This window comes from Salinarchaeum sp. IM2453, from assembly GCF_019693215.1.
Classification (GTDB): domain Archaea; phylum Halobacteriota; class Halobacteria; order Halobacteriales; family Salinarchaeaceae; genus IM2453.
In genome coordinates, this window is record NZ_CP081183.1 from 2,360,450 (window position 1) to 2,417,907 (window position 57,458).

The following is a 57,458-nucleotide window of genomic DNA, read 5'->3' on the forward strand; positions in this document are numbered from 1 at the left end:
TTCGCGGAGAGATGCAATCCTTGTCACAAGCGCTATTTTTGCGATAATTCATATTCCGATGTATGTCATGTATGCGGACACCGTCTTGGCAACGATGACCTCAATTATCCTTATGTTTGCTGGATCAGTTATTTTTGGGTATGTATACGCACAAACAGAGAATCTGTTTGTCCCAACTCTTGCGCATGCAGTATATAACGCGGTACAATTTGCACTTCTTTATTTAGCAATTGAACTTGGTATTGAAGAAGTTCAACCTGGATTTGTTCTTACCAGTATTGGATTATAGTGCCTTTGGCAGAATTCAATCTGTCAGTAGGTCACTAGAAGATAGCGAATCAGATCGTTGTCGATACCGACTGAAGGTGTCCTGTGCCCACTCATAGATTGCAGTATTTTCAGAATCAACTGCCCCCCGAAGAACGCCTTGCGTATCACGGACTAACAGACATACTGCTTCATCTGCAACCATCACAGCTAGTGGAATATCGTCAGTAACAGCGATTTCACTTCGGTCATGGCGAACTAATTCTTGAAGCTTGGCACTTAGCTCTTCGTCAGATTGCAGTGCACTGATGGCTGCACGTGAAAAAATTCCATTAAACTGTGTGTCTCCATTGGTTACTAGGTCATGCACAATAGTCAATGTTTCCTCGTTAAACGCATGTGAGACGGTCGTGATTCTTGCTGCGCCATCAATCAAGGTTAGAAGCCGTTTTAGCGGTGCGTTCGGACGGGTTCGAGTTGGTGTTGTTATCCTTGTATCCGCGAGATGTTGGATATCAAAAGTAAACTCATCTTCAGGGAGATAAGCGGCAATCCCTCGTAGCTGCTGCTCAGTCGTTATCATCTCCATGAGTTGTGTGAATCCTTTACAGACAAGGGATCCTGTTGAAGTTGTCGTGTAAGCGCTATCCACCCGTTTCACCCATGATCGGTCTTGAAAGTCACCAAGGATACGACCGAGTGTTGCCTGTGAAACATCAGTTTGTTCTGCGAGTTCCTTTCTGGTGTAAGTTCCATTTGAGAGTAACTGAAGAACCTCAACACGATTAGGAGAAAGCGCTAAGAATTCAATCTCCTCAAGAGCCGACTCCATATTATTACATGTGGCGGTTGCGCAATAAAAGATTTCGCGCAGTGCAATGATTTCATGACCCGAAATACACATCGGCCGTCATAAATTTGCACAAAAAAGCAGTGTATACGGCCATTGCAATACTTTCTGGCTGAACCTATGCGTATGCCAGCACTTGTTATAGATAGGTGATTTACTTGTTTATTTTTAGACTTACCGACCGAGGTGGTATTCGGTGAACCGTCAGTCAATCTTATACTTCACTCTCGCAGGCGTATTCTTTGGAGGCACGTTTGTTGCCGCCAGAGGAGGATTGGAGTACTTCCCACCTCTGCTATTTGTTGCACTACGTTTCGACATCGCAGCAGCTCTGCTGTTAGCATATGTACTTATTGCGTATTCACGTGAAGAAATCTTGCCACGGTCATCTGATGATATTGTCAGTATCATTGGCACAGGTGTGCTCGTTATTGGATTAGCAAACGCATTCCTATTCGTAGGGCAGCAGTACGCACCAAGTTCTGTCGGAGCAATTGTGTTTAGCCTAATCCCGATTCTAACAACGTTGTTTGCGGCAGTATTACTTGGATCAAAAGAGTTCTCTAATCGAACGATTACAGGGACAGTGATCGGCCTAGTTGGCGTTGTGCTTGTTGTGAGTCCCGACTTAGCAACAAGTGGCAGCATGACAGGTCGTATCGCACTCTTTGTTGGTGCGGTAAGTGCTGCATTGGGTGCGGTACTTATCAAATACGCACAGCCACAAATCTCAAGCACTGTACGAATTGCATGGGGGTTGCCACTTGCTGCAATTCTTTCACATGGATTCGCATTCACTGCTGGTGAGGAATTTGGAGAGATTATCTGGACAACAGAAGCACTGTTAGCGCTAGCGTACGTCAGTATCTTTGCTGGTGTCCTCGCGTATACTGCATACTTTGCGTTGCTTGACACAGCAGGTCCAGTTCAGGCCAACCTGATGTTTTATCTCATACCAATTGTCTCGACAATCGGTGGAGCGGTGTTACTTGGTGAGTCGATAACTCCGTTTGTAGTGCTTGGATTTGTAATCGTCTTTGTTGGATTTGCCGTTATCGGAAGTGAGTCAGTCGAAATCAATGAGATTCGTGTCCGCATGTACAATACACTAACCAAGTCAGATACGAACGTCTCTGAAGTTTCAAACCAACAGAAGTCAGACTAACTAGCAACTTCACAGAAGAATCAGGACGGATACCACGGGGTTGACGCCGAGGTACTTTACAGTGTTAATGCCAGCCAACTCCTCACGGAGAAGGTCGGGAGGAATTACATTTGCCTGCGGGTGCGGTGCGGTCCCAAGACGGCGAAGCCTCGGGGCTTGACCCCAAGGTACTTCACAGCAAGGGCGTCTCACCGCGGGCGAAGGAGGACGATAGCGAAGTCAGGCAGGTGCTGAACTTCGTCGACGCGTTCGCAGAAACAGATCCCGAAACAGTCCACCCCCTGCTCGCCCGGTTCGATCGAATCGTTCGGTATAACGTCCAGCGAGCCTCCTACGGCGATCATCCTGTCGCTACTATCAACAGGGGACATGTCACCGGTGCGCTAGCGTCGACGACTCTACGGCAGCACGTCCAGTCTTGCGTCGAGTGATCGGGAATCGCTATTCAGCACGGCTGCTGAAATCTGCCATTGGCAGAGGACCTCAATAGGGCTACTTCGATCTGCTCCATCGCAACTGCTGTTTTCAGGGGGCTAGAATGGGTGAAACCCACCTCAATGGCATTATAAGACGACCCGTTTTAGTTGGATTGACGGGCTGATTCTGTTCGATCAGTATAGCTGCTAACCGATGTCATCGGGAGCGTCTAAACAAGGCTAAGAAATTGTATCCATAACAACTGTTATTTCTGGCGAGGAGGAAGCGCCCAATCTACGCTCATCCCATTTTGCCGATTTGGTCGCGTAATGGCCTCCATGATTGAATTTCTAAGTTCTGGAGTGACAAGTGCAGCAGTCATTATCCATGCAACATCCTTTCGAGAAATGGTGCCCCAGAGCTTTGTCCCTGGTTTTGCGACGGTCACTTCTCGTGTCAGCGGTCCATTCGTGAGGATCCCTGCTCGAATGATAGTATAAGCAATCTGCCCTTCCCGAAGTGCATTTTCTGCTTGTTCCTTTGCCCGCTGCACGCGTTTGATTGCAATGTTGAATATCGTCCCAAGTGCACTGTGTGGTTCTGGTCCCACACCGAGTGCTGATTCCATGATGAACTGGTCAACGTCTGTCTGTATAGCTGCGTCTATCAGTGCTTGATTGCCGGCACCATCCACAAGCGGTTCAGACGAAAGAATTGCTCTTGGAGACGATCCAACAGCCGAAAGAATAACATCAACATCAGCCAGCGTCTGTTTTAGATTTGATGGTGATAGGAGGTCGTCAACAACGACTTGGTCAGCGCCAAGTGTTCTCAACATATCCTCATTCTCAGCACTTCGGGTCATCGCTGTGACTGTTGGAGATCGGTTGTCCAAGAGCCGTATTATTTCTCTTCCTGTTCCACCGGTTGCACCAGCAACTAGCACAGAGTTGGGTACATCTTCCATACATTATGTTTAGCCTGCCTACGTATTTGCTATTTGGAAGCAAAGACCATTGATTCGAATAGTACTTAAAGCTATTTGGGGACAACGTTATTTGATTGCACACTGATATTATATTATGTCTTCAGTTAATAATAATCGACTTCAATCAGAGGTCAGCCCATATCTGCAACAGCATGCTGACAATCCTGTTTGTTGGCAGCCATGGGATAAAGAGGCACGAAAGGCAGCAAAGCGTGAAGATAAGCCAATATTCCTTTCTGTCGGATATTCCGCCTGTCACTGGTGTCATGTAATGGAAGAAGAATCATTTAGCGACCCGGATATTGCTAATCGTTTAAATAAATCCTTTATTCCAATCAAAGTTGATCGTGAGGAACATCCTGCCGTTGATCGGGTTTATCAACAGCTGTGCCAGCTTGTGACTGGTCATGGAGGATGGCCATTGTCCATTTGGCTGACGCCCGAACTAAAACCATTTGCAGTTGGAACTTACTATCCGCCAGAAGAGCGCTATGGACGTCAGTCATTTAGATCACGGCTGGACGACCTTGTGACAGAGTGGGAGACAAACCGGACAGAGGTCGATGCCCGGGCTGATCAGTGGACAACAGCACTCGAACAACACTTTCAACCGTCAAATAATGTCGCACCCTCAACATTCAATCTCAAAACGGTTGCAACAACTGCTGTTAGCCGGGCTGATGATGAGTATGGCGGATGGGGAAATAGAACAAAATTCCCGCACACTGGACGGATAGAGGCGCTTTTGCTCGCGACGGAGATGTTTGGTGAAGAGGTATACCGCGACACGGCGACTCGGGCGCTCGAAGCGATGGCTACCGGTGGATTATATGATCATGTTGGGGGAGGGTTCCATCGGTATGCTACTGATCGAGAGTGGACAGTTCCGCATTTTGAAAAGATGCTGTATGATAATGCCGAGTTACTTCGCGTCTATGCACTGGCGTATGCATCGACTGAGAATCGCCAGTACGAGACAGTTGTACGCGAGACGGCTGACTTCTTATATGAACACATGCGGCATCCTGATGGTGGGTACTATGGCACGATTGATGCACAGAGTGATCCCCCAAGCACACGAGGAAGCTATACCGAATCAGAAGGTGCGTATTACACATGGACTCCAGATGAGATTGATAGAGTACTTGAACCTGAACGAGGGGAGATAGTTAAAAATCGGTATGGGATAACACCAGAGGGGAACTTTAATAACACAACTGTATTGACGATTAGTGCAACAATAGAAGAACTTGCTGATCAATTTTCTCTATCAACAGCAGCAATCAACGAACATCTTACTCAAGCAAAGACAGAGTTGCAACGGGCCCGAGGACAGCGACCAGCTCCACATACGGATAAGAAAGTCATCACTGCATGGAATGGACTTATGATTCATAGTCTTGTAACGGCAGCTGTTATCTTTGATGATGACGAGTATATGACACAGGCAGAGCAAGTGCTCTCGTTTATTCAGTCAAATCTCTATGATAATGGCCAGTTGTCCCGTGGATACCTTGATAAGACACGGATGGATACCGCTGCTCTATCTGATTATGCGATGACTGGTCTTGGAACACTAGCATATACACGGGCAACAAATGATGATACATATGTCCCAATGCTACATGCGATTATTCAGGACATTTTTGATCAGTTCTGGGATAAACAAGATGGACAAATATATTACACTTCGGCCCGCCGAAACGATCTAATTGTTAGGCCGGTTGATCACACAGATCAGTCGCTTCCGTCTAGTACAGGAACTGTCCTTCGGCTGCTGACAGGAGCTAAACGTACTACTAGTATTGAATACGAAAGTAAAATTATCGACCAGATGTTATCAACAGTCCGACCACAAGCAAGTAATCAACCGTTATTGCACGCAACAATCGCGATTGGAATCAGCCAAGACCGGTATAATCAGTTATTTGATGGGTACCTGTAGTCACACTATCCTATACGCTGGAAGTCAATATTGATCTCCTCATGCAGCTGAAGCGATGTATTTTCTCCTCGCCACTGCTGTGATTGCTCAGTCTATATACAAAATAAATATGGCCTAGTGGGGAACAACGCCCTACTTATGATCAGGAACTGAGGATGGAGCGTCAAATACAGACCGTAACCGGTGGTGTCGGTACACAAATCCAATTGATAGTCCGGCACGAACAAACGCTGTTGGAACTGCTGGAGGTGGTTCATACGTAATATGATCAATAGCGACAGTAGTGTCATCTTGTGCTATAAACTGGTGTCGGTGTTTCCAAACTGGTAACAGACCATTCGTTGCTATATCAATGAAGTGTGCCTGGTCTTCAGTGTAGTTCCGTTCTGTTATCTCTGTTTCCCATGTAATCCTCGGACCAACAACAGCTGGCTGTACCGACAGTACGATTTTTGTACCTTCTGTCAGTGTCTGAGATATATCGGCATGTGCTGGTCCATTAGGCGGCTTAATTCGATCAATTCTTGGAGATAAAATACTTGGCGTTAGCTGCAATAGCCCGTGTCCAGTTGAGTGGAACTCCCAGACTGATTTAAGTGACGCATCAACAGCTGTTTTCTTGTGAAACTGTGCCATAGATATTGGTAAAAGAACTGAGGCATATTATTGATTGTTGTACAGGAGGTCAAGGCGACAGCCCCGAGGCCTGACCCTGAGGTGCGTTCACATCCATGGAAGTTATGTTCAGACACTTCTAACGCCAGTTATGGAACTCGATGTTGTCGATCTTGATCACGTCGCGATTCATGTAACCGATCTTGATCGGGCTCTATGGTTTTACCATGAGTTACTTGGAATGGAGATCCGTGATCATGAACGATATAAACGAGGAGAAGTCCCGTTTGTTGCTGTGGTTGCTGGGGGCCGACATATCCACTTAGTTCCAACTGACACAGATGACATTGACGTCGGAGGAGAACACATCTGCCTACTGCTTCGATCAGAAACAGTTGACACAGAAAACGAACTAAGATCACTCCTTGCTGAACTCCAAGAGCATGGCGTCTCCGTTGAGTCCAATGAACCGTTCAAACGGTACGGTGCATATGGAAATGCATGGGCAGCATATGTTCGTGATCCAGATAACCGTCGCATTGAACTAAAGCTGCATTGAAGGGGGATACTTGACCTCCCCTCACGGCTGAAGTCGTTGGGTTCCACCAGATTTCTGCCGCTGTTGGTACTGCCTTGGAAGTTAAGACGATTGAGTCCAACAAGCAGATATGACGCCATTTGACGCAGAAAAATTCGAAGACAAGTACAAGCACTATTTTACTGAACTACAGCAGGCCTACCGGAATGCTTTCGAAGAGATGGAGCAACGCTATGACTCAGATATTGTCCACTACATTGATCAACATCTTCTGGCAGAAAGTGAACCATTTTACGATGGAAATGGCAGGTTTCGGGTAGAACTCTCAAACGACACAGAACGGCAGGTAGAAGATGAAGACATGAGTGAAATACTTGAGGAGTATATACAGGTTCTTGAAGAGCAGATTGCAGCAGAGTTTGAATTTCAGTAGTAGTAGGGGTTAGATCGGACTATCTAACGGGGTCGTATACTTGGCTGGAGAGATTCAATTTAACTTTTATAGTCTAAGTCGCCGGAGTTAAGAAACGGTCGAATAACACAAGTAGGGCGGGGACACAACTGTGTGCGCTTAGTCCGGTCAACAGATTCAGATTGATTGGTAGTCAGCAGCAAGATTAGAGCGGGACATGCCTGCAATCAGCCTCTATTCTCCCGTTATCACCGAGTATTGATGGGAGACTCCGGGGCGACAATAACTGCGGTGACTGGCATCGATACGAGCCTGTCCCAGCGAAGCCCCGTGATTGGAGGTGCTGTCATGGAAGCAGGAACGCTTCGCTGTGAGGCAGGAAAATTCCTCTTCAACGAAGCGAAGAGTTGCTCAGGTGGAGGCGAGGACAAGTCCACTTGTTGCAGGGCCCAGACACACTTTACACGGTTCAAGGCGAACGCCCACCCGTTTACGGGTGTGGGTGAAGCCGACAACTGGGAACCATTCCACACTGGTAGCTCAGGCTGGATATTCAGCGAAATCCACGAATTACTTTGCCTTCCATCACAATTATCAGATACTGACGTAAAACAACGGTCCCTCCGAGTCACCGGGGCAGAACCACACAGAACCCCCTGCCGGATAGGAAACGGCTGCTTGGCTCAGCCAGCGCCGTCGGTCGCAAACCACAATATCCCAATGTGGGAATCCCACGACCTCAGTCGTGTGGAGGAAGTCAATCTGGGCGGGCAAGCCGGTTCTGGCTAATATATTGATCCAGTGGATCGAGAATAATTCGACTGCCGGATTGGTACTCGATACCATACGCAGATTCTTCGCCAATCCCTGTGAGATACACCCGCTGCCGAGGCGTGTTGTCATCCTTATCAAGTTTCCAATACGTAGCTGGACACTCAAGTTCAGAGCGTGATGTTATGATTTCAAGATCGGAGGGCATGGTGGAGGGACTCAATTAAATATGTGTATGTTCATATAAATAAATAATACGGAAATGTTGTCCTTTGATTTTCAGTAAGAAGTATAGCTTCCTTAGCAGTTCCCAACACGGGTTTATCACCTCATGATGCTAGTTCGATATATTAGCAGTCGACACTATACAACAGACTTTGCGGATGGAGTGATCTACATACTTATTCTCGAACGTTGAGAACATCCATACATAATATGCCATGATCACACTACAGTGTCAAATAGATATTACAAGCTTCAATTCTCAAAAAGGCCAGGGACCGGGTCATTGTACTGATTAACCACACGCTCTACCGTCTTTGTTAATGTAGGATAGTCATCATTAATTGTCATTGCCAACTGGTTTGTCGCTCTAAGTAGCCAAACAGTAGTTTCAAAGATGCGCTCAAGGTCTCCCGGACTGACGTGGTAGGCAGCTTCTAGCTCGGTTTTATCTTTCCCAGAACTCCAGTCGAGAAGGATTTGAGTTATACGAAGATCAGCAAGCCATGTCTCAAAAGATGGAACGGCTTGCTCGTCGGTTATGATAACATCGCGGTATTTTCGTGCAAATCGAAGTATCTCTGCTCGGTCTTGATCACTCAGATATACATTCGGCATTTCAGCAGTCGTTGAGATAAGTTCAAAAAACGTAACAAGGTGTGTTGAGGCTAGCTCTTTCATATCTTTGAGATCTGAAATAATGTCGGCCGCAGTCTGTGGGCTAAGGTACTGTTTTGCTGCTATTTCACCGACTTCTGTCGCCACATACTGCATATTAGTGTCGGACGGGTTGTTGATCATCTCCATTTCTTGTAATTTGTCAAGAACCGAAGGCAGTTGACTCATTAATGCTTCTGACCCAGACTGTGCTGCAAAAAAAGTCTGTGCAAATACTGATTGTAGCGTATCTTGGCTGGTTGCATCCCCAGTAGCAATCAGTGCTAGAACATGAGTCTTCAATGCTTCTGGCGTCGCTAAGTGAGATGTAATAGAATCCAACTCAGAGTCAAAATATCGCTTTTTAACCTGCTCAGCAGAAGAATCTGGAGAGAACAGAATTGCTTCTCCATACGGATCCATTCCAGGTCGCCCTGATCGCCCCATCATTTGGTGCACTTCAAATGTCGGAAGCCACTCCAAGTTAGCTCCTGTATACCGTTTTAGGTCAGCAATGATAACACGACGAGCTGGCAGGTTGACCCCAGCAGCCAAGGTTGGCGTCGCACAAATACAGTCAAGCTTTCGGCTACGAAATGCTGATTCAAGCAATTGACGCTGTTCCGTTGGCAATCCAGCATGATGAAAACCAATGCCTCCAGAGACCGCCTCAGATAAGCGAGTACCGATGCCTGTATCTCCTGTCTGTTTAAGCTCCGTGGCAAGTGCAGATGATGAAGTGTCTGTAATCTGTTGTGTGCTGAGCCATTTCGCCAAAGACTCTGCCCGAGATCGAGAACGAACAAATATCAGTGCCTGTCCACTATTGTTAATTGCGCCGTTGACCAACACAGCAGCGGTTGCGCTTCGGCACATTTCTGCATTTTTTGAATCCAACGGCCCCTGTTGCTCACTAGTTGAAATTGTCTGTGTTGAGCCTGACTCAAATTGGATCGTTTTTCCATCACATATGCCTCGACGCAATTCTATTGGTCGCCACGTTGAAACGACAGGCGTTGCGTTAAGCCAATCAGCGATCTCATTCGGATTACTAATCGTTGCGGATAGGCCAATAAACTGCGCATCAGGGAGTTGGCGGGAAAGCATCGCTACAGCCATCTCAAGCGTTGGACCACGGTCCTCTGAACCAATTAGATGTATCTCGTCGACCACGATTGTCTGAAGTTCGCGAATCCACGCTGCTCCAGTTCGAATAGCCGCGTCAACCTTTTCGCTTGTAGCAACAATGAGATCTGCTGTTTCTGGGTCACCAAGACGTTCGTCTACCGTTGTAGCTCCGATTGATAGAGCAACATCAGTGTTTGGCAACTCAGAAAAGCGCGTGTACTTTTCACGAGCAAGCGCTCTGAATGGACAAATATACAGACCAGGTCCGTCGGAACTCAGCAGCCCAAGTATGGAGACAAATGTTTTTCCGGACGCGGTTGGAATAGAGACGAGAATATTAGCATCCTCTAAAATTCCAGCCTCAACAGATGCTGCTTGTGGCGGATAGAGTTGCCTAATTCCGTCTGCTTCGAAATGGGACAGATATTGTTCCGAAAGTGAAAGCTCCCGGACATCCATGCATTTGTATTGTTTCGTATGAATGTAAAGGTATAGTCGGAAAACATCGACACTCTGCGGCCAGAAATCAGGTTTGGTTGATGAAACAGTATACTTAGGCTACCCCCTGCTTATATCTCTGATGAGGTCGCTTCTCTATGCACCGTTTGACTGACAAATTCTTCTGGCAGTGATTCGATTTTACCAACTTGTACTGCCCACAGGTTTGCATAAAGTCCATTTTCTGCTAACAGTTCCTCATGAGTTCCACTTTCGACTATTTGTCCTTCATCAAGGACAAATATCCGGTCCGCATTCCGGACCGTTGATAGCCGGTGTGCAACTACGAATGTTGTTCGGTTTGCTGTTACTTCCTCAAGGTTGTTTTTGATAATAATCTCAGTTTCATTGTCAACGTGGCTGGTCGCTTCATCAAGAATCAAAATTTCAGGATCTTGAATGAGTGCCCGCGCAAGCGCGATACGTTGTCGTTGGCCCCCAGAAAGCTTTACTCCGCGCTCCCCAACAATCGTATCAAGCCCATTCTGAAGTGATTCAATAAAGGATAGTGCTCCAGCCTGCTGTGCTGCCCTCCGAATCTTAGCATCAGAGACAGATGAAACGCCATATGTGATATTCTCGCGGACAGTTCCTTGGAAAAGGAAGGGGTCTTGGCTAACATAGCCGATGTGTGATCGGAGACTCTTCTTTGTGACCGTCGAAATGTCTTGTCCGTCAATGCGTATTTTTCCATCGTCAATTTGATAGAACCGGAGCAATAGCCGCATCAGTGTTGTCTTTCCTGCCCCTGTTGCTCCAACAAGGCCAACAGTTTCACCAGGTGAAACGGAGAAAGAAACGTGATTAATTGCCGGTTGATTATTAGCCTTGTACTGAAACACGACATCCTCATACTCGACATCACCTCGTACTGTCTCAAGTTCAGTCGCATCAGAGGAGTCAGCTACTTCGGAAGTATAGTGTGTCAGCCCAAAGACGCGTTCGCTGGCAGCCCGAGCATATTCGTAATCATTGATAATCTCTCCAAACTGGCGCATTGGCCAGAGAAACCGTCGACTGTACAGTAGAAATGTCACAAAAAACCCAAGCGACAGTTCGTTTGTGAAAACCCACGGAGGCCCTGAAAGCACCCACCATCCTCCAATCAAAAATGTGATAGCAAATCCGATTCCGGTAATAACACGGAGTGACGGAAAGAACTTGATCCGAGTTGTAATGGCATCCCAATTCGCGTTAAGATAGTCCTGAGAAACCTCATTTACGCGCTCAGATTCATATTCCTCCTGGTTATAAGCTTTGACAACATCAATTCCGCCGATATTATTTTCAAGCCGGGCATTTAGTTTCCCGACTGTCGAACGAACAGTTTGGTACTTTGGCTGAATAATTTGTACAAAGAGATGACTTGCAACTGCCAAAGCGGGGATAGATAATAGAGCGACAAGTGCAAACTGCCAGTTCACCCAAAGTGTGATTCCAGCAACACCGACGATGAGGATTGAGATTCGGATAAAGGAATTAAGATCACGAGTAAAGAATTCTTCTAGTTGATTGACATCGTTATTGAGAACTGACATAATCTCACCAGTCTGATGATCATCAAAGAAGGACATATCCAGTTCTTGGACGGCATCATATGTGTCGGTTCGTACCTCATGCTGGAGATGCTGTGCAAAATGGTTCCAAGCGTAGCTATTGATCCAGTTTAGTATCGCCGCGATGATGTACGTAGACGCGATGATTACCGCAGCAATCAGGAATTGTTCTGTTTCTGAAACCGCAATTGCAGATGCTGGTATTCCCGGTATCTCAGCGAGAAATGAACCATCTCCTCGGAATAATGTATCAATCGCAATGCCAAGAATGAGTGCTGGCAGTAATTCAATGAATCGAGCAACAATGCTAGCGAATCCTCCAACAGCGAAGTGTGCACGATAGCCTGGTACATACTGCCGAAATATTGCCCACATTGCATTACCGTCTGCTGTTGGCAATTCTGCAATCAGATTTTCGCCATCTTCGTCTGGCTCAACGGTCGACATCACGTATAAGTAGGATTACACGGGTAAAAGACCTCCCTTGAGTGCGATAAAGACCTGCACATATCTTCGTTTTCAATATAAACGGGATCAAGCTCTGGCGTTGCAATGTACTTGAATAGTTCCTCAATCACTGCTCATTTGATGGGATATTCGACAAACGTTCAAGATCTCAAAGACCGCACGACTGTATTCCGACCCGCTCGCTCCCGTTGGTTGCTCGTTAGCTACGGGAGTAGCCTGTGAACTTTCTCGGGGTCAAGCCCCGTGGCATTTGCCTCGATTTTCTGTAAAGATCAACTTCTGCAGACTACGTCCCAGTCCTCAAGGGGCTGCCGAAGGCGGCGAATAATATGTTAGCTCACAACATCAAACTGGGTCAGCTGGCATTAGTGAGCTAAATTCCTGCTCTATCAGCCATTCAGATAAGTTAACAAGTTGTTGTGTTGCTTCTTCGAACAGTTGCATACCCTTTTCTGCGGAAGCATCGGTTTGATCTCCAAATACGCCATTCTTAGAGTTATCGATCGCATCGTAGAATACTCGTGCACCAAACTTTCGTCCGGTTTGCTGATTAAAATTTGATAGCCCGTCGTTTTTTGCAGATGCTATCCGATTATCATGTACTAGCTCTTCGTGAAGATACTGTATGAGTGAGGTTTCCTTGGGCCCGCCATGTGGCCCTGGCTGTTCAAAGAACTCCTCGACAAGATCTGGAATACTATCATTCCACATCCACTCAATCGCATACATTATCCGGTCGTCTCGAAGTCGTTGTCCAACTTCTCGTAGATGTTCTCTGTTTCCACCATGTGCATTTACGTAAATTACTCGATCAATCCCATGGTATGCAAGGTTCCGCGTGAAGCTTTCAACGTAATCACGAAATACATTCGGTTCAACCCACATTGTTCCGGAAAACTGGCGATGGTGTGAAGAGACACCAATTGTTATTGTCGGGGTGCAGATAGCATCAACTTCTGAAACTGCTTCCCGCGCAAAAGCCTCTGCAATCAGATGATCCGTGCCAGCCGGAAGGTGAGGACCATGTTGTTCTGTTGAACCGAGCGGCACCAATGCAAGAGAGGTTGACTCAAGTTGTGACTTGATATCCGGCCAAGCTTCATCTGCGAGGTACATGTAATAACAACGTAGAGTGGTTATATCAACGTATTGGCTATACGTGCATGTATCAATATTAGGCAGAAAATGACTCAGAGACACACCTTCTGGGCCCTGAATATGAAAAAATAGGTGTGTGGACGTGTGACGATAGTCCAATGAAAGTTGATCAACCGCTGTTTTTTGACGTGATGTCGTATGCTAATCAGGCCGATCGTGACGTTATTAGAATGGTCAGTGGAAACCCGGATTGGGAGCCACCAGAGGCACTTCGTGAGGGGATTCGGCAATATGCGGATCAAGATGCAGATACGTTTCAATATGCACCGAGTGTAGGGCTCCCAAGACTGCGCGAGCAGATTGCCAAGTATCATAATGTTTCGGAGGACCGGGTGATTATAACAAATGGCGCGGGGCAGGCAAACTATCTTGCTATGTCAATAGCGCTTGATCATACACCTAGTGGTGAGGTGTTTGCACCGGACCCAGGGTATCCATATTACCAAAAGCGAACGCCGGTGCTGGGTGGAACACTGAAGAAGCTAACGCTGGATACTGATGGGGCCCCTGATATCAATCAGTTACAACAGACAGTTTCAGAAGAGACAGCCGCGATCATACTCAACTCTCCAAATAATCCTACAGGGAAAGTGTACACGGCAGAAACTGTCAAGAAAATAGTTGAGCTTGCTGAGCAGAATGACGTATTTGTAATCAGTGATGAAGTATACCATCAGTTTGATTACTCCGGGCAATTCACCAGCGTTCTCGAATTTGAGTCTTCCCACGGGATTATAACAAACTCCTTTTCAAAGTCATTAGCAATCACTGGATTTCGAGTTGGATATAGCATTTTACCGGAGCCTCTTGTTGAGGAAGCTAGAGCCAGAAATATGCTAATTAATGTTTCAGTTAATAGACCGGGCCAAGCAGCGGTTTCACATGCACTCAATGCAACTGACGAAGCGTATTTTGAATCAAATAAACATCAACTTAGAGAGCGGGTTGACACGTTTGTTTCAGTTCTTGAGGAGTATGGAGTTCAGTGTGTCCGGCCTGAGGGAGGGTTCTATGTACGCGTGTATCCAGAGAACCTCGGCGGAACTTTGGAGAACGCTAAACTCATGATTGACAGTGCCGGTGTCGCCGGTATGCCAAGTACAGCATTTGGCGATGATGTCGATGACTGGTTCCGGTTTGCATTAACAACAGACCGAATTTCAGATGCAGCCCACCGCCTTGGAGAATACTTTGTGGACTGAACTTGTGCATTATTCTGATTGGAACGCACAGCTGAAAGAGTCAGCTGGACTCATACAATATATCATATCGATGGGAAATATACGTTAAATCCCCAGCAGACAGTTGTTCACGACGTGTTTGAACCCAGTCGTCACGAGCGGACACATCATCCGATGAAACGCTTCTTTCGATATATTCAAGAATCTGATCAATGACCTGCTTTTCCTTGCCTGAATATGAATTATCTACAGGGTGGATAACCGCATCAGAGCCCCCAACAGAAAGAAGCCGTCCGGATCGTTGTGTTAGTTCATCGATGAGCAAGCGTCCGGTTTGACTATGTTGCCCCACATTATCATCCATTGATTTGTGATATGCACTGAGTATATCTATGTCGGCCGGATGACCAGGGCGAAAAATCGAAACACCATCAAATGTCAGTGGCAAGTATATTAGCCCTCCTTGCTTCGTGAGTTGTTCAAAGACGTTCATCGCTTCGGAGATGTCAACAAGATCCATGAATTGCTGTGCAATAACAGCGTCAAATGGGACATCTGCAATTTGCTTGATTGCATTAAAATCAAGTGCATCGGCGGCGTGAAACTCCATCTCAAACTGATTAGGTTGACCAGGCTCAGTGTTGTTCTTGTTTCCTTGCTCACGGGCATATTCAATAGCAGGCTCAAACTGATCAACACCAACGTATGATCCTTTGCTAACTTGCCAATTAGCCAATCTACGCGCCATTACGCCAGTGCCTGCTCCTGCCTCGAAAATATTTGGATTTTCGGGTAAATGAGCAAGAAATTCTTTGCGAGTGTGCTCGTGATATGATCGCCTGTCAACTGTTTGCTTTGCTTTAAGATACTCAACGTTCATCTGTAGTCAATTCTTTTTGATAACTTCCCCAGGCTGTCTCATCCTCCCAAATGCGAACTTCAATTACATCTGGGGTCTCAGCAGTGAGATCCTCATCTACCTTATCAGCAAATACACGTGCAAATCGTTCGACACTTGGATTTTTACCCTCGAATTCAGGAAGATTGTTGAGCAGTGCATCTCGATACCTCTGTTCCAAGCGATCAATGATGGCTTCGACTGCCGTAATATCTACCAAATATCCGTACTCATTCAGTGTTTGCCCGAAGAATCGTACAGCAACAGTGAATCGGTGACTATGTACTTCTCCTTCTGGAGGTTCGGGATTAGGAACGATTAACCGGTGCTGTGCAATAAATTTGCGAGTAACTGATAACTGATGTGGGTATGCAATATCGGTATCTGGTCTTGTCATGTGTATGTAAGCACCACTTGAAGTGTTGATTCAGGGGTTTGATTCAATCTTTTGTACGCCTTTTCAGATTCTTGGAACGAGACGTAATCTGTAATCATTTCACTTGCATTGATGTGGGTAAGCTGTCGCATAGCAACACTAAGACGTCGATCAGTCGTCCATCGACCCCGAAGTTCAGGGGAAAGTGTGCTTACTTGGCTTGAAATGATCGAAATTCTGTCTCGGTGGAAGTCACGACCCAGATCGACTGGATGCCTCTTCTCTCCGTACCAAGATCCGACAACGATCCGACTATCGTAGCCAGCAGCAACAAGTGCATCGTCTAATGCAGCCGGTTGGCCAGATACCTCGTAAATTACATCGGCACTATCTCGCTCATCGAAGTATGTTTCAGCGGCATCTGGATGAATCGCTTCGTCTGCACCAAGCTTTCTGGCGAGTTCCTGTCGTCGAGTAACCGGTTCAACGACGATCAAGGACTCAAGCGGGAACTGAGAGAGCAACTGAACGGTGCATAACCCAATGACACCGGCGCCAAATACGACAGCTCTCTCTCCAATTTTTGGCTCAGAATCCAGCAAAAAGTTTGTAGCTGTTTCCACAGAAGGTAGCATCGTTGCCGTTTCGAGGTCAACACTGCTAGGGATAGGAATTGCTGATGATACGTCTACGCAGAACTCAGTCTGATGTGGATGAAAGACAAACACCGGTTTTTGAACCCAACTTGAGTCAACATCTTCCCCCGTTTTGGTCACTTTTCCAACAGCAGCATAGCCGTACTTTGTCGGGTACGATAGATCACCATTAATCGTTGTTAGCGATGCATCTGCAGACAGGTTTCGGGGGGCTTCATCATTGTAGATCAAGAGTTCTGTACCTGGACTGATACCGGAGTATATCGTCTGTACAGCTACTTCACTTGATTGAGGACTTACTTCTGGTTCGTTTCGGATTGTCACTTCCTGCTCGCCTGTAAAGTAGAGTGCTTTAGTCATTAGCTAATCATTTGCAGATTCCATGTTCAGGTAGTGTTCATACTGACCATCTGACTCATACTCGCATAGACGAGTTCCATTTTCTCGGCATCGTTCAAGAGCATGTTTTGCTCGATCACCTGCCTCATGTGCTGTTTGACCTTCTCCAACCCCAACTTGGTAAGTGATCGAGGTCTGTTGGTGGACCTCCTCTAGTATCGACTTAAACGCGTGGGTATCCAACGACGGACAGATGGCAATAACATTGTCTCCTCCAACAAAATATGCAGCACTATCATATTCTTCATATAGAACTCGTTTGAGTACACTAACCGATTCCCAGACAGCTGACTGCGTCGCAATCTCGCTTTGCTGATCGGTATATTTTGATGTGACATCCACAATGTCAAAGTGAGCTATTGTAGCTTTAGGCTGCAATGTGTCTGGTCCTTTCTGAACGTGCTGTACAGTCTCATTTCGACTGAGATCCTGTGCACTTCCTGTTGACTGAATACCTTCGCTCGCTGCGTCGATTGCGCCTGCCGGTGTTACATCTTCACCAATTCCGATACTCGCAGTCACCGGATATCGATTTCGAATTCGTTCCTGAAACCGCTTATACTCATCAACTGAAACATGATTCCCAATCCCAATCATGTTATCAAATCGGTTGAAAAAAGCGTATCCATCGTGATACCCCATGAAATCAGCAAAATCCGCGTATAACCGAGCTTGCAGTGCTTGGATATCTGTCTCTCTTCGAGGTTCTGGTGTGACCGTCCACGGGCCATATGCATCTAATTGAACAACAGATGCCCGGACCGTATTTCCTTCATTATATGACACATTATCAGATAGGTCCAAGTAAACTTAAATTACTCTGTCAAATTAGATTCTGTTCTTATCTAAAAGACAGCACAGTAAAATCAAACGACCGGTGTTGTTTAGTAGACTGAATGCTAACATAACTCAAAGTTGTCTCGTGTATATGATCGTCACAGCATATCAATTATGATGTATGAGAAATTACTCAATTAGCGAATACGGGATTCAGAAACGACTCATTTTGCCTTGGATAGTTGTTCTTGTAGGATTGCTAGTGTTTGTTGGTATTACTAGCAAGCATACTCTATCCTCCGGTATTCAAGGAGTGTTAGCCGCAGGTATTTGGACTGGGATCTGGTGGGGTATTGTAATGTTTGTTTCTATCCGTGTGCCAGAGAGGGTAAAAACAACTCGTATAACGATAGCTTCATGGATTACTATTATCCGTGGAGGAATAACGGGGGTTTTTATCGGGATTCTCGCGGCTGGTAACCCGAGTTCAAGCACCGGATTAATTGTGGCAACGCTGTTCGCTGTCATTGGCTTGTTAGATTTAGTTGATGGATATGTTGCCCGAACGACAGATGCTGTCACCGATATTGGTGCTAGGCTTGATACGGAGGCAGATGCGCTACTTGTACTCACTGGATCAATATTTGTCGTTTGGACTGGAATTGCTCCAGCACTTCTTCTTGCTGTAGGAGTCGCACGATACCTGTACGTAGCTGGGTTGTGGATTCGTAATTATTTTGGATGGAAAATTTATGATGAGACGAATCGACAACTTAACCGAATTTGTTTTGCGATGGTGCTAATAGCAATCTGGATAGGACTGCTCTTAGGATCTGAAAGCCAAGTAGTAAGTAGTATGTTTTTAATCGTCTCTGGAGTATTCTTAGTTAACTTTGTCCGGAGTTGGATTGTAACGATGGCACACTTTCGAGAATGAACCGTACTAATTCAAGAGCTGAATATTACTATCTGCCAGAAGTGCAGAGTAAGAAGCTTCGAATTGGGTTTGTTACCTATGAAAGTTCTGACATTACCTCTGGTGGTTACAGATACAATCGAAAGCTTCTCGATTTTCTACAGTCTCGTGGACATACAGTTGAACAGTACTCACTTCCGAACAAACGGTCTTTGACTGTTCCGCGCAAGCGCTTGCCGGCTTCTCTTGGAGAACTTAACCAGTCATTTGATGTGCTCATTGAAGATGGGATTTGTGCCCCCTTGTTTTGGTATTGGAATAGATACCTGACAGAGCCAGACACAATCGTTGGGTTAATTCATTATTTGCGACAGTGTGATCCAACGACAACATTTTCTCGGTACTCACGATATCAGGAGAATACGTTTTTACGAACCCTTGATACGTTTATCGCAACGAGCAATCATACACGCAAACAAGTGATGCATAGCTGCTCAACAGTCGACCCAGGAATTGTTGTATATCCGGGAGGCAGAAACGAAGCACATCAGAAAATACAGCTTGATCGACAGGACAATAAAACGCCATTACGAGTTCTATTTATCGGCAACATTACTCCACGAAAAAATGTTAACACACTGTTGGAAGCAGTACAAACAATTCCAGACAAGTCATTTGAAATTCTAATCGTTGGAGATCACACCGTAGAACCAGCGTACACAAGAAAAGTTCAAGAACAGATTCAACAGATGGATACAAGTGCCTCGGTAAAACTGCTTGGAAACGTATCTGCGGAACGACTTCATTCCTTACTTTGCAAGAGCCACGTTTGTTGTGTGCCTTCTCTGTATGAGCCGTTTGGAATGGTCTACCTAGAAGCAATGGAATACGGGGTAGTTCCGGTAGCAAGTAACAATGGCGGTGCAAATGAACTCATTAATCATGGAAAAAATGGATTTCTCGTTCAGCCAGACAGCACAGCAAACATCGCTGATACTCTCCGACAACTCAGCGAGGACCGGAGTGTGTTAATCAGATGTAGTAGCGGAGCACGAAGGACAGCAAATGCATTTCCCGACTGGTCAGAAAGCCTTGGACAGGCGCACAAATTTTTGAACTACATTTGAGAGTGAACTACCCCTACCTACTCGCCCGCTTTGGTCGCTCCATGAGGACGGGGACGTAGCTTGGAGAAGTTAAGATCTTGTAACGAATGTCAAGATAGCTGTTACCCAGATTCCAATTTCCGTGTAAAATGCCGGCGTGCCGATGTAGTGCTTACTGAATCGAATCGGCGGTAAAAACACTTCCGGGACGTGCTGAATAGATGGCCAGAACAGGAATTGCACATCGCTAGCCCGGCCGTTAATTATCATTTGTATTCCATCAAGCAGAAGGTGTGACATCCAACCAAGAAGGATGCCTCTTCCTCGTTGCGACTCGCGCAGGAATGGAATAGCAGCCATCACAGTGTAAATAGAGTGACCAAATGTATGATAGAGAGTCGTCACCCCTTGAGCGGCAAGCGATTTATCCAGTATATCAGGAAGAGCTGCTCCGGTAATAACAGCAAGTGCATCTGTAGATGTGTGCTTACTGATGGTATACGCTGCTGCTAGATGTGTTGGGAATAGCATATTTGCTTGGAACTACTGAGATTCAGGAACGCACATAAGCACATCGTCTTGACTGTGTGCGTTATAGCTGTGTTTCTTACACCACTGGAATATCTCAGATTTTCGACTTTCATCAGGAAGATCGTGGGGCTCAATATATAGTGCCGGTCTATGTGTATTGATCGTATCCACTGCACCGTCAAGAATACTCAGCTCAGTCCCTTCGGCATCTATCTTGATATGGTCCGGAGGTGGAATGTCCGTGAGCGAATCAATCGTCTTGATTGGAACGTCCTGAGTGTTTGTAACGTTGGCTCCCCAACGAGTTGCGTCCTTTTTGCTGAACGAAGACTGCTTTGGATGTGATGACTGATAAAACGTCTGGTAACCACTTTGATTTCCAAGTCCGCACAGGTGCAATTCGACAGTACCCTTTGGACAGGTCTCATTACGATTCACAACATGGCGGCGCATATTCTGCATACTAGGGTCGAATGCGACCACATGCCGGTCAGGGAACTCAGCAGTAAGAGCTAACGCATATTCGCCTGCATATGCACCAATATCGTAAATGACATCATCTGTACCAGCCTGACTTGCCAGCAATTGTAGTAGTATATCATTTCTATGAGCACCCGCTATTTCATACGATTTGATGTTTCCTGCCGGAGTTTTAATTGTCCTTGGGAAGATACGTCTTGCGTAGTTCATTGATAGAATCTGCTGGTACGCCTGATATCCAAGTTCTACAACAGAACCTTGATATTGGCTTACGAATGGGAGAGACTTTTGATCTGCCAGAAGTTGATCGAACATCTGACGAACCGATCCGGACATACACCACGTAAGGAGCTATAGAATCAAATGTCTTCTTTTGATATAACACAAAATTCCTCAGACTAAGATTGAAATGATTCTCACATAGTTGGATAAATGTGCTGGACACAACTATTCACATCACAGTCATATGGTCAATAATTCTCTATATTTTGTGAATAATTTTAGATTTGGGCATCTTGAACAACCAAGTGAAACTCAAATATAGTATTATAACAGTATTATGACGAAGAATTTCTCACATCCGTGTGTTTATTACGCTCCAATTCTTGTATGTTATCATGCCTCAATGTCCGGAGTGCGGTCGAACAGTCACCCGACTTAATGAGAATCCGGATATCGTTCTCTCCAGTGCGACAGGAGTATGCGCAGATTGTGAAATGGTGCTGGCCATGAGTGAGTACGGAACACTTCAGTCTAATCCTGAAGAACCAAACAAAGAGACATTTTAGCCGGGGGTTGGCCACTTGTCAACTGCCTCTGGGTCAAGCCCCGTGGCATCCGCCTTGAAATTTCTTTAGAATTCGTGTTTTATTGTCTGATTTACAAAAGTCAGCTCTTATGGATCTGCCCTGTTACCAATGTCTTAGGTAGTCAGTATCAGTATTTTAGCGCACATACCAAGGATTTTCTCGGAATTGTTATCTACCGGTAACAAAATTGGGAATGTATGGGCATTCTAGTCACCGGTGGAAGCCGTGGGATTGGTCGAGCAATTGCGATTGAACTTGCAGACGATCACGATGTCGCAGTTGGATACAGAGTTTCAGAATCAGATGCCGAAGATGTGGTCACAGAGATTGAGGCAGACGGTGGAACAGCAATTGCCGTACAAGCCGACGTTGCTGACTCAACAGAAGTACAGGATATGGTTGAAACAACTGTTGAGGCGTTTGGAGAGCTCGACGCTGTTATAAACAACGCTGGTATAACGGATCCAGCCCGACTGCAGAATCTTGATGACGAACAATGGGATCGAGTCATCGGAACAAATCTTACAGGCGCGTTCTATGTTACACGATCAGCAATTCCGCACATTGTGCCAGATGGAGATATTGTGTTCATTTCGTCCATCGGTGGAACTGGCGGAACTGTTGATGCAAGCTATGCTGCAAGCAAGGCTGGGTTACACGGACTAACGCGGGCTCTTGCTCGGGAGTTCGGTGGAGAAGGATTGCAAGTAAATGCCGTTGCCCCGGGGCCTGCTGAAACAAGTATGAACGATCAAATACTGACTCATTTAGAAGAGATTGACTTCAGAGGGCACGAAAACGTGGACACGCACCTACCTCAGTATTCTTGCAAACCAGAAGATGTTGCGCATACTGTGAGATATTTGCTAGAGAACGAGTATATTCAAGGAGAAATTATTAATGTAAACGGCGGCATGCAATTTCGATAATTGCCTTCTGTAAACAGATGGATCAGGCGATTCAAAAGCCATCCTCCCGAGAAATAAATAACGACGGTGTATCTCGTTAAGGATAGCGGTCTATTTGTATGAGTCAATCATGTAAACTTCCGTATATTTGCTTAGTGTGTCACTGAATCGTAGGCTCGTCCATCTATCTCAAAGAAACTAACAATCTGTACAACATACTCGTGGATACTTGAGCGAAATGAGTGATGAGTATGGAGATCAACGACTCTGGCGTCGAATTCCATGGCGATCCCGGGCGCTATATGTCATCATTGCAAGCTCCTTGATGGGTGTGATGGGCGTTTCTCTCATTAGCCCGGTATTACCAATAATTCGACCTGCATTTGGTGTTACAGACTCAGAGGTCGGCTGGCTACTTACGGCGTACACACTACCAGGGATATTTATTACCCCATTTGTTGGCCTTGTGGCTGATCGATTAGGCCGAAAGACCGTTTTACTGCCACTGCTTTTTATTTTTGGTATTGCTGGTTCAGCAATTGCGTTCGTCAATAGCTTCACTGCTGTCCTTGGACTACGGTTTATACAAGGGATTGGCGCAAGTGGGCTAGTTACGCTTGCGGTTACACTCATCGGAGACCTGTACACAGGTAGTCAACGAGATGCACTCATGGGCATTAATGGGAGTCTGATCGGGACAGGGGCAGCGTTTTATCCACTCTTAGGGGGCGGACTGGCAGCAATCCGGTGGAATATGCCGTTCCTGTTTTTCAGTGTGGGCATCCTCGTTGGGATTTTTGCACTGATTGTGCTTGAAGAAGGAGACACGTCAGCCAGCATGACCGTTCGAGAATATTTAAACCGCATTAGATTAGCAGCGATTCAGCCACAATCGGTCGCAATTTTCTCAGCAATCCTTATCGTATTTTTTGTATTCTACGGAACAATCTTGACTGGCCTGCCGTTGTTGTTAAACGATGAATTCGGACTTGGTACAGAGCAGATTGGTCCGGTATTAGCGGTCGTAGCTATCGCAAGTGCGGTTGTTTCCTCACAATATGGCCGCTTTGCTGCATGGCGCTCAGCGCCAGAACTAGTCGCTATTGGATTTATCTCATACGGTGCAAGTTTATTGTTTATTTGGATTGCTCCATCGGTAATTTGGATTGGTGTTGCGTTGCTTTTGTTTGGTGTCGGATTTGGATTGGTAATGCCGTCAATTGATACGACAATTATAACACTTGTTTCGGATGATTTGCGAGCTGGTATGATGGGGATGCGGACTAGCATGCTGCGACTTGGTCAGACGCTAGGGCCGGTCGGTATTACAGCAATTGCTGAAACGTTTTTTGCAACGACGGTTGAAGGCTATTTTGCGGCGTTTCTAATCTCTGGGATAATTATCCTTACCGCTGGAGTTGGGAGCTACGTGTTATTGCGCAATAGATGAAAGAGATAAGCCGGAGTACGATTTCTCTGTTTAACCTGACGAGTAACAAGATGAATCGGGATCAACCTCGTCAGCGAAGATACATGATTGTGGCTGTGAGAAATCAACACTGTTTCGCTCTTTCAGCCAAAATTGTCCGTACGCACGTCTTGATGAGTGACGAACCGTTTAATCGAAATCGGCAATTTATCGCTATTGTTGTGGTAGTTTTAGTAGTAGCTACAGTTGCTGTTGGGGGTACGCTCGCCGCTTTCTATTTTGGATTAACTACCGCTGACTCAGTCCCATTTGTCGATGAAGGCGATTTATTTGGAGAGGAATACAATGAGGCCGCTATTGAACAGTATGTTCATGATGAAGTAAATGAGGTTAGAGCAGAGCATAATGCATCAGCACTTGAGTACAACACGACCGTTGCAGATGCTGCTAGACAGCACAGTGTTGATATGGCTAATCGAGGATATTTCAATCACACTGACCCAGATGGAAACAATGTCGGCGATCGGATGAACGAATCTGGCGTAAGCTGGCGTATTGCTGGCGAAAATCTTGCACAGAACTGGTGGTGGATTCGATATCAGACGGACTCAGGAACCCAGCAACATACAGCCAACAAAGAGCTAGCAGAGATGATCGTTCAGCAGTGGATGGAGTCAGATGACCATCGTGAAAATATGCTCCGAGATGACTGGACAACGCAGGGAATTGGTGTATATAAATCAGATGATAATGCGGTTTATGTGACCCAGAAGCTGTATATCCCAAACAGGGGCCAAGAAAGCACACACCGGATAGCATGGTCAAATTCGACCTATTAACAGAAAACACGTTAATCACGTTGGAAACTACAGAAGTTAAAAAAGAGGCAATACTCTGTTTGTGTCGAGTACAATCTATTCCTGACTGTCTTCGTCTTTGCTCTCAGCCACTTTTTCCATTGTTAGGCCCGCAATACCAGCTGCAGCAAGACCAATCCCTAGTGCTCGGAGTTGCCGGACGTATCCAGATTTTGCTTCGAGATCATCCGCGTTCTCAAAGTTTTTCCGGAGCATATTTTTTGTCATCTTGACACTTGTTTTGCGGGGGGCAATAGCAGTGACAATCCCATGCGTAATTGCCCACAATGCTCCAACCTTTCGTAATGATGATTGATCCATCATATATCTAACTATGCTGTCTACCTATATAAACGCATTCGTCAACTAGCGAAATCATTGCTTACCGGCGATAGTTTCAATTAATTACCTTCCTATCTGAAGATATGGTGGTATTTGCATACCTTTCAGTTGCTCCAGTTCGTGAAGGAAGCATGGCTGATGACGTTGCTGATGCAATTGCAGAACTCGATGCATTTGATGTAGAATACGAGACGAATCCGATGGGCACAGTTATCGAAGCTGAGGACATCGACACTCTCTTGGCTGCTGTTGGGGCGGCACATAAAGCAGTTGACGCGGACCGAGTCAGTACTGTAGTGAAAATCGACGACAAACGATCACATGATCACGATGCAGAAGAAAAGGTAACTGCTGTGGAAGACGTGCTTGGACGACAGGCGAAGTCAGAACACAACAAGGTATAGACTACCTGATGCTATTTATTTAGCAATTGACTGCGAGTTAGGTTATGATTAACTCTGTGTGTGGTTCGATATTATGAGAGATTAGTATACGAGTCACGTTTGATCCGTAATCATCTCTTGAAAATATTTTTTACCGGGAGATAGCAGGTATGGGGCTATGATAAGTACTGCAGCTGCTGATCCAGCCCATATGAGCGTAGTTAGTGGGTGCCCGATCGCCTCACGGAGAGAATATGATAGACCGACGAACAGGATAGCACCTGCAAACGTAAATCGAGGCGAAGATACAGCAATTCGCTGCGGGGAACGATCACGAACATAATGCCAAGCAAGTGAAGCACCAACGGCACTCCCAACCGCAATTACTCGGTTCGAACCTTGAATTCCACTCCACGCCGGGATTCCAAACCCATTACTACGAACCCAGACACTGAAAAATGTCACAGCGACGGCGAACAGAAACGCTGCCATAACGCCACGTTTCTCTCGTAATCCAACGATTGTTCCAAAAACAACAAGCCCAAGCAAGATTCCACCAATCACATCAACCGGGTAGTGAACGCCTAATGCGACGCGAGAGTATCCAACAATCCCAACAAACAATGAGCTAACGAGCAGGCGTTTTTGTTTATTCCAGACGTTGATGTCAAGGACAAATAGTGCCGCAACAATCGTTGCTACCATAACATTCCCACTCGGGAAACTGGTCGTTGTTATTCCAGCCCCATGGCTGTAGAACCAAGATAGTGGCCCCGGAAACCACGATGGATCTACATGTGTTGTTACTGGCGGGCGTTCTGCCGAATTGAGCGACTTGATACCAGCCATTAGGCCATAATAACTACAAATAGCTGCAACCCACGATACGGTCTTTTGCGGGGCCCAGAAATACACAAGTGCAACGGCTGGTACAACGAAGACAACGCTTCCCAGGTGGGTAAGATAAGTTAGAACCACAGCAATAACCTCGGGGGTGCCATAGACCATTGACTCAACAGTAGAGTCACTAACAATCGGGTGCCACTCGTCCGCCAACATTTGCATATACTACTATGATAAGAGGTTTGAGTATTCCGGTATGTCAAGTATAACTTTGAATACCCGACACCTTGGTATTTGTTGATATCAAAGACATCCTACATGCTATTCGTTATTACTACCCTCGTGGCAATTATTGTTGGACTCGCTGCCATCGGTATGTTATATCTGTTATGGTCTGGACAAGACCGCCTCTCAGGGGCTGACACAGAAGGAGAAAATCTCTCGAAATCAGCGATATGTTCAATCTGTGAAGATAATGGGGCAATGACTCGGATCAATGGTGAACCGGTCTGCTCAGAATGTAAAGAAGAATACTACATAATGGAAGATTAGTTGCCACTCCAAAAATAGCTTTGAGTTAGCGGTACGGTGAGGCGCTGAGTCCTGTCCTCAGGATCAACCAGCGAAAGCGAGCAGAGCAAAATCATTCGTAGCGTATCGAGGCGAATGATACAGGACTTGACCCTGAGGCTGTTCAGATCAGCCATCTCGATCATGCAGCCACACTTTGATTCCGACCATAGCAAAAATAAATACAAATAGAGCGGGAACTACGCCGCCGATCATATCTCCAGGTTCAATGTTGACCGTCTCTGGATATAGGATGGAGGCTACAAGGAGGATAGCCGGGCCACAGAAAAAGACCATCACTAATCCACCAGCAATAGCCATAGGAACGCGAGCAGAGCGAAGTTTAGTTGACGTGATGGGCAAAGAAAGTTCGCTAATGGTCTGATTAACCTTTGTCGTTGGACCAATGTGACGTTCTAGCTTATCTTCGTTCCATCCGTGTTTCATCCAGATTGTTTTTGTTCCAAGAATGCGATCAGAGAGACGATGTTGAATAATTCCAGTGTTCCTGTAGCCTGGTTTTGGCATTGACCACTGGTATTCTTCAAGTAGCTGATCATATCCAATGATTTTTCCGTCATACCGGTAGTATTCCATGTGGCCATATTGTAAATAATACTCAAGAGTGTCAATGCCAAGAATCAGCACAATACCAAGTAGCGCAACACTTGGAGCAATGATCCAACCCCAGTCACCAGTTGCTTCTGCAAAGAGGCCGCCGATGTAAAGAGATAGCACAAGTACCCAGGGCGCAATAAACACAAATTTCCATAACCCATAGAATAAACTCGACTTGGCTACGGTTCTCGGATTGATCTGTACGCATCCATCTGGGTCTATATCAGGAACTGAAATCTCAGGCAGAGTTCGGCCTTCACGCGTTGGTCCTGCGAGCCAGTTTGTTACTCGACTCGTTGTAACGCCGCGGTCGCTAGCAAATGCTGACCAGTCGATCAAGATTTTCCCTACAACGAGCGGAAGAAGTCCAACAGTTGCCTGATCAAGTTCTATTAAGTTACCAGCAAATGTATTGACTAATTCTCCAAGCACCTCGCTGATTGGAAGCCCAATAAAAAGTAAGAATACAAGAAAGAAACCTTGGCGAAACGGCGTGTTCACCACGGCTCGTGGAGTAACCTGCTTATATCGCTCTTGCTGAATATAGTTTCTGTACACTTCCATTAGCTGACCGGCAAACAGGGTAATCGCACTGAGTACAACAATCGGCTCAATGCGAATCTCTGCTAAAATATCAGCAAATAGAGAAACAATGAAGATGAATCCATATACGGTTCCGCCGAACACCAGCTGCTTTGCAAATCCAATATTTCGAGGATAAACAGGTGGAAGCCACGGGACAACTTCTATACTTCCACGCTTCGCTTTAATCTGATCGCCTACCAACATCCCTTTGTCATCTTGACCTTCTCCAGGCGCATTGTCAGCCGACTCGTCCTCTAACTTTGGTGGACGTGCAGCGAATAGTGCCTTTCCAGCAGCAAGAAATATCATCAAGCCAAGCTCAAGTACATATAATCCAACAACCATTGCTGCATCCCAGCTAAAGGCAAGAACACCAAACAGCGGCAAAAGATTTGCCAGAAGAATCGGCGTAAATCCACTTTTTATTCCTTTATTCGACATAAGCGACATAACTATCGTTGGCGTCTGTATGACCATCGGGTCATTATAACCATCTATATTTGATTCCGTCGGTAAGAACAATCAATTTTGTAGCCTTCCCTTAAGTACCAATTTCTAACATATAGGATTTATCAGAGCTTGTGCTTTGAGAGGTGTGGATCAAATCCTCTCTCATGTAGCTGTAGTATAAGTGCGTCGGAGTCAAGCCCCGAGGCTTGTCAGCGGACTCCTGTTCCCCCCGTGTATCACGGGAGGCTCTGGTTTGACCAGTCACGTTCACTGTCCTTGACTTGAGAGTCAGTCGACCGATGACTTATCTCCCCTGAGGTCAAGTTTCGAGGCATCTTCTTCTCCCCCCTGTAAAATTGCTTTGTAGTGAACAATTTATGTTCTAATGAATAGTAGTTAACCTAATCAGAATCCCACCGTGAGTTCAGTTATCTATACCGCACTTGCATTGTTCCTTATAACTCATATCGACACATTTGCTGTGTTGACAGCATTTTGTGCCGACGACGATTATCGCAGATTTGAAATTATTATCGGGCATTATACTGGATTTCTGATCGGCTTATTTCTCGCAATAGGGAGTGCAGTGCTTGCTGCAGAGTTTCTACAGGAATGGACATTCCTACTTGGACTTCTTCCGTTTGCAATGGGTATCTGGGGATTAATCCATTATCGATCGACACCAGATATAGAGCCCCCAATTGTTAGATCGTCTAGAGGGAGGATTGTAGCCGTTACAGCCGCCGGTATTGGACTTAGCGGCGAAAATATTGCTGTGTTTGTTCCGTTTTTTGTAGAACTCACGCCAACTGAACTTGGAGTTATTGCTATGACGTATACTGTTGCTGCCGGAGGTATCTATCTTGCTGCAGAAATTCTTGGGCATCGAGTCGCCTCTGCTGGAACGCCACAGTGGGTTGATCGGTGGTTAGTGCCGTCTATCCTGACTGTGGTGGGACTATACGTCCTGGCTTCTGGTATCATATGATGACCGAATGATATGCATCGAGTGATAACCAAGTCGGGCTAAGTGATGTTTTGCTCAGGAAACTGGGTCAGCTGGTTGATATCAATCTTTCCAGTTACAGCAAGAAACCCATGTACGGCAAGAACCGAACCAAATGCAATTGTTCCAAGCTTTCCACCAGAACCTCCAATATACGGAAGAGAGTATACAAAGAAAAGCCCAACAATAGCGCCTACGGGGATAAGCCAATACAAGGCTGGTAGCCGTGCTGAATCAGACATCCCAGCAAAAGAGGCTGCAAAAACACTAGCCGCCATCATCTCTCCTGTTGATGGATATAAAATCGGTAGTAATACACCTCCGGCGAGACCGACAATTCCAGAAGCGAACACCGCGTCAGCCACGGTATAATCGTGGATAGCAAAGGTTACTACCGCTCCAATTATCGAGTAGATTACGATCAGAATGACGATTGTTGATGTTGGAACGTGAACGGACTGAAACGTCCCATCGCTAAGAACGACAGTAAGTGTTGTTCCGACAAACGCAATTGTCCCAAGCTTTCCACCAACTCCTTGGAATACTGGCTGGGAGACAGCATAGACAATGCTCGCAAACCCTCCAGCGAATAGTGCGTGCCAGTAGGTCGGGATCAATTCCGGTGCAGTCATACCAACAAAGGCACCACAGTATGCCGGAACAGCAACTGATGAAAAGAAGATAGCAGCAATAATTCCTACAATACTTGCAGAAACAACCGTTGGGACTCCCAATTCGACAGTAAGACCAAGTGTAATGATAGTTCCGACGATAACCGCAGCCGTTGCATTTCGAAGATCACGGTAGTCAAGAAAGAGGGGGGCATCTGCACTAGTTATAACCATCCATTCAAGCTTAGCACTCAAAGCAACTCCAAGCATAGAAGACAAGAAAAGAATAACAACTGCATATAGGTACTTATCAAGGGCCACATCAATGCTAAACACAAGTAACACAATTACCGGCAACAGAAGTAAAGCTCCCCCACTAAATGCCAGTATGTAAAATGAGTCGTCAGGAACACTAATCACAATTCTGTATATGTTAATATTGAACAAAGAAATTGCGGTGCTATGAACAAAGAAATGTTATTTTTGAGTTGAAAATCGTTGTCCATAGGCTTAGTCAGCCTCATTTCAATGAATCTTAAACAGGGAGGTAGTCATCCACAGAGAAAGTAGCCCGAGTGTCTTGGAGGATCTGGATGTGACACCGAGATACTTCACTGACTCCCCTCCACTAACTGGGATCGTGGGGGCAGTCGACTTGATAATCGCTAAGGAGACGGCATGCAAGCGGGCCAGTGACGGGTATCAGAACCTGTCACTAATACAATTAAATATATAATATAAATACCTATCAGCCAATTGTAACTATTTTCGAATTGCCACAGTATTTGCGTTAATAATAAACATATAAACCATTATAATAATGGAAAAATATAATTTCCATGGAAATAATACTGAGAAATTACAGGCGCACAAGCACTACTCTCATGTCCTTCATTAGAATACCACCGAAAGTAACTGTACTCGCATTGCTCTTTGGAATTATTGCCTTCTTTATACTATTGAGCACAATTACATTTCTCATTGAAAGGCTAGAATCCGTGTTCCTAGAAACAATTGCTGGTGAATTATAAACCGTTTCCAGAACAATCTCCAGAGCGTTTTGTCTTTACCACACATATCTAACAAACGTATATTTTATCAGTAAATTTCATTATACATATTTGGCAAATAAAACAAATACCGGGAAAGCTTTTTATACGGATATCTAATTTAATGTATGGTAGACCTGCGAAGTGACACGGTCACGACGCCAAGTGAGCAGATGCGAGAAACGGCTCGATCTGCTCCAGTTGGCGATGATGTGTACAAAGAAGATCCGACTGTTGAAAAACTGGAGTCACGTCTTGCGACGCGACTTGGGTTTGAGGCTGGGCTATTTGTCCCATCAGGAACGATGGGGAACCAAATTGCAGTTCGGACGCACACTGACCGTGGGCAGGAAGTGATTCTTGACGACAAATGTCACATATATGAGTGGGAGGTAGGTGGACTAGCCCAGCTTTCAGAGGTTCAACCTCGTCCAATCGATAGCCATGAACGGGGTATTCCAGCACCAGAGCAAATTACAGAAGCGTATCAAGAAGAAAGTCTACACAAACCAGGTACCGGACTCCTCAGCTTAGAGAACACACACAACAGCCGGGGTGGGATTGCTATCTCACCAGATCGCATTAATGCTGCCGCGGAGACGGCGCACGACTTAGGGATTCCAGTGCATTTAGATGGTGCTCGGATATTCAATGCAGCAGTTGCCCAAAACATACCAGCAAGCAAGCTTACTGCTAAGGTTGATTCAGCATCTGTTTGTCTGTCAAAAGGGCTAGGTGCCCCAGTTGGATCGGTCCTTGTTGGGAATACAGAATTCATTGAAGCAGCACGCAGACATAGAAAGCTTCTCGGAGGGGGCATGCGGCAAGCTGGTATCATCGCTGGGCCAGCATTGATAGCACTTGAGAATATTGATCGGTTGCACGAAGATCACAAAAATGCAACCCATCTTGCAGAAGCACTTGCAGAAGTTCCAGAGCTTGATGTCACATACCCTGAAACAAACATTGTTCTTGTGGATACGACAGACACGGGGATGACCGCTGCTGAGTTTCTTGAACTATGTGATGATGAGGGTGTGTTGGGGACCGAGTACGGAACGTATACGGCTCGATTCTGCACACATCTTGATATTGATAGATCAGATATTGAGACTGCAATTAACCGTATTTCCTCCTTATTTGTCTCTACAGCAGTATAGGCTCGAGGTTAACAACTGATTATTACACTTTGGTTAAGTTTCCTAAATATTTGATAGATCACCAAGATTTAGTCGTACAGTACTTAGGATAAGCGATTAGCATTTGAGATCAGAACTTGCTTTTAAGAGTAGTTTCCTTCTCGACGGCACTGCTAGATTGACCCTCGCTGTTTGAGTGCTTCAACTGGCGGTTGATTGTCGAGTGCTTGGTGGCTGCGATGGTGATTATAGTAGGCAGTGTAGGCAGTCAGCCAGCGCTCGGCGCTGGCTTGACTGCCGTTCCACGTTTCGTGAAAGCGTTTGATTCGCATCGTATAGGTCTGAAAGAGTTTTTCGACCATGTTGCGGTCAGTATAGTTGAGCTCACCACTCAGATCAGTCCGAGCAAGCGCGGTGAGGTAGCCCATGCCATCGACGAGAAACTCCGCGTCGGAGACACGGTGTTTCTCTTTCAGTTCGTCTAAAAACTGTTCAGCAGGATCACGGCCTCTGTGCCACGAAAGTTGTGCGTGGAGCACGACTTTCGTATCTACATCGATTGCAGCGTAGAGCCACGCTTTCTGTTCATTTTCAAGCTGAATTTGCTTTTCATCGACAGCGATACGATCTGGTTCAGCGGTGAAGTCCTGATCGTAGTACTCGGCGTAGGCTTGGTACCAGTGATGGATCGTGGCTCGGCGTCGTTCGACGCCGAACCACTCACAGAGATCTCGACACTCGGCTAACGAGGCGGCTCCGGCGTGAGCAGCACACGTCAGCCTGATCAACCAGGCTGGCGTGCGCGTCCGATCACTATCCAAAAACTCCACATCCGAAGAATCCGTTATGTCTAGTTGGAGTTCTTCGAAGAGCATTTTCCCACTTCCCTCGAAGAACTCCTTTCATTTCAATCTCAATCTAGCAGTGCCTTCTCGACAATTTTATCAGTATTTTAACTCATTGTGGGTGTTCGGGCAATTCCCTCTAGAAGCCCCAATGCCAATGGGGGCAAATATAGTTTAGCCAGAGTGTTTACAGAGATAGCGGATACACTATTGTATATGAGTCGACATACCGTCACCCACGAAGCAGGAGCAATTTATGAATTTGCACCTGACATGGACCCAATCGCCGCCGTCAAACCAGGAACTTCAATCACTATCGAGACCCGAGACAGTCTTCGGCGAGGTACAGACAGACTCAGACCTTATTGAAACAATCCCAGATGAATTGACCTCCTCCCACGACTGAAGCCGTGGGATTCCTCCGTGGGTAATCCAACCAGATCGATTACCCCGGCTGTGAACGTGCGGGTTTGCTGACGCTGGGTTGGTCGAATGAACGCGACTGTTCCTCAACATCGGCGGGTCTCCAGTCGTGTTCGTTCCACTGCCAGTACGCCCCCTCGTGGGGTGCGTCCCTGCCGCGTTCAGCAGACAGGGCAGCGGGCCGGGCCATCGGCCCCACTTCTTGCTGCAAGATGTTCCACGCTCCTGCCACGTCACTGTGAGCGTTTAGCTCGCAGTCTTGACACCGAAACGAATCGCCTCTCCGAGTGACATCACTACTCCCACACTCGGGACACTCGCTACTCGAATTGACTTCGCTCACTTCCCGGAGTGTGATACCAACATCGCCGAGTGTCAATTCTATCCGCTCCAAGAGCTGTCGGTGTGACCAGAAAGCGTGGTTCTTTTCGTTCACCTCAGCACTCCAGTACGTGTCCAGCACATCGGTCAACTCACCAACGTACACCGTGTCAACGTTGCGTTCAAGCAGCCACTCTGTGGCGTGTTTCACCGCCGCATCACGACTATGATCGCGTTTGCGTGATCGAGCGTCGTAGAGTCGCTTGATACGATTGCTCGTGTATTCATCTTCTGGGAGTTCCGACTGGAGTGTGGCGATTCGCTCGGAATAGCTCTGGAATCGGTCAAACTCTGGACGAGCGTGGTAGACCGCTGTCTCACCACGCTCGGTGACAACAGCCAATGTATTGTTTGCACCTACGTCGATTGCGGCTGCCTGCGTCGTGTTCTCTGTGTCGAGTGTGTGAGTGAAGGCATCCTCTCGCTGTTCTCTGAGTGTGTCTGGGTGAATGCGGACAGGATGCTGGACACGAAGCTGGTCAGCGTGCTCCTCGTAGATGAGTTCCAATCGGCTATCGTCACCATCCCACTGTGGGTTGCCGTTGACTTCGAGTGTGATACGCTCGTTGTGCTCGAAGTCGTAGCGGTCTTCGAGAACGTCACCGACACCAAATTCAAGCGTACTCCGGTCTTCGTCCCAGTCGAACGTGTAGAGGTCGTTTCGGACGAGGCCGTGCAACTCGTAGCCTTCTTTTCGGTTCCCCCAGTAGCCCGGTGGTGAGGGTTTCTCGGTCACTGCGGTGTTGGAGTCGTCGTGATACTGGTCGAGCAACCGGAAGTGACTGCGCCATGCTTCGCTATTCTTGCGAGCAATCTGCTGGCAGGTTGCCTTCCCAAGTATGGGGGCATACTCGTCGTAGAGGTCGGTGTACTCGGCGTTCCACACGTCACCATCGTCGCTGAAGTATTGGTGTCGGCGTCGGTAGGTGATCTGATTCCAGAGTGGGGGTTGGGCGGCCAGCCAGTCAAACAAACACTGCCGATACCTGTCGCTGGTTGCATTAGCGGTGTAGGTATTGGTTCGCTGTGGCCGGTCGCTCAAACAGTTCGTTATGTGATAGATTATCGTAAACGTTGGGATTACAACCAGCCTATGTCAGGTGGTTTGTGGCATATTATGTCGGCTTCATCCCACGGCTAAAGCCGATGGGCTTTCGCCTTGCTAACGCTGTAAGGCAGCGATGGCAGATGGTGAAATGTGCGGGACTGGATCTGAAATTGCAACATCAATTGACGTGACTATCGACGTGATTCAGAATCCTGCAATAGACCTGAACCGTCCACTTGTTGAGACGCCAGATAAGTGGAAAACACTGGCCAGTGCAGAAACAATGGAAGCAGCAAGTAAATTAGCCAACCAAGATGCAGTTGAGTTACTTGCTGCTGAGCACGATATGGATACGACTGACGCATATATGCTGTCCAGTCTCATTGGAGGATTGGAAATTAGTCAGGTTGTTGATCCCCTCGTGACAGTGCGGAATACAATCCCAAAGACACATCTCTCTAATCCATTCTAGAGTGCTCATAGAAGTCTACCAGCCAGCATAATACTATACCTATATATGGGATGATAGTGATTCAAGATCCAGACAACTCCGTGTGAACTTACCCCGCACTCCTCCGCTCAGGCTGCGCCCTCACTTTGTTGAGTGCGGTGCTTCCTGCCTTTCGGACAGGAGTTTCTGGTTCCACGACGGCACTTGCAGACACTTCATGGGTGGCATCCGTGTCCACAGCGGTGTTAGTCTCCACAGGCGTTGATTCGGATTGTCCCAGCCCTACTTGCTGGTGACGGTGAGATGGAGTTTGACCGTGGATATGATCCCACTCGAAGCCAGCCTCAGGAGTAAATCCCATCACAATTCAATGTCTGGTATCAAGTTGCATGGTTTGATGTGGCTGAGTGACCGCTGGATCTCCGTCTTCAAGGAGCGACTAACGGAAGCGAGTAGACAGGGGTAGTTCACTACAGCCTTTCAACCTAGCCATCGTGGGTGAAATCGGTGTAAACGTTATGCTTTTTGGGCCACAATGAGTGTTAAATGTCAACGCATCTTGATTCGTCGAAGCCGGAAAAAGCCGTCCGGACTACACTTGATCGGTTTAGACACGGAGATTCTCCCGCTGTTGGAGCATTACTTGATGATATCTCATTCGATGCTGTGGTCTCGATGTCAGAGAAAAAGCGGTTTGCGTTTTGGATTAACGGGTACAATTTGGCAGTACAGCACTTACTGCATGAAACGTCCAAAGGCCCAACTGACCCTGGTTTTTTTGATCAGCCTATTACAATTGCTGGTCAGCAACTGTCTTTGAATGATATTGAACACGGAATACTCAGAAAGCGCCAGAAATCAAAGCTAAAGTACGAACCATTTGCCTCGGTTGACCTGCTTAGTCAACTAGAAGTGCAGGAGCTTGATCCGCGAATTCATTTTGCGCTCAACTGTGGGGCACGAAGTTGTCCTCCGGTTGTTGTATACAACCCGTCACAACTTGACCCACAGCTCAATGCTGCAGTTGACCGATATCTGCAGGCGGAGACTAAATTTGATGAACAAACAGAGACCGTTACTATCCCTGCAGTATTTGACTGGTTTGAAGGAGACTTTGGTGGACGACCTGGAGTCATTCAGTTCCTTCGTTCACATGGGGCTATCCCGAAGGACTTCTCTCCAGTGATTAAGTACCGCGGTTGGGATTGGGAGTCCGTTCCTCGAAACTTCCTTTGACGCAGTGTCATTTTTGACATTTATGAATTCACCTGAGAGTCAAACCTTGGGAGAGTCCAGCGAACCGCCAGTACGGATTCACTGATTGTTTAGACAGTTGATCTCAGTAGCCAACTCACAAATAGCTGTTATATGTTGTATGATCAAGAGAATTATATTGTTACATGAAAACATACTGTATGGAATGGAACCGTCGTCAGGATCTAGAAGGTGGAAAAGAACTCGGGATCTGGTTACTTCGTGACGAGACGGGAACCGTACACGAAGAATTGTACGTCGAAAGCCACCAATACCGTGGAGACGATTTTGATGTATACACGGCGACTCCAGAAGGGGAGTGGACACATCGGGGAGAGTTTGAAGAGGTTATTGATGCTTTTGACAGTGCACTTAATTACATTGAGCAAAGCGGTCATCCATTGCGGTCGCCGATGACTAATGGATAGGATTCTACATGTTGCCATTTCTGCAAAGCTCTGGGATTGTTGAGGAAGTTTCACGAAAAGAAGTGCTCAGGCACTGGATACGCTTAGAGGCATGTGAGGAACCTGAGCAAAACATCACTGAAACTGATGATGAGCGCGACCTGCTTGAAATCCTTGTTGATCAAGCAGACGGAGCAAGCCACCACTTGTGGAATCCAGAACCTGTTGCTTGGTATCGATGTCGGTTATCTGAGTCACAATTACGAAACCTTCGTGTCATAGAGTCACCAGACGGGATTGGCTGGGATGCGCTTACGGAAGATGAGTCTGTCATTTCTGCTGCCCAGACAATAGCTCAAGAAACAGTCCCACCAAAGGCAACGGCTGCAGTTGATCTTACGAAAGTTCGGGAAAAAGCTAGAGAGTACCCTACGAACTCAGTTGAGCGAATCATCCTTGTGACACCACAGACACTAGCCAGTCCACGTATTGTCGATGGGAACCACCGGGCAACTGCTGTCGCACTTTCTCTTCTCTCTGGGGTAAGATACGACCCGGTTGAAGCATACCTTGGCATTGCGCCCAGATCACAGTGCAATATTATCAGCCATCTTCGATGGAAGATTCGATATATCTTCGGAGGTCAAATGTGAATCGAACTGAGATTCAGTTCCAAGGCACTAGCACAATTCTTTCATGAACGTAGCTTTTGTCCGAGGAAATGGTTTAACCTACAATTAAACTTCCATAACAAGCCATACCATAATAACATCAGAAGAAAGTTGTGAAGGACAAAGGTTTGTTAGTAGTTATATTCACCATTTGGACGTGAGTTACCCGCTTACTCGCGTTGTCGGCTTCTCAAGGAAGAGTGCTTAGCGCCTGCAATCAGCTAAACAGTGTAGCAAGAATTTACCTGAGCTTTGAATGACGATGAGATAATTGTCGCCAAATGTGTAATTATATTAACATTTGGAGCTATACACATACACTATGTCAAGTGATGACATTGAAACAAAAGCAGAAGAAGATATGACCACAGAGATCGATGAAGGCATTCCCACAGAAGAGGATGGTGAAATGGACGTTGAAACACAGCACAGCATGGAAGCAGAAAAGGACGTAGCAAACTATCTTGAACGACGTCAACCATGGTTTGTGATTGTTGCATCGTTCATTACACTAGGTATTTATTTTCTGTACTGGTTTTACAAAGTCAACAGTCAGATGAAAGCCGCAAATGGTGATGAGAGTTCACCTGGTCTTCGAACCATTGGACTATTTGTGCCAATCCTCAACATCGTTATCCTATGGTGGACAGCACGATCGATTGGTCGTGTAATTGATGAACGAGATGAACTCGCTATGTTCCTTGCAGTATTTGTATTCCTGCCAGCGTTTCTGGGTGTTGTTCAAGGCGATATTAACGCAGTTATTGACGGCCGTAAAAAATAACACAAAATGCCCTAATTAATAGCCTAAATGACACGAAATCTATCGGGGAGGATCACGGCAGGGAGCATTATTGTTATCATCGGGATTGTTCTGCTGCTTTCGACAGTAGGTATTATCGAGATGCGATCAGTATGGGGATGGATCCCGGCGCTGTTTGTTCTTATTGGTGTCTGGGCGTTATTCCGTAGTGATTTTCGCAATCTTGTTGGTCCGGTTATGATCATTGCAATCGCAGGTGCCTTTTTACTCAGAAATGTAGGCATCATTTCGGACGGTGCAATCGGGACGTGGTGGCCGCTATTTATCGTTCTTTTCGGAGTCCTTATCATGGTAAACCGGTCCCGAAGACGTCAGCGGACTCGGCTTGAAGGACATAGTGCGGGAGAGATAACCGCAATTGGGATTTTTGGAAGTGATGAAAGCCGACCTGTGACTGATCGATTTACTGGAGGAGAACTTGTCGCTATATTTGGGGATGCACGACTGGATCTTGAAAACGCAAGTGTTCAGGAATCTCCAGCGATGGTTGAGACAATGGCAGTGTTCGGCGATGTTGAAATTCGAGCTCCTGAATCATGGAATGTCAAATTACAAACACTGAATATTTTCGGAGATACAACTGATCGACGTCGAGAATCTGATAAGCGAAATGAAACAGACTCTCCAGATTTAGTTGTAACAGGATTTTCTCTGTTTGGGGATATCGAAGTTCGAAATTGAGTGGCTTGTAAAAGTGTACCTACAAAAGAAATGTTGATTCAAATTTATCAAGTCGTAGTCGCTGACAGTTGGCCGGGGACAATGTTAGGGTCAATTCCTGCTGTTTGTAGCACATCCCAGAGTGTGGCACTGTTGCTTGTCACGACAGGTACATTCAGCTCGCTCTCTAGAGATTCAACGCGTGAGAATGTTGGGTAGTTAGTACAGGAAATAAACACTGCGTCGATGTCAGATACACCTTCTATCTCAGAAAGAACCTGATCAGCTGCTGCTTCAGGGCTTAAAGCGCCGATAGCAGCATTATTTTCCAGTCTTCGTCCAGAGATATGTACGACATTGTATCCGAGTGCGTTCAGATATGATCGTTCTCGTTCGACGAGTTCTTGATTGTACGGCGTTACAACAAGGATTTGCGTCTTGTTGAGAGTAGACAATGCTCGGTCAACTGACCGTGCGGTTACAACTGTCGGAACACCGGCTGTCTGTTCTAACTCTGATTCTAATCGGCGTGCATATTCTGGTCCTTCGAGTAAGCTTCCAGTCGTACAAGCATAGGCGATAGCATCGACGGAGGCATCACTGACCCGTTCAACAGCACCGGTCGCTCTGTTACGCATCGATTTTAGATCGGCGGCTGTCACAGATGAAAGAGGCATGCGAGCAACATGCACTGATAAACTGTCGTCAATAGTACGTCCAAATTCCGTTTCCGTTGTTGTGTTTGTTGAGGGGACAACAACGCCGATACGGGTCAATTTACTCATTGGAACTCACCGTTTCATCTTGACGATCATTCTGTCGGTCATCTTCGGATCGTTGCTCTGGAGGCCCATGTCCACCACCACCGGGAGTACGAACTCTCACTGTTGTCCCAGCGTCAACTTTCTGTGTGGATTTAGCTCCAACTGGTGTGCCGTCAATTAGATTTTCGCCCGTTGCTCCGGGTTTTCCACCGGCGCTTCCCTTCGGTGGACTGCGACGTCGTTCAGTGAGCAATGACACCGTTGCTGGAACATCTACCGTAATCGAACGCTCAATTCCCATGCCCCCACGGTATTTGCCATCGCCGCCACTGTCTGGACGTAGCATATACCGCTCAACGTGCATAGGATATTCCGATTCTAGTGCTTCAACAGGGGTGTTAAGCGTATTTGTCATCCCTACGTGAACACCGTCAATACCATCTTTATCAGGACGGGCCCCAAAGCCACCGCCAATCGTTTCATAATACGTAAACTCATTGCCCTGACGGCCGCCAATAATGAGATTATTCATTGTACCTTGGCTCTGTGCGGGTAACTCGTCAGCGAGCGGTTCAGATAGTGATAAAAACAAAACATCAGTAATGCGTTGGCTCGTTTCAACGTTTCCACCAACAACTGCGGCTGGTGGAGTAGGATCTAACAGTGACCCTTCTGGAATCGATATCGTTACTGGGTCGTAGCATCCTTGATTTGGTGGAATATCTGGATCGGTGATTGCTCTGACAACGAAGTATACTGCACTTTTGGCAACCGCCCGGGGAGCATTAATATTACCATCAACCTGCTGTGCGGTGCCCTCGAAGTTGACAGTAATCGTGTCACCGTGGATTCTAATAGTTGCAACAATTGGAACGGGATCCTCCGTTACACCATCTCCCTCCATAGCTTCTTCAGCGGTGTACTCCCCATCTGGCAACTTCTCGATTTCTCGCTGCATTCGAGTTCGCGAATAATCAATAACTGCATCAAACGCGTTCTTAAGCTGCTCGACACCGTATTCATCTGCAATCTCACGGATGCGGTCTTCGCCACGGCGGTTTGCGGCGAGTTGTGCACGAAGGTCCGCTCGTCGCTCACGCTGACCCCGGATGTTTGTCAAGATAAGATTAAGAACATCTTCATCAATCGTATCTTTGCCGCGGTACAGTCTGACTGGCGGAATTCGAAGACCTTCCTGATAGATCTCTGTTGCCCCGGCTGGCATACTGCCAGGAACCATTCCTCCAACATCAGCATGGTGGGCCCGCGATACGCCATATGCAATAATCTCTTCATCAACTGCAATTGGAGACACAAGTGTGATATCTGGTAGGTGGTTACCACCAGAAAATGGATCATTGAGTACCCAGACATCGCCTGGTGAAGGATCACGATTGCGAACTGCTTCTACTGCTTCTGGGAGAGCACCAAGATGAACTGGAATGTGCTCTGCCTGTGCAATCATTCGACCAGAGGCATCAAACAGAGCGGTTGAGCAATCTTGTCGTTCTTTGATATTCGGCGAATATGCTCCCTGAATTAAGACATTGCCCATCTCCTCAGCGACCTCTGTCAACCGATTTCGAAGAATCTCAAGCGTCACAGGATCGATATCACTCATGCTGATCACCTTTTGTCAGCTCAAGGGTGCCGTTCTGGCGAACGATACCACTCCAGTTGTCTAGTACAAGTGTTGTGCTCTCATCTTGTTCCAAGATCGCTGGACCAGAGATTGTCTGCCCAGGTGATAGCTTAGAACGGTCGAATACAGGCGTTTCAACGAACGACCCGTCAATCATCGCTTTTCTCGCTCCTATCCGTGCATCTGTTTTTGGGAAGTCAACGGTTGTTTCAACCGAAGGAGGTTCTCCAACAGCGGTCACACGAAGATTAACAAGCTCAATTGGATCGTCCATCGAATACCCGTAAGTCTCTGTGTATGCTTCTTTGAACAGCGACCGAAGTTCTGCTTGCGATTCGATATTGCTGATATCAATCGTCAGCTCAAAACTTTGTCCGGCATAACGAAGATCCACAGCACGCTGGAAGTGTAGGTTATCTGTTTCTACACGCGCTGATAAATCAGCTTCAATCTCCTCGAATTGCTCACTTACCTTTGTGAGGTCAAGATCAGAAAGACGGTTGCGATACGTACGAACTGTATCGTGCTTTTCTTGTGCAACAGTAAGGCCCTGCGCAGAGAGCACTCCGGATGCATATGGAATTACTACCCGAGTAATATCTAGCTCTTCAGCAATTGCAGTGGCATGTAACGGGCCGGCACCACCGAACGCAACTAATCCAAATTCACGTGGATCATACCCACGCTCAACGGTCATAGTTCGAATGGCTCTCGTCATCGCTGCATTGACAATACGGTAAATTCCTCGTGCTGCTTCTATTGAATCTTCGAGACCAGCTTGATCTGCAACATCGTTCACAGCCTCCTTTGCTGCGTCGGTATCAATAGTGAGTTCTCCACCAAGCGCCGAATCTGATCCAATATAGCCCAAAACAACGTTTGCGTCTGTCACTGTTGGTAATTCACCTCCCTTTCCATAGCACGCTGGGCCGGGATTTGCGCCAGCGGACTGCGGACCAACACGAAGTGCACCACCTTCATCAACCCAGGCAACCGAACCGCCACCGGCACCAACAGTATTCACATCAACCATCGGCACAGCGATCGGATATCCTCCGATGTCTACATCTGTCGTTCTTGTTGCTTGCCCGTCTCGGATGAGACTTACGTCACATGAAGTTCCACCCATATCGAATGTAATTAAGTCCGCATCACTGCCTGTGACTGCACTTGCTCCAACCACACCAGCTGCTGGACCCGATAGTGCCGTTGTGACGGCGTTATCACGAACGGTAGGGACACTTGCAATACCCCCATTCGATTGCATGATCGACGGTTCTGGAAGATTTATCTCCTCTGCACGGGTAACAAGCCGACCCAAATAGCGGTCAATCGCTGGGGTCACATATGCATCAACAACCGTTGTTGACGTACGTTCAAACTCCCGAAATTCTGCAAGCACTTCATGCGAAGCTGAAACATGAGCTGTGGTTTCCTCGCGAAGAATATCTACCACCGCTTGCTCATTTTCGGGGTGGGCATATGCATGGAGTAATGAAACTGCAATACTTTGTACATCGTCGTCCAGCGATGCAACAATGTCTCGAACCTCATCTGGATCTACTGACTCTACAACTCTCTCAGTTGTCGATCGCTCACTTATCTCATGTCGTCTACGACGAGGAACGAGGGGAGTAGGGCGATCGACATCAAGATCGTATAGACTTGGTCGATCTTGACGGCCGATTTCTAAGACATCCCGAAACCCTTCTGTCGTGATTAACGCTGTCTTGGCACCGTTCTGTTCGAGTAACGCGTTTGTCGAAACGGTCATCCCATGAATAAATCTATCAATCGTTGCTGGATCAATATCTGCTTTAGTGCATGCTTTTTGAATTCCAGCGATAACCCCTTCACTCTGGTTGTCAGTCGTTGGTACTTTCGCAGTCTCTAGATGATCTTTAGCTGCTAATACAACATCTGTAAATGTTCCGCCGACGTCAACGCCGACTCTCACATCTGTCATTTTATGTTCACCTCACAATCCCTATCCGAACAAAGCAATCCATTGGTCATAAAGTGTTTGTGCTGCGATGGCGATTACAACCAGTGCGACAAGGATGCCAAGTATATTTTGCACTGTGCTATTGGTGTACTTTCCAAGGAGCTTTTCGCTGTTCATAGCATACAGGAGGAAGACAGCGAGTATTGGTAGCAAGATACCATTTGCAACTTGTGCGAACACAATGACATTCACTGGATTAAGACCGATTGTTGAAAAGACAATACCGACAACGAGGATCGTACCCCATATCGCACGGAACCGGGTCGATGTAAGGTCACGCTCCCATCCAAGCACACCAGCAGTGGCATAGGCACCAGCAAGCGGGGCCGACATTGCGCTTGTAAAGCCAGCAGCAAAAAGACCGATTGCGAAGAATTCTGGAGCTACTCCAGCTAGCACTGGATCAAGTTGAGTAGACATCTCGCCTACGTCACCAATCTCAGTACCTTCTGGAAAAACGGCGGCAGCGGTGATCATTATTGACGCTGTGATAATTCCACCAACAACGACAAGCGCAATAGTGTCAAACCGGACTTCGCCGATTTGATCCGCATCCCCCCACTTTTCTTGAACAGTACTGGCGTGCAAGAAGAGGTTATATCCAACAACAGTTGTCCCGACAAGCCCAGCAATCAGGAATGCCTGTCCGTCCGGCACCCGGGGAATTAGCCCCTCAGCTATTGCTCCTAAGTCAGGGCGCACAGCAATTGCATTAATCACAAATGCAAGCCCCATAATTACGACGAGTCCAATAAATATTCGCTCGATGAGCTTGTAGTTTCCCGTCCAGAGCAATGCTCCGGCAACAATCCCAATCAGTGGTGACCAAATTTGGACACTTACACCAGTGATTGTTTCTAAGCCTGACGCTCCGCCTGTGATATTTCCCGTCTGAAACGCGGCTGTCCCAACGCCAATTGCGAAGATAATGAGTGCGGCCGTGATAACCTGTAAGATGTAGTTATCAAACATCCCCCTGAGGGCCTCGCCGAGTCCCTCATTGGTGACCAATCCTAGTCGGGCACTCATTTCCTGCAAAACGATTGTGGCGATTACCGAAAAGACAACCGTCCAAATCAACAGATAGGCAAACTCTGCCCCAATAACACTTGCTGTTGTGACCGTCCCCGGACCAACAAACGCGGCGGCAACGAGTGCACCAGGGCCAATCGATCGAAACCAATTCTCTACCGTGTCCACTATACTCATAGTACAAATACACGATACCTTTTGATGTGGTTAATATAAGCTTACGCATTAGCGTAAAAATTTCATCAATTTGTGAGTGAAATTAACATGGCTATGAAAGGATTAGTTCAATGCACAAGGGGGCCTCATACTTAGGAACTGAAATACTGGATCCTGTCCACTTCCAGACAGCATAAACTCAGCAAAGGTAACTAAAGGGACCTCAGTGTCCTCGAAACGTCAGTCATTATCAGTTCTTGGTAATCCGATTCTCTTTATGAAGACGTTCCCGTGACACCAATCCCGTGGATACCGTGATGGGAATCGGGGCCAACCGGGACACAGGTATGCCGTGCTATCACCATCTTAATTATTTTTGTGGTTTGTGGCACATTCCTGTTTTCCTCTGCCTCGGAACCGGCTTGACTCGGAGTTCGCCGAAGCTGTACTTCGAGTGGTTGCCGACCCGGATGATCCCATTCTCCACAGTCTCGACTGGGCGAACAACAGTTGCGCGCTGAATACACCTTCTGGTCCTCTCTGTCTTGCACCAACAACCCTAACACAATAGTGAGATTTACCCGCCAGAGCAGTAGAAAACTCAATAATTATCGAGAAGGATTTATATATGTCCTACAGCGCTGACCAACGAATACAACCGCAAATTGCCCGACTTAACTTCATTAGACTAATTAAATCTTGGGTTACTGAGAACTGTTGTAGACACCTGCATCCATTGTCTCGCTATGGTGGGAAATGAGGTCACTCACTCATCTTGGTAGCCGCCTCGCGGAATAGCCCATCAAGCAGTTCAGGTAGTGTTGGATGATATGCTCTGTCCGGAACTTCTCTGACATCAAGGCCAAGTTCAACGAGAACTTGTGCCGTTTTTGCCATTGTATCAGCGTGATAGTGTAGCCCCTGATAACCAAGTATGGTGCCGTCCGTGCGGTCAACGACAAGCCGAGCAAGGCCCTTGGGTACATTCTTTGATTTGAATATTCCATCGTCACTCGCCTGGCGGGTGGCTACAACTACATCATGTCCCGCTGCTTTAGCAGTAGTTGGCGTATCTCCCACGCGAGCAAACGGATAGATCCCCAGACCAGAGAATACAATATGATGATGGATGTTAGTATACGGCTCAAGAGGCTCACCGTGAACATCGTTCAGAATGTTTTTGGCTGCCGTTTGTCCCTGTTCTTTCGCAACGTGTAAGATTGGTTCGTGTTCGTTTGCGTCTCCGACAACGTATATAGAGTCATTGTCCCGGGCCTGCATTGTTTGTTTCACCCACGCCCCGTCAAGATCGATGTTAGCGGCCTCAAGGCCGAGGTGTTTAATATTTGCTTGCCGGCCAGTGAAGCAGAATAATTCATCGCCTGTTACCGTTTTTTGCCCATCTGGAGTCGATAACAGTAATTCCACGCCAGTTTCGGTTTTGTTGATTCGCTCTTCTTGAGCATTTGTGATAATATCGATGTCGAAGTCCTCCCGGTAGATTTCTAAGATTTCATCACCAAACTCTGGGTCAGCTTCATCCAAGGGTCGATCATCGTGTTCAACAACTGTGATGTCCATGTCTCCGGCTTCAACAAGATACGGTGCCATTTCAAGCCCGACATAACCGAACCCAAGGACAATTCCTGAATCCGAAAACTCGTTTGCATCAAGAACATCCGAACTAGTCATATAGTTAACCTCTTCGATTCCTGCAATATCTGGGATATTTACTTGGGATCCAGTTGCAACAACGATATAGTCGGGGTCAATCGTTTTTCCACCAACTGACAGCGTTCGATCATCAACAAATCTTGCTGATTCGTCATAGAATTCGACATCATCGTGTTCAGCCCATTCGTGTATCTGATTACGACGATGCTTCGCCCACCCCAATGTTCGATCATCTTTTTCAGCAACGGTCACTCCGAGATCTACTTCAGGTATGCCATCAGTTAGCCGGTCATCATGGCGGACTTGATACCGGTGCGCGGCTGCTGAAAGTAGCTCCTTTGAAGGCATGCATCCTTGAAGGATACACAATCCACCACCAGGATCGCCATCATCAATGAGACTAAGCTCAATGTTAGGTTCATCAACAAGTTCACTGGCAACTGCTGACCCAGCACTACCGTACGCACCAATAATTGCTACATGAATGCTCATGTAATCAAGTAGGGATCAGTCCGGTTAACGATATCGTGGAGATACATGTGAACTAGATCCGCTCAACTGCCTCTGTTATGCGTCAGGGGAAAATACAGAGCGGAGAGGTATATATGCTGATTATAGCAATCGGTTATCAAACAAGCGTGGTTGTGGATCGAATTTGGGATGGAATTATGAATTTTCTGTGAGCAGTTGAGTTGGTAGGTTCTCCGGGAAATAGAGATGTATGCTCCTACTTGAGATCAAATCGGTCAGCCTGCATTACTTTTTGCCAGGCACTCACAAAGTCTTGGACAAACTTCTCTTCGGCATCTGCACTGGCGTACACCTCTGCGACTGCGCGAAGTTCGTCATGTGATCCAAAAATAAGGTCAACGCGGGTTGCATTCCACATATGTTCACCCGTGTGTCGATCATATCCTTCATATACTTGGTCAGACGCTGACGATTGCTCCCACTCCGTGTCCATACTCAGTAAGTTCACAAAAAAGTCGTTTGTCAGCATTCCTTGCTCATCTGTAAGGACACCAAGGTCAGTGTTCTGGTATGTTGCACCTAATGCGCGCATGCCTCCGACAAGTACCGTCATCTCAGCAGGAGTCAAGTCCAGCAAATCGGCTTCATCAACAAGTACTTCCTCTGCTGGACGGTTGAGGTCGTCTTTGATGTAGTTTCGGAATCCATCAACTGCCGGCTTGAGTGCCTCGAATGAATCAACATCTGTCTGTTCTTCAGTTGCATCTGTCCTTCCAGGCTCAAATGGGACTTTGATGTCATAGCCAGCATCGGCAGCAGCTTGTTCGACGGCTACGTTTCCACCCAGCACAATAAGGTCTGCAAGTGAGATTCGCACTTCGTCTGAGCGCGATTTATTGAACTCTGCTTGAATTTCTTCGTACGTCTCAAGAACCGTTTCAAGCTTTGTAGGCTCATTTACGTCCCAGCTTCGCTGGGGTTCAAGCCGGATCCGGGCTCCGTTTGCGCCACCACGTTTGTCACTATCTCGATATGTCGATGCAGATGCCCAAGCAGTCTTGACAAGTTGCTGAATTGAAAGGTCCGTGTCAAGGATTTTTGACTTGAGTTCTGCGATCTCCTCGTCACCAACCAGTTCATAATCGGGGTCAGGGAGAGGATCCTGCCATACCATCGTTTCATCGGGGACTTCTGGGCCAAGGAATCGCTCTGGAGGACCCATATCACGATGGGTCAGTTTATACCAAGCCTTCGCGAAGGCAATTCCGAACGCCATTGGATTCTCTTGGAAGGTTTCCATTATTTCTCGATACTGTGGATCGCGCTTCAACGCAATGTCTGTTGTCAGCATCATCGGCGTAACTTCCTCTTCTGACTCCAGAGCATCAGGTGCAGACGGAATTTCTTGACCCTCTTTTGGCGTCCACTGCCATGCACCACCTGGACCTTTTATTGGCTTCCATTCATATTCTAGCAAGTTATCGACATACCCCATATCCCACTCAGTTGGTGAGGAAGTCCACGGACCTTCAATTCCACTGGTTGTAACACCTTCTTCAGCAGCGGTTTCTCCGTCCTGCCAGCCAAGCCCCATGTTTTCAATCGGAGCAGCAGCAGGCTCTGGCTCGTGAACCTCATCCGGATCGTCTGCTCCATGAACTTTTCCAAAGGTATGTCCGCCAGCAATCAACGCAGCTGTTTGTCTGTCATTCATCGCCATACGGGAGAACGTCTGACGGATATTTTTGGCGGACGCCATTGGATCCGGCTCCCCATCAGGACCCTCTGGATTCACATAAATAAGTCCCATTACAGAGGCTCCAAGTCCTTCCTGTAGCTCACCGGGTTCTGCAAACCGTTCTTGGGTTTCAAACTCATGTTCAGGGCCCCAATCAACTGCCTCGTCAGGTTCAAAATCATCTTCACGTCCACCAGCAAATCCGAATGTCTGGAAGCCCATTGATTCGATAGCGACATTTCCAGCAAGAATAAGGAGATCAGCCCACGACAGCTTGCGGCCATACTTTTGCTTGACCGGCCAAAGCAGTCGTCGGGCCTTGTCAAGATTGGCGTTATCCGGCCAACTGTTCAGCGGGGCGAACCGTTGCCGCCCTCCAGCGGCACCTCCGCGGCCATCATATGCGCGGTATGTCCCGGCACTATGCCACGCCATCCGGATCATGAATGGTCCGTAGTGTCCATAGTCAGCTGGCCACCAGTCTTTAGGCTCTGTTATAACATCCTCGATATCTGCTTTAACCTCTTCAAGATCAAGCTTCTCAAATTCCTCAGCGTAATTGAAGTCTTCTTCTATCGGTCCCGTGTCCCGGGCATTTTGCTTGAGAATATCGATGCTCAAACGGCTTGGCCACCAGTCTTGATTGCTATTTCGAGTACTGGGTGTCGGTCTTGTGTTATCGCTTGACATTAAAGCCTCTATCTATATGTTTGCCTTGAAGGACACAAGCCTTTGGTTGCAACTCAAAGATACTGTTCGGAAACCTGTGCCCCGCAGTGTTGGCACTGCGAGGTCATCGGCGATCACCCGTTATTTTCAATAGCGATGAAGAAAAAATTTGACGGTGTGGCCCGTCTACACCCCCCGTCAATGATCGATGAAAGACTGGGAGATGGGACCGCCGAGAATAAAGTGTCAAAAAAGTTACATATGTAGGTAGATTCATTGGGAATCACCTCGCTCAATCATCTGACGACGAGACTCCATTCTCCGAAGCGGATCTGGATGATCATAATGTAGCTTAATTGTCTCTGCAGACGCGTTCACACGTTCTCCGACCATCTCAGGGCTCCATCCCTGATCACGCCAGCGTGTCACTGCACCTGTACGGATAGGATGTGGTGACTTCGATGACGGACAGCGGGATTCCTTTCCATGCTCTCGAGCCTTACATTCAGCCTCATCACGCCCATGTGGGCACGATCCCCAGCGACACGGCTGCGTGATAACGTACAATAGCCGACGAATATTTGACTTCGAGACGCGAGCAGTCTCTCCTCTCTTCGTCGTAAATAATGGTTCTCGACCGCACTCCTCAGTACGATCAACGCGATTTACTTTGATGTACTCCTCAACCCGCTGAGCAACTCGTTCACTCAGAGCAACCGGTCGCTCGCCTGATTCTTTGTTCTTCAGTGGGGTTTCCGTCTCTGGACGATGCCGGAAATAGATAAACGGCGTTGACAGATCATCGACTGCGTCAAGGTCGACATCGCCCTCATGTCGCAACCGATCTATGTCTTCATCATCAAAATAGCAGTCCTGCAGATCAAGCGAGTGTAAACCACCTACGCGGCATCCAGTGTGCCACAATAACTCAAAAATAACTTGCTCACGCGAGGCACGAGCATACGTGTCCAATTTCTCTCTGAGCTCCTCCGCTCGATTTGCTTTGAGCAAGTCAGTGTTAACCTTCTCAGCAAGACTTGTTTCTGGAACCTCGACCTTTGACTCAAGCCCCTCCTCAACTGCACCAATCTGCTCACAGAATCGAATAAACTTCCGTAGTGTTCCAAGTTGATTATTCAGCGTAGACGTTTTCAGATCCTTCGTGCGACGACGATACGCATCATATTCAAAGATATCCCGTCCAGAAAGCGAGTTCAAATTCTCGATACCATTCTCTTCACACCACTCAATGAATGGCTCCAGACGATACTCATAACTCTCAATTGTCGCCTCAGCGTGTGTCGAACTTTGCCGATCAAGCCAAATATCGAACGCACGTTCTGGTTTGATGGACTCAAGATGATCCGTACTGCCAGATTCTGAAGATTCAGACTCTTCATCATAGATATCACTATTCATTGACACTCACCTCCACTGGATGATTAAAGGCTGACTCAGTGTCCTCAACTGTGATCGAAGTTTTGCATTCTTCGGCGAGCTGCTCACGAAGATTCATCGGGGTTCCGTCCGGCCAAGAAGAAGCAGAGAGTGCCTTTGTGTGTAGTGTCCGGAAGACTCCGATCCGTTTGTGTCGACCGCTGACTTTTCGACGGACGCTGCCCCCGTTAAAGCCGTTAGGATCAAAGCGAGCAATGATCTGCCGATTCTCTTGTTGACTCTGAATATGCGTTTTCAGCATCAGGCGCGTGGGCTTGCGGTACAGGAAATCGGTTTCAATAACCTCCCCGAACTCAATACGTAAGTTCCCAGTCTCTCGGCAGCGATAGCCAACGGTAATCTGCTGGTCTGGTTCTGGAAATGGAATCTGTCGCGGCTTGAATGCGAGTGGTGTTACGCCGGTCGAGCCACAGCTGAAAGCGTGACCGTCTGCAGCACTGACAGCGTTGCCCCGATCGGCGTAGAGTTCCTCCTTGTCACATTCAGTACATCTGATTTTGAAACAATCTGGCGAGTGAAAATCAGGAATATACCCGTGCAACTCGGCGGCAATCATGGTTGACCGCCCTCCTCAAGGATGTTAGTAGCGACAGTCTTGTCGCCAACAACGAGATCAATAACTGCACTACCATTGCGTGTGCGCCCAACGCGACGGGCGTGATTAAGTAACTGTGCGCGTTCCGTGGAGTAATCTTGATTACTCCGGATTGTATTGCTAGTCATGGGTCGTCTAATTGCCAAGGTGACCCGGTTCCGGCGTGTTAGGGGCACGTCGGATCTTTTTTGATCCGAGTGGAACCGAGTCAAATGACTATTTGTGGAGGGTGGTTAAATATTTTACTCAGTATTACTGTTCAAAACATCAGCGAAACTGTTTAATAAATCAGAGGAATATATCGGCTGATCGACATCCATAGATACATGAGGAATGCTAAATACGTAATAGATAGAATGCGACAGTCTGCTGACTGGATGGTTCCAGCTGATGACCGGATCTTGGAACTGATCCGTGAACACGGTAACTTGACCCCAAGTGCCATCGAAGCCTTCGGTGGTCCAACATCTGATCATGCAAGCCGCCGTGCGAAGAAACTGGCTAGTTATGGACTGCTGAATCAAGTACATCGGGGGCTGTATGGAATCACTGATCTGGGAGAAAGCTACCTTGACGAGGAGCTGGATGCGAGCGAGTTGGAGCCAGTTGAGTCTGCGGAGTAACACTACCTTTTGATCTGCTACCGCTTGTCCGAGCGTTGCCACTATTGACTGTTGAGTATGCATACAACTGCCTCCGAGCGACCTAAGCAATCTGGTCGCCGCATGTGTCTGTTTGGGGGATTGAATAATAAAGCTCAGCATCAATTCCGAGAGAACACTACCAGCATTGTTCCCCGATCGGCGCTGGAGTCCTGGTGACTTCTGTGTCAGCTTGCAACTGTATAGGCGTGCGAGTGTTGCCACTCCCGAGTCGTACATACTCATGCTCAAATTCCTTAACAGCGGACCAATCCTGTCCCGCGGCATATGTGTGTTCGCACGATAGGATAATAAAGCCCAAGCTCATTTCCGGAGAGATAACACTGAACTCAATGAGAGCAACGCTGTGACAAGAGACTCTATATCTCTATTACAATTGGCATATGATCGCTTGCATCGATCCACTCGTTAAACCTTCCAATCCAAAAGTCGGACAAGGATCCGATCACTTCATCGTGTGCAAAGACGTAGTCAATGTGGTATTCCCTATCTGACTTCTTGTGCATATAGAACGTTGTCGCGTCTTCATCGCCGAACGCCGATTCCGTCACTGAATGGTAGACGCTTCGTAACCCACGATCATTTAGGAGACGAACTGTATCCGAAAAATCACCTCGTAAGGGACTGTTGGGTGATTCGTCCCACATTATATTCCAATTGAAATCTCCGACGACAACCGTATCTGAGCCAATCCAGTCGTCATAATCTCGAACTGACGTGTAAACCTGACTAATATAACGATTCTCAGGATGCTCTTTATCATTCATGGCCCATACTGCAAGCACATCTATTGACGTGTCAGTTGCCACTGGAAGACTGAATTTACCACCCGGTTCCGTGACGTTGCCCGGTTGAAGCGAAATCCCGTTTCGGACGAAGACACCAAGCCCCTTGTGTTCGTTTTCGCCAATCCATAGCCAATCGGAAAATTCCGACCAATCACCACTCGTGACAGGACTTTCACATTCTTGGATCACTAATATATCCGGGTCGTGGCGTAGAATTTGTCCCTTCTTTTCGCGAAAGGCCATATTGCAATTCCACGTTACCAACTTCGTCATAGGAGACAGTCGTATTCGTGGACTATCAAATCTACCGTCGATCTCCTTCCAACAACTCTTGGAAATGTCTGATCACATATTTTATTATTTTGTCATTTAATAAATAGATTTGAGAATTGAACGTTTTCTTGCAGTTGCTTGAAGGAATTGTGACACTCTTTGATATCGCTAGGAGTATCTTGTTCTGAGGAGTTTTACTAATTTTACGCGCGCGCGCAGTTCTGAACAGATCGGTGGGGTCCCGGGAGGGTAGCGCGGCAGTTGCCCTGATCTGAAGGGACTACCTACAGACAGCTGGTTCGAGAAACCCCTATGTTACAGTGTCTCGGGATGAGCGAAAACGCCTTCTTCAAACCGGGACGAGTCCGTGACTGGCGACGTTGAAGTGATTACTTCAACCCCACAAGGGTCCTTCTGAAACCTGGGTCTTGGCACGGTCGAAAACCAGCGCATCGAGACTTCAACCCCACAAGGGTCCTTCTGAAACGGGTACCACACGATCGCGAAGGTGCGGAAGCATTCGGACTTCAACCCCACAAGGGTCCTTCTGAAACGTTTTCAAAAAGTCGGTTAAGAGAATCATGGTTCTTGACTTCAACCCCACAAGGGTCCTTCTGAAACGAGTTGATTGAGGCTGATATTGACGGCCGTGTTTCAACTTCAACCCCACAAGGGTCCTTCTGAAACTTCGACTATCCGCTGATCCCCGACCTTCTAGATCACACTTCAACCCCACAAGGGTCCTTCTGAAACTTAGGTCTGTCGGCCGTGTACCCGTAGATGCAATGTCACTTCAACCCCACAAGGGTCCTTCTGAAACTCGATAGTTGCCTCGTACTCTGCCTCCTGGTCGAGACTTCAACCCCACAAGGGTCCTTCTGAAACCCGTGGCGACTGAATACGGAGACGAGACACCGCTGTACACTTCAACCCCACAAGGGTCCTTCTGAAACCTCGCCGATGTGGGGGTTGTTTCTCAATGATTCCCACTTCAACCCCACAAGGGTCCTTCTGAAACAAGCTGGGGGCGAGTTTCGAGTCAACAACGTAGTCACTTCAACCCCACAAGGGTCCTTCTGAAACGGGCTACTGGTGGGATCTCACGCCGTTGGTGGGGGATACTTCAACCCCACAAGGGTCCTTCTGAAACGACTAGTCAGGCTTGCTATGTCCATGCCACGTGACGAACTTCAACCCCACAAGGGTCCTTCTGAAACCCGAAGTCGGACACTATTAGAAAGTGAAGGTCTCCGCACTTCAACCCCACAAGGGTCCTTCTGAAACACTGCCGGGTGGGGTATGAAGCATGACAGAAACCTGTACTTCAACCCCACAAGGGTCCTTCTGAAACATCATATCTAATTGTATCAACTCCAGACGGAGTAAGCACTTCAACCCCACAAGGGTCCTTCTGAAACGCCGGTTCAATATGATTGAGACGTTCGACTGTGCCCCACTTCAACCCCACAAGGGTCCTTCTGAAACTCCTTAAGTCCCAATAGCGATACGTTCGACTCAAAGACTTCAACCCCACAAGGGTCCTTCTGAAACAGTCATTGAAGCCGTTGTATTCGGTGTAGGGCTCAGCACTTCAACCCCACAAGGGTCCTTCTGAAACGGTAATCGACGGCCTCCGAAGGCGAACAACCCGTTCACTTCAACCCCACAAGGGTCCTTCTGAAACGCGTCGGACAGTCCGACCGCCGTACTGGCACGCGGCACTTCAACCCCACAAGGGTCCTTCTGAAACTTTCACCACAGAGCGGGCAGTACTTCGGGGCACAGTCACTTCAACCCCACAAGGGTCCTTCTGAAACTCCGTTCAGCGGGCATTGAGGTGATAACCAAGCTAAACTTCAACCCCACAAGGGTCCTTCTGAAACTGCGATCCAGAATGCAACCGAAATGCTGATCAGCGTACTTCAACCCCACAAGGGTCCTTCTGAAACGGTAGGTTCCGTCTCTAGACACACCACTCATTCCACTTCAACCCCACAAGGGTCCTTCTGAAACTTTACCGAAGAGTGGGAGTGTAACGTCTGTGGTGCACTTCAACCCCACAAGGGTCCTTCTGAAACCATGCCCAAATCACGGGCTATAGCTATTCTATTTCCTGGTTGGAATAAAGTCTTTTCGTCGACCCCCAATAGATCTCAAACCACCGGGGGTCGATGAACTCTCACAGAAATTGGCTATCTTCAGCTGGATCTTCGCCGTAGACGGTTCGTGAGACATACTTCTCTGAACTCATCTGGTAGATGATTATGGACTCACCGGGCTCAAGCATCGACTCAAGTTCCTGCTTGACCTTCTCAAAATCACCTTTCGTGATCTCTCCTTCAAAGACTGAGTTCTGTACATGAGTCAGATACTTCCGCAAAAATTTCAAGAAAAGCCGCGTTCGATCTGCCTCTACATCGTAGACAGCAATAACGTAAACCATGTTACCACCACCGTTTGAATGCTTCGTAGGGTTCTCCCGTCAAAAGATGTTTCTTGAGTTTGTACGACTCAACCCGGAGTAAGTACTGATAGCTCACTTTTTTATTTAATTCGGGATGCTCAACAGTTTCCTCAAGTGTTTGTTCTAATTCTTTAGAGAAGGTCTTTCTCCCCGATTCGGTGAGGAGGCATGAGTTTAGCTCGGATTCAAAATCATCAACAGATAGTTGTCGCCGATTAACCAACCGGAATATAACCCGGTCGGTTAACAGCGGCTTGAACAGATCCGCAAGATCCAACGCCAGTGAGTATCGTCTCTCTCCCGGTTCATGAAGATAACTGATTGTCGGATCTAAGGCTGTGGCCCTGATTGCCGAGACGATATTTGCGTACACGAGGCTATTACCAAACGAAATCAGACTGTTCACCTTGTTATCTGGTGGATTATATGCCCTTCCGTTGAAAACAAATCCGTTGGGGAGTACTTTATCAAATATCTGGTAGTACGCCCGTCGTGCACTCGCCTCTACACCCATTACTTCGTCAACCGCTGTGGTGTCAGCTAGTTCATCTTGACATCGATCAAGGTCTGTAATGATAGAACTAAATTCATGCCCACGGTTGTTATAGTAGGTCACATTTGACCGCATATTGTGGATACTTCCTGCAACAATCTCACGAGCAATCTTGATCCGATGTGTTGCATCATTATACGCTTGAACTTGGTTTACAACAGTCTGACCAGAGGTCTGCCCACGCTCAGGCATGATCGAACCAGAATAGTAATCGTTCCAACCGAAGACATGCATAGCAATTCCGTGCTCGTTTAAGAATGAGACAAGTCGCGTATTGAAATCGATCTGTCCGTGAAGGTACAGGGCTTCGGCATTTTCTATTGGAAGGTATTTTTTGTCGTCGTCTTCGGTGACAAGTCGCACTGTGTCATTATGCCGCTCGATGCGTCCGTCTGAGAATATGTGGTAGTTATCATTCATGTTAGCAACTCCAGCAAAAATCGTGGTACGCGCATGAGTCACAATATGACTTTTCGGTTGCTGAGGGTGGTGAGTCATTTCTCACTATCTCATAGATTCCGCGGATCGCTGACTCAACCTTATCAATCGCCTCCTCATTTAATTCAACCGATTCTCGTTTTCGCTCGGTTGGATGAGCAAGTACACCGTCTTTCTTGACACCGACAACACGGTCCAGATACCACAGATAGTAGAGCAATTGGAGCCGTGCCGGTTCGATGAGTGATGACGAGGGTTTCACCTCAACAATACGACCGTCGTCCAGCATATCAGGCGCAATCCAGCCATCAATACTGAGATTTTGGCGCTGGTCTCCATACGCAGTATCATCGACGCGAGTACCGCGTACAACGTTGGGATTTTCGCGGTTAATCTCAATATTTCGGCTTTCGAACCAAAGTTCACGCTCACAAGCTTCATAATACTGCATCATTACGCCTGTGACATGAAAAGACGCGTTAGCTGCTTCACTACGAGCAGATTCAAGAAGGAGTTCCACGGGGTCGATGTCACGTTCG

The 57,458-nt window shown here is 47.0% G+C and carries 56 protein-coding genes, 1 pseudogene and 1 CRISPR repeat array (2 of these 58 running past the window's edge); of the genes and pseudogenes, 24 read left to right on the forward strand and 33 right to left on the reverse strand.

What is annotated here, in order from left to right; all coding sequences use genetic code 11:
• Window positions 1–289, forward strand: partial view of a CPBP family intramembrane glutamic endopeptidase gene (locus K0C01_RS11225; protein WP_221169785.1) — the final stretch only. Its footprint begins 515 nt before the window's first position; only the last 289 of its 804 coding nucleotides appear in the window; its start codon lies off the left edge, out of view; it ends in the stop codon at window positions 287–289.
• 15 nt (window positions 290–304) lie between these two features.
• On the opposite strand, the gene K0C01_RS11230 is transcribed toward K0C01_RS11225, so the two are convergent.
• Window positions 305–1,099, reverse strand: a complete 795-nt coding sequence (locus K0C01_RS11230; protein ID WP_221169786.1) for a helix-turn-helix transcriptional regulator — start codon at window positions 1,097–1,099, stop codon at window positions 305–307.
• Window positions 1,100–1,313: 214 nt separating this feature from the next.
• Here K0C01_RS11230 and K0C01_RS11235 point away from each other — a divergent pair, with 214 nt between their 5' ends.
• Window positions 1,314–2,282 (forward strand): DMT family transporter, encoded by a 969-nt coding sequence (locus K0C01_RS11235; RefSeq protein ID WP_221169787.1) that lies wholly within the window; start codon window positions 1,314–1,316, stop codon window positions 2,280–2,282.
• Window positions 2,283–2,964: 682 nt separating this feature from the next.
• Here the strand turns inward: K0C01_RS11235 and K0C01_RS11240 are convergent.
• Entirely contained in the window at window positions 2,965–3,666 is a 702-nt protein-coding gene (locus tag K0C01_RS11240; protein WP_221169788.1) for an SDR family oxidoreductase, read from the reverse strand.
• A gap of 115 nt (window positions 3,667–3,781) precedes the next feature.
• On the opposite strand from K0C01_RS11240, the gene K0C01_RS11245 reads away from it, so the two are divergent.
• Window positions 3,782–5,632, forward strand: coding sequence for a thioredoxin domain-containing protein (locus K0C01_RS11245; protein ID WP_221169789.1), 1,851 nt, complete (start codon window positions 3,782–3,784; stop codon window positions 5,630–5,632).
• Between the two features lie 132 nt (window positions 5,633–5,764).
• Here the strand turns inward: K0C01_RS11245 and K0C01_RS11250 are convergent, their stop codons facing one another.
• A complete protein-coding gene (locus K0C01_RS11250; RefSeq protein ID WP_221169790.1) occupies window positions 5,765–6,268 on the reverse strand; it encodes an SRPBCC family protein in 504 nt (167 codons plus the stop codon).
• 130 nt (window positions 6,269–6,398) lie between these two features.
• Between K0C01_RS11250 and K0C01_RS11255 the strand changes: the two genes are divergently transcribed.
• Both K0C01_RS11255 and K0C01_RS11260 read left to right on the forward strand, forming a co-directional pair.
• Window positions 6,399–6,806, forward strand: coding sequence for a VOC family protein (locus tag K0C01_RS11255; RefSeq protein ID WP_221169791.1), 408 nt, complete (start codon window positions 6,399–6,401; stop codon window positions 6,804–6,806).
• A 109-nt stretch (window positions 6,807–6,915) separates the two neighbouring features.
• Window positions 6,916–7,218, forward strand: a complete 303-nt coding sequence (locus tag K0C01_RS11260; protein ID WP_221169792.1) for a DUF5783 family protein — start codon at window positions 6,916–6,918, stop codon at window positions 7,216–7,218.
• 736 nt (window positions 7,219–7,954) lie between these two features.
• Here K0C01_RS11260 and K0C01_RS11265 read toward each other — a convergent pair.
• The 4 genes from K0C01_RS11265 to K0C01_RS11280 form a co-directional block, all read right to left on the reverse strand.
• Window positions 7,955–8,176, reverse strand: a complete 222-nt coding sequence (locus K0C01_RS11265) for a hypothetical protein (protein ID WP_221169793.1) — start codon at window positions 8,174–8,176, stop codon at window positions 7,955–7,957.
• Between the two features lie 269 nt (window positions 8,177–8,445).
• Window positions 8,446–10,434 carry a DEAD/DEAH box helicase gene (locus K0C01_RS11270; RefSeq protein WP_221169794.1) on the reverse strand — a complete coding sequence of 663 codons (1,989 nt, stop codon included), beginning with the start codon at window positions 10,432–10,434 and terminating at the stop codon, window positions 8,446–8,448.
• Between the two features lie 110 nt (window positions 10,435–10,544).
• Window positions 10,545–12,476, reverse strand: a complete 1,932-nt coding sequence (locus K0C01_RS11275; RefSeq protein ID WP_221169795.1) for an ABC transporter ATP-binding protein — start codon at window positions 12,474–12,476, stop codon at window positions 10,545–10,547.
• Between the two features lie 366 nt (window positions 12,477–12,842).
• Complete coding sequence (locus K0C01_RS11280; protein ID WP_221169796.1) at window positions 12,843–13,613, reverse strand: creatininase family protein; 771 nt, start codon at window positions 13,611–13,613, stop codon at window positions 12,843–12,845.
• Between the two features lie 140 nt (window positions 13,614–13,753).
• Here K0C01_RS11280 and K0C01_RS11285 point away from each other — a divergent pair, with 140 nt between their 5' ends.
• Window positions 13,754–14,857 (forward strand): pyridoxal phosphate-dependent aminotransferase, encoded by a 1,104-nt coding sequence (locus K0C01_RS11285; RefSeq protein ID WP_221169797.1) that lies wholly within the window; start codon window positions 13,754–13,756, stop codon window positions 14,855–14,857.
• Between the two features lie 40 nt (window positions 14,858–14,897).
• On the opposite strand, the gene K0C01_RS11290 is transcribed toward K0C01_RS11285, so the two are convergent.
• From K0C01_RS11290 to K0C01_RS11305, 4 genes are read right to left on the reverse strand one after another with little or no spacing between them, the layout of a single operon-like run.
• Window positions 14,898–15,716: a class I SAM-dependent methyltransferase gene (locus tag K0C01_RS11290; protein WP_221169798.1), complete on the reverse strand. Its 819-nt coding sequence runs from the start codon at window positions 15,714–15,716 to the stop codon at window positions 14,898–14,900.
• Window positions 15,706–16,131, reverse strand: a complete 426-nt coding sequence (locus K0C01_RS11295; protein WP_221169799.1) for a 6-pyruvoyl trahydropterin synthase family protein — start codon at window positions 16,129–16,131, stop codon at window positions 15,706–15,708. Before K0C01_RS11295 ends, K0C01_RS11290 begins: the two co-directional genes overlap by 11 nt.
• Entirely contained in the window at window positions 16,128–17,126 is a 999-nt protein-coding gene (locus tag K0C01_RS11300) for a zinc-dependent alcohol dehydrogenase (protein WP_221169800.1), read from the reverse strand. Before K0C01_RS11300 ends, K0C01_RS11295 begins: the two co-directional genes overlap by 4 nt.
• Before the next feature lie 3 nt (window positions 17,127–17,129).
• A complete protein-coding gene (locus K0C01_RS11305) occupies window positions 17,130–17,951 on the reverse strand; it encodes a GTP cyclohydrolase IIa (protein ID WP_221169801.1) in 822 nt (273 codons plus the stop codon).
• A 172-nt stretch (window positions 17,952–18,123) separates the two neighbouring features.
• On the opposite strand from K0C01_RS11305, the gene K0C01_RS11310 reads away from it, so the two are divergent.
• Window positions 18,124–18,879 carry a CDP-alcohol phosphatidyltransferase family protein gene (locus K0C01_RS11310; RefSeq protein ID WP_221169802.1) on the forward strand — a complete coding sequence of 252 codons (756 nt, stop codon included), beginning with the start codon at window positions 18,124–18,126 and terminating at the stop codon, window positions 18,877–18,879.
• On the forward strand, window positions 18,876–19,985 hold the full coding sequence (locus tag K0C01_RS11315) for a glycosyltransferase family 4 protein (protein WP_221169803.1): 1,110 nt from the start codon (window positions 18,876–18,878) through the stop codon (window positions 19,983–19,985). The genes K0C01_RS11310 and K0C01_RS11315 overlap by 4 nt, the downstream gene beginning before the upstream one ends.
• A gap of 69 nt (window positions 19,986–20,054) precedes the next feature.
• Here K0C01_RS11315 and K0C01_RS11320 read toward each other — a convergent pair whose 3' ends face one another.
• Both K0C01_RS11320 and K0C01_RS11325 read right to left on the reverse strand, forming a co-directional pair.
• Window positions 20,055–20,495 carry a hypothetical protein gene (locus K0C01_RS11320; protein WP_221169804.1) on the reverse strand — a complete coding sequence of 147 codons (441 nt, stop codon included), beginning with the start codon at window positions 20,493–20,495 and terminating at the stop codon, window positions 20,055–20,057.
• Window positions 20,496–20,507: 12 nt separating this feature from the next.
• A complete protein-coding gene (locus K0C01_RS11325; protein WP_221169805.1) occupies window positions 20,508–21,311 on the reverse strand; it encodes an FkbM family methyltransferase in 804 nt (267 codons plus the stop codon).
• A 281-nt stretch (window positions 21,312–21,592) separates the two neighbouring features.
• Between K0C01_RS11325 and K0C01_RS11330 the strand changes: the two genes are divergently transcribed.
• From K0C01_RS11330 to K0C01_RS11345, 4 genes are all read left to right on the forward strand, one after another.
• Window positions 21,593–21,763, forward strand: a complete 171-nt coding sequence (locus tag K0C01_RS11330; protein ID WP_221169806.1) for a hypothetical protein — start codon at window positions 21,593–21,595, stop codon at window positions 21,761–21,763.
• A 218-nt stretch (window positions 21,764–21,981) separates the two neighbouring features.
• The gene (locus tag K0C01_RS11335) at window positions 21,982–22,713 is read left to right on the forward strand and encodes an SDR family NAD(P)-dependent oxidoreductase (protein WP_221169807.1); all 732 of its coding nucleotides are present in this window, start codon (window positions 21,982–21,984) and stop codon (window positions 22,711–22,713) included.
• A gap of 217 nt (window positions 22,714–22,930) precedes the next feature.
• Window positions 22,931–24,142, forward strand: a complete 1,212-nt coding sequence (locus K0C01_RS11340) for an MFS transporter (protein ID WP_221169808.1) — start codon at window positions 22,931–22,933, stop codon at window positions 24,140–24,142.
• Window positions 24,143–24,294: 152 nt separating this feature from the next.
• Complete coding sequence (locus K0C01_RS11345; RefSeq protein WP_221169809.1) at window positions 24,295–24,960, forward strand: CAP domain-containing protein; 666 nt, start codon at window positions 24,295–24,297, stop codon at window positions 24,958–24,960.
• 75 nt (window positions 24,961–25,035) lie between these two features.
• On the opposite strand, the gene K0C01_RS11350 is transcribed toward K0C01_RS11345, so the two are convergent.
• Window positions 25,036–25,302, reverse strand: a complete 267-nt coding sequence (locus K0C01_RS11350) for a hypothetical protein (RefSeq protein ID WP_221169810.1) — start codon at window positions 25,300–25,302, stop codon at window positions 25,036–25,038.
• 101 nt (window positions 25,303–25,403) lie between these two features.
• Here K0C01_RS11350 and K0C01_RS11355 point away from each other — a divergent pair, with 101 nt between their 5' ends.
• On the forward strand, window positions 25,404–25,724 hold the full coding sequence (locus K0C01_RS11355; RefSeq protein ID WP_221169811.1) for an MTH1187 family thiamine-binding protein: 321 nt from the start codon (window positions 25,404–25,406) through the stop codon (window positions 25,722–25,724).
• A 93-nt stretch (window positions 25,725–25,817) separates the two neighbouring features.
• On the opposite strand, the gene K0C01_RS11360 is transcribed toward K0C01_RS11355, so the two are convergent.
• On the reverse strand, window positions 25,818–26,762 hold the full coding sequence (locus tag K0C01_RS11360) for a phosphatase PAP2 family protein (protein ID WP_221169812.1): 945 nt from the start codon (window positions 26,760–26,762) through the stop codon (window positions 25,818–25,820).
• Window positions 26,763–26,864: 102 nt separating this feature from the next.
• Here K0C01_RS11360 and K0C01_RS11365 point away from each other — a divergent pair, with 102 nt between their 5' ends.
• Complete coding sequence (locus K0C01_RS11365; RefSeq protein ID WP_221169813.1) at window positions 26,865–27,098, forward strand: hypothetical protein; 234 nt, start codon at window positions 26,865–26,867, stop codon at window positions 27,096–27,098.
• Between the two features lie 147 nt (window positions 27,099–27,245).
• On the opposite strand, the gene K0C01_RS11370 is transcribed toward K0C01_RS11365, so the two are convergent.
• The gene (locus K0C01_RS11370) at window positions 27,246–28,760 is read right to left on the reverse strand and encodes a DUF6498-containing protein (protein WP_221169814.1); all 1,515 of its coding nucleotides are present in this window, start codon (window positions 28,758–28,760) and stop codon (window positions 27,246–27,248) included.
• Window positions 28,761–29,187: 427 nt separating this feature from the next.
• Between K0C01_RS11370 and K0C01_RS11375 the strand changes: the two genes are divergently transcribed.
• Window positions 29,188–29,757: a cadmium resistance transporter gene (locus K0C01_RS11375; RefSeq protein ID WP_221169815.1), complete on the forward strand. Its 570-nt coding sequence runs from the start codon at window positions 29,188–29,190 to the stop codon at window positions 29,755–29,757.
• 38 nt (window positions 29,758–29,795) lie between these two features.
• On the opposite strand, the gene K0C01_RS11380 is transcribed toward K0C01_RS11375, so the two are convergent.
• Window positions 29,796–30,806, reverse strand: coding sequence for a hypothetical protein (locus K0C01_RS11380; RefSeq protein ID WP_221169816.1), 1,011 nt, complete (start codon window positions 30,804–30,806; stop codon window positions 29,796–29,798).
• A 757-nt stretch (window positions 30,807–31,563) separates the two neighbouring features.
• Between K0C01_RS11380 and K0C01_RS11385 the strand changes: the two genes are divergently transcribed.
• A complete protein-coding gene (locus tag K0C01_RS11385; protein ID WP_221169817.1) occupies window positions 31,564–32,595 on the forward strand; it encodes a threonine aldolase family protein in 1,032 nt (343 codons plus the stop codon).
• 152 nt (window positions 32,596–32,747) lie between these two features.
• On the opposite strand, the gene K0C01_RS11390 is transcribed toward K0C01_RS11385, so the two are convergent.
• A complete protein-coding gene (locus K0C01_RS11390; RefSeq protein ID WP_221169818.1) occupies window positions 32,748–33,449 on the reverse strand; it encodes an IS6 family transposase in 702 nt (233 codons plus the stop codon).
• A gap of 186 nt (window positions 33,450–33,635) precedes the next feature.
• Between K0C01_RS11390 and K0C01_RS11395 the strand changes: the two genes are divergently transcribed.
• Window positions 33,636–33,788 carry a hypothetical protein gene (locus K0C01_RS11395; protein WP_221169819.1) on the forward strand — a complete coding sequence of 51 codons (153 nt, stop codon included), beginning with the start codon at window positions 33,636–33,638 and terminating at the stop codon, window positions 33,786–33,788.
• Window positions 33,789–33,864: 76 nt separating this feature from the next.
• Here the strand turns inward: K0C01_RS11395 and K0C01_RS11400 are convergent, their stop codons facing one another.
• Window positions 33,865–35,265: an RNA-guided endonuclease TnpB family protein gene (locus K0C01_RS11400; protein WP_221169820.1), complete on the reverse strand. Its 1,401-nt coding sequence runs from the start codon at window positions 35,263–35,265 to the stop codon at window positions 33,865–33,867.
• A 127-nt stretch (window positions 35,266–35,392) separates the two neighbouring features.
• Between K0C01_RS11400 and K0C01_RS11405 the strand changes: the two are divergent.
• A pseudogene (locus tag K0C01_RS11405) lies at window positions 35,393–35,743 on the forward strand (acetamidase); the annotation flags it as partial.
• 88 nt (window positions 35,744–35,831) lie between these two features.
• Here the strand turns inward: K0C01_RS11405 and K0C01_RS11410 are convergent.
• The gene (locus K0C01_RS11410; protein WP_221169821.1) at window positions 35,832–36,083 is read right to left on the reverse strand and encodes a hypothetical protein; all 252 of its coding nucleotides are present in this window, start codon (window positions 36,081–36,083) and stop codon (window positions 35,832–35,834) included.
• Between the two features lie 185 nt (window positions 36,084–36,268).
• Here K0C01_RS11410 and K0C01_RS11415 point away from each other — a divergent pair, with 185 nt between their 5' ends.
• From K0C01_RS11415 to K0C01_RS11435, 5 genes are all read left to right on the forward strand, one after another.
• Window positions 36,269–36,958, forward strand: a complete 690-nt coding sequence (locus tag K0C01_RS11415) for a DUF547 domain-containing protein (RefSeq protein ID WP_221169822.1) — start codon at window positions 36,269–36,271, stop codon at window positions 36,956–36,958.
• Window positions 36,959–37,137: 179 nt separating this feature from the next.
• The gene (locus tag K0C01_RS11420; RefSeq protein WP_221169823.1) at window positions 37,138–37,404 is read left to right on the forward strand and encodes a hypothetical protein; all 267 of its coding nucleotides are present in this window, start codon (window positions 37,138–37,140) and stop codon (window positions 37,402–37,404) included.
• 8 nt (window positions 37,405–37,412) lie between these two features.
• A complete protein-coding gene (locus K0C01_RS11425) occupies window positions 37,413–38,036 on the forward strand; it encodes a hypothetical protein (protein ID WP_221169824.1) in 624 nt (207 codons plus the stop codon).
• 340 nt (window positions 38,037–38,376) lie between these two features.
• A complete protein-coding gene (locus K0C01_RS11430) occupies window positions 38,377–38,838 on the forward strand; it encodes a DUF4234 domain-containing protein (RefSeq protein WP_221169825.1) in 462 nt (153 codons plus the stop codon).
• A 27-nt stretch (window positions 38,839–38,865) separates the two neighbouring features.
• Complete coding sequence (locus K0C01_RS11435) at window positions 38,866–39,558, forward strand: LiaF transmembrane domain-containing protein (protein ID WP_221169826.1); 693 nt, start codon at window positions 38,866–38,868, stop codon at window positions 39,556–39,558.
• A 47-nt stretch (window positions 39,559–39,605) separates the two neighbouring features.
• On the opposite strand, the gene K0C01_RS11440 is transcribed toward K0C01_RS11435, so the two are convergent.
• The 9 genes from K0C01_RS11440 to K0C01_RS11480 all read right to left on the reverse strand — a co-directional run bounded on the left by K0C01_RS11440 (window position 39,606) and on the right by K0C01_RS11480 (window position 51,869).
• On the reverse strand, window positions 39,606–40,322 hold the full coding sequence (locus tag K0C01_RS11440; RefSeq protein ID WP_221169827.1) for a maleate cis-trans isomerase family protein: 717 nt from the start codon (window positions 40,320–40,322) through the stop codon (window positions 39,606–39,608).
• Window positions 40,315–41,922: a hydantoinase B/oxoprolinase family protein gene (locus K0C01_RS11445; protein ID WP_221169828.1), complete on the reverse strand. Its 1,608-nt coding sequence runs from the start codon at window positions 41,920–41,922 to the stop codon at window positions 40,315–40,317. The genes K0C01_RS11440 and K0C01_RS11445 overlap by 8 nt, the downstream gene beginning before the upstream one ends.
• A complete protein-coding gene (locus K0C01_RS11450; protein ID WP_221169829.1) occupies window positions 41,915–43,909 on the reverse strand; it encodes a hydantoinase/oxoprolinase family protein in 1,995 nt (664 codons plus the stop codon). The genes K0C01_RS11445 and K0C01_RS11450 overlap by 8 nt, the downstream gene beginning before the upstream one ends.
• Window positions 43,910–43,930: 21 nt before the next feature.
• Window positions 43,931–45,157 carry an Nramp family divalent metal transporter gene (locus K0C01_RS11455; RefSeq protein ID WP_221169830.1) on the reverse strand — a complete coding sequence of 409 codons (1,227 nt, stop codon included), beginning with the start codon at window positions 45,155–45,157 and terminating at the stop codon, window positions 43,931–43,933.
• A gap of 741 nt (window positions 45,158–45,898) precedes the next feature.
• Complete coding sequence (locus tag K0C01_RS11460; protein ID WP_221169831.1) at window positions 45,899–47,302, reverse strand: dihydrolipoyl dehydrogenase family protein; 1,404 nt, start codon at window positions 47,300–47,302, stop codon at window positions 45,899–45,901.
• 235 nt (window positions 47,303–47,537) lie between these two features.
• Window positions 47,538–49,709, reverse strand: a complete 2,172-nt coding sequence (gene katG, locus K0C01_RS11465; RefSeq protein WP_221169832.1) for a catalase/peroxidase HPI — start codon at window positions 49,707–49,709, stop codon at window positions 47,538–47,540.
• A 252-nt stretch (window positions 49,710–49,961) separates the two neighbouring features.
• Window positions 49,962–51,107 (reverse strand): tyrosine-type recombinase/integrase, encoded by a 1,146-nt coding sequence (locus tag K0C01_RS11470; RefSeq protein ID WP_221169833.1) that lies wholly within the window; start codon window positions 51,105–51,107, stop codon window positions 49,962–49,964.
• Window positions 51,100–51,702, reverse strand: a complete 603-nt coding sequence (locus tag K0C01_RS11475) for a hypothetical protein (RefSeq protein ID WP_221169834.1) — start codon at window positions 51,700–51,702, stop codon at window positions 51,100–51,102. Before K0C01_RS11475 ends, K0C01_RS11470 begins: the two co-directional genes overlap by 8 nt.
• Window positions 51,699–51,869 carry a hypothetical protein gene (locus K0C01_RS11480; protein WP_221169835.1) on the reverse strand — a complete coding sequence of 57 codons (171 nt, stop codon included), beginning with the start codon at window positions 51,867–51,869 and terminating at the stop codon, window positions 51,699–51,701. Before K0C01_RS11480 ends, K0C01_RS11475 begins: the two co-directional genes overlap by 4 nt.
• Before the next feature lie 228 nt (window positions 51,870–52,097).
• Between K0C01_RS11480 and K0C01_RS11485 the strand changes: the two genes are divergently transcribed.
• Entirely contained in the window at window positions 52,098–52,364 is a 267-nt protein-coding gene (locus tag K0C01_RS11485) for a winged helix-turn-helix domain-containing protein (protein ID WP_221169836.1), read from the forward strand.
• Window positions 52,365–52,762: 398 nt separating this feature from the next.
• Here the strand turns inward: K0C01_RS11485 and K0C01_RS11490 are convergent, their stop codons facing one another.
• From K0C01_RS11490 to K0C01_RS11505, 4 genes are all read right to left on the reverse strand, one after another.
• Entirely contained in the window at window positions 52,763–53,464 is a 702-nt protein-coding gene (locus K0C01_RS11490) for an endonuclease/exonuclease/phosphatase family protein (protein WP_221169837.1), read from the reverse strand.
• 391 nt (window positions 53,465–53,855) lie between these two features.
• Window positions 53,856–55,542: a CRISPR direct-repeat array (repeat unit 30 nt; unit sequence ACTTCAACCCCACAAGGGTCCTTCTGAAAC).
• Window positions 55,543–55,643: 101 nt separating this feature from the next.
• The gene (gene cas2 / locus K0C01_RS11495) at window positions 55,644–55,907 is read right to left on the reverse strand and encodes a CRISPR-associated endonuclease Cas2 (protein ID WP_221169838.1); all 264 of its coding nucleotides are present in this window, start codon (window positions 55,905–55,907) and stop codon (window positions 55,644–55,646) included.
• Between the two features lies 1 nt (window position 55,908).
• Complete coding sequence (gene cas1b / locus K0C01_RS11500; RefSeq protein WP_221169839.1) at window positions 55,909–56,901, reverse strand: type I-B CRISPR-associated endonuclease Cas1b; 993 nt, start codon at window positions 56,899–56,901, stop codon at window positions 55,909–55,911.
• A gap of 1 nt (window position 56,902) precedes the next feature.
• On the reverse strand, window positions 56,903–57,458 hold the 3' portion of the coding sequence (locus K0C01_RS11505; RefSeq protein ID WP_221171265.1) for a CRISPR-associated protein Cas4. It continues 5 nt past the right edge of the window; 556 of the gene's 561 nt are visible here — the last part of the coding sequence; its start codon lies beyond the right edge, outside the window — the gene reads right to left on this strand; the stop codon is at window positions 56,903–56,905.

What these genes read in the sequence shown, in the direction of transcription:
- K0C01_RS11230 (WP_221169786.1), bottom strand. Translation starts at nt 1,099, where the DNA reads ATGGAGTCGGCTCTTGAGGAGATTGAATTCTTAGCGCTTTCTCCTAAT.
- K0C01_RS11240 (WP_221169788.1), bottom strand. Translation starts at nt 3,666, where the DNA reads ATGGAAGATGTACCCAACTCTGTGCTAGTTGCTGGTGCAACCGGTGGA.
- K0C01_RS11245 (WP_221169789.1), top strand. Translation starts at nt 3,782, where the DNA reads ATGTCTTCAGTTAATAATAATCGACTTCAATCAGAGGTCAGCCCATAT.
- K0C01_RS11250 (WP_221169790.1), bottom strand. Translation starts at nt 6,268, where the DNA reads ATGGCACAGTTTCACAAGAAAACAGCTGTTGATGCGTCACTTAAATCA.
- K0C01_RS11255 (WP_221169791.1), top strand. Translation starts at nt 6,399, where the DNA reads ATGGAACTCGATGTTGTCGATCTTGATCACGTCGCGATTCATGTAACC.
- K0C01_RS11260 (WP_221169792.1), top strand. Translation starts at nt 6,916, where the DNA reads ATGACGCCATTTGACGCAGAAAAATTCGAAGACAAGTACAAGCACTAT.
- K0C01_RS11265 (WP_221169793.1), bottom strand. Translation starts at nt 8,176, where the DNA reads ATGCCCTCCGATCTTGAAATCATAACATCACGCTCTGAACTTGAGTGT.
- K0C01_RS11270 (WP_221169794.1), bottom strand. Translation starts at nt 10,434, where the DNA reads ATGGATGTCCGGGAGCTTTCACTTTCGGAACAATATCTGTCCCATTTC.
- K0C01_RS11275 (WP_221169795.1), bottom strand. Translation starts at nt 12,476, where the DNA reads ATGTCGACCGTTGAGCCAGACGAAGATGGCGAAAATCTGATTGCAGAA.
- K0C01_RS11280 (WP_221169796.1), bottom strand. Translation starts at nt 13,613, where the DNA reads ATGTACCTCGCAGATGAAGCTTGGCCGGATATCAAGTCACAACTTGAG.
- K0C01_RS11285 (WP_221169797.1), top strand. Translation starts at nt 13,754, where the DNA reads ATGAAAGTTGATCAACCGCTGTTTTTTGACGTGATGTCGTATGCTAAT.
- K0C01_RS11290 (WP_221169798.1), bottom strand. Translation starts at nt 15,716, where the DNA reads ATGAACGTTGAGTATCTTAAAGCAAAGCAAACAGTTGACAGGCGATCA.
- K0C01_RS11295 (WP_221169799.1), bottom strand. Translation starts at nt 16,131, where the DNA reads ATGACAAGACCAGATACCGATATTGCATACCCACATCAGTTATCAGTT.
- K0C01_RS11300 (WP_221169800.1), bottom strand. Translation starts at nt 17,126, where the DNA reads ATGACTAAAGCACTCTACTTTACAGGCGAGCAGGAAGTGACAATCCGA.
- K0C01_RS11310 (WP_221169802.1), top strand. Translation starts at nt 18,124, where the DNA reads ATGAGAAATTACTCAATTAGCGAATACGGGATTCAGAAACGACTCATT.
- K0C01_RS11315 (WP_221169803.1), top strand. Translation starts at nt 18,876, where the DNA reads ATGAACCGTACTAATTCAAGAGCTGAATATTACTATCTGCCAGAAGTG.
- K0C01_RS11320 (WP_221169804.1), bottom strand. Translation starts at nt 20,495, where the DNA reads ATGCTATTCCCAACACATCTAGCAGCAGCGTATACCATCAGTAAGCAC.
- K0C01_RS11325 (WP_221169805.1), bottom strand. Translation starts at nt 21,311, where the DNA reads ATGTCCGGATCGGTTCGTCAGATGTTCGATCAACTTCTGGCAGATCAA.
- K0C01_RS11330 (WP_221169806.1), top strand. Translation starts at nt 21,593, where the DNA reads ATGCCTCAATGTCCGGAGTGCGGTCGAACAGTCACCCGACTTAATGAG.
- K0C01_RS11335 (WP_221169807.1), top strand. Translation starts at nt 21,982, where the DNA reads ATGGGCATTCTAGTCACCGGTGGAAGCCGTGGGATTGGTCGAGCAATT.
- K0C01_RS11340 (WP_221169808.1), top strand. Translation starts at nt 22,931, where the DNA reads ATGAGTGATGAGTATGGAGATCAACGACTCTGGCGTCGAATTCCATGG.
- K0C01_RS11345 (WP_221169809.1), top strand. Translation starts at nt 24,295, where the DNA reads ATGAGTGACGAACCGTTTAATCGAAATCGGCAATTTATCGCTATTGTT.
- K0C01_RS11350 (WP_221169810.1), bottom strand. Translation starts at nt 25,302, where the DNA reads ATGATGGATCAATCATCATTACGAAAGGTTGGAGCATTGTGGGCAATT.
- K0C01_RS11355 (WP_221169811.1), top strand. Translation starts at nt 25,404, where the DNA reads ATGGTGGTATTTGCATACCTTTCAGTTGCTCCAGTTCGTGAAGGAAGC.
- K0C01_RS11360 (WP_221169812.1), bottom strand. Translation starts at nt 26,762, where the DNA reads ATGTTGGCGGACGAGTGGCACCCGATTGTTAGTGACTCTACTGTTGAG.
- K0C01_RS11365 (WP_221169813.1), top strand. Translation starts at nt 26,865, where the DNA reads ATGCTATTCGTTATTACTACCCTCGTGGCAATTATTGTTGGACTCGCT.
- K0C01_RS11370 (WP_221169814.1), bottom strand. Translation starts at nt 28,760, where the DNA reads ATGTCGAATAAAGGAATAAAAAGTGGATTTACGCCGATTCTTCTGGCA.
- K0C01_RS11385 (WP_221169817.1), top strand. Translation starts at nt 31,564, where the DNA reads ATGGTAGACCTGCGAAGTGACACGGTCACGACGCCAAGTGAGCAGATG.
- K0C01_RS11390 (WP_221169818.1), bottom strand. Translation starts at nt 33,449, where the DNA reads ATGCTCTTCGAAGAACTCCAACTAGACATAACGGATTCTTCGGATGTG.
- K0C01_RS11395 (WP_221169819.1), top strand. Translation starts at nt 33,636, where the DNA reads ATGAGTCGACATACCGTCACCCACGAAGCAGGAGCAATTTATGAATTT.
- K0C01_RS11410 (WP_221169821.1), bottom strand. Translation starts at nt 36,083, where the DNA reads ATGGGATTTACTCCTGAGGCTGGCTTCGAGTGGGATCATATCCACGGT.
- K0C01_RS11415 (WP_221169822.1), top strand. Translation starts at nt 36,269, where the DNA reads ATGTCAACGCATCTTGATTCGTCGAAGCCGGAAAAAGCCGTCCGGACT.
- K0C01_RS11420 (WP_221169823.1), top strand. Translation starts at nt 37,138, where the DNA reads ATGGAATGGAACCGTCGTCAGGATCTAGAAGGTGGAAAAGAACTCGGG.
- K0C01_RS11425 (WP_221169824.1), top strand. Translation starts at nt 37,413, where the DNA reads ATGTTGCCATTTCTGCAAAGCTCTGGGATTGTTGAGGAAGTTTCACGA.
- K0C01_RS11430 (WP_221169825.1), top strand. Translation starts at nt 38,377, where the DNA reads ATGTCAAGTGATGACATTGAAACAAAAGCAGAAGAAGATATGACCACA.
- K0C01_RS11435 (WP_221169826.1), top strand. Translation starts at nt 38,866, where the DNA reads ATGACACGAAATCTATCGGGGAGGATCACGGCAGGGAGCATTATTGTT.
- K0C01_RS11440 (WP_221169827.1), bottom strand. Translation starts at nt 40,322, where the DNA reads ATGAGTAAATTGACCCGTATCGGCGTTGTTGTCCCCTCAACAAACACA.
- K0C01_RS11445 (WP_221169828.1), bottom strand. Translation starts at nt 41,922, where the DNA reads ATGAGTGATATCGATCCTGTGACGCTTGAGATTCTTCGAAATCGGTTG.
- K0C01_RS11450 (WP_221169829.1), bottom strand. Translation starts at nt 43,909, where the DNA reads ATGACAGATGTGAGAGTCGGCGTTGACGTCGGCGGAACATTTACAGAT.
- K0C01_RS11455 (WP_221169830.1), bottom strand. Translation starts at nt 45,157, where the DNA reads ATGAGTATAGTGGACACGGTAGAGAATTGGTTTCGATCGATTGGCCCT.
- K0C01_RS11460 (WP_221169831.1), bottom strand. Translation starts at nt 47,302, where the DNA reads ATGAGCATTCATGTAGCAATTATTGGTGCGTACGGTAGTGCTGGGTCA.
- katG (WP_221169832.1), bottom strand. Translation starts at nt 49,709, where the DNA reads ATGTCAAGCGATAACACAAGACCGACACCCAGTACTCGAAATAGCAAT.
- K0C01_RS11470 (WP_221169833.1), bottom strand. Translation starts at nt 51,107, where the DNA reads ATGAATAGTGATATCTATGATGAAGAGTCTGAATCTTCAGAATCTGGC.
- K0C01_RS11475 (WP_221169834.1), bottom strand. Translation starts at nt 51,702, where the DNA reads ATGATTGCCGCCGAGTTGCACGGGTATATTCCTGATTTTCACTCGCCA.
- K0C01_RS11480 (WP_221169835.1), bottom strand. Translation starts at nt 51,869, where the DNA reads ATGACTAGCAATACAATCCGGAGTAATCAAGATTACTCCACGGAACGC.
- K0C01_RS11485 (WP_221169836.1), top strand. Translation starts at nt 52,098, where the DNA reads ATGCGACAGTCTGCTGACTGGATGGTTCCAGCTGATGACCGGATCTTG.
- K0C01_RS11490 (WP_221169837.1), bottom strand. Translation starts at nt 53,464, where the DNA reads ATGACGAAGTTGGTAACGTGGAATTGCAATATGGCCTTTCGCGAAAAG.
- cas2 (WP_221169838.1), bottom strand. Translation starts at nt 55,907, where the DNA reads ATGGTTTACGTTATTGCTGTCTACGATGTAGAGGCAGATCGAACGCGG.
- cas1b (WP_221169839.1), bottom strand. Translation starts at nt 56,901, where the DNA reads ATGAATGATAACTACCACATATTCTCAGACGGACGCATCGAGCGGCAT.